Raw genomic sequence first — 56,057 nt, forward strand, 5'->3', positions numbered from 1 at the left:
GCGAGCAGATCAAGATCGTGCTCGGCGACGACCAGTCCGACCCGAAGCAGGGCATCTCGGTCGCCAACAAGTTCGCGGCTGACGGCGTCAAGTTCGTTATCGGCCACTTCAACTCCGGCGTTTCGATCCCGGCGTCCGAAGTCTACGCCGAAAACGGCATCCTCGAAATCACGCCGGCCGCGACGAACCCGCAGTTCACCGAGCGTGGTCTGTGGAACACGTTCCGTACTTGCGGTCGCGACGACCAGCAGGGCGGCATCGCCGGCAAGTATCTCGCCGACAACTTCAAGGACGCCAAGGTCGCCGTCGTTCACGACAAGACCCCATACGGCCAGGGCCTCGCTGACGAAACCAAGAAGGCCATGAATGCCGCTGGTCTCACCGAAGTCATGTACGAAGGCATCAACGTCGGCGACAAGGACTTCTCGGCTCTCATCGCCAAGATGAAGGAAGCCGGCGTTTCGATCATCTACTGGGGTGGTCTCCACACCGAAGCTGGTCTGATCATCCGCCAGGCCGCCGACCAGGGCCTGAAGGCGAAGCTCGTATCGGGTGACGGTATCGTTTCGAACGAACTGGCATCGATCGCCGGCGACGCTGTCGAAGGCACGCTGAACACGTTCGGTCCGGACGCGACGCTGAACCCCGACAACAAGGCACTCGTCGAGAAGTTCAAGGCCGCCGGCTTCAATCCGGAAGCTTACACGCTGTACTCCTACGCCGCGATGCAGGCTATTGCAGGCGCTGCCAAGGCAGCCGGCTCGGTCGACGCTGAAGCCGTCGCCGCGGCGATGAAGGCCAAGGGTCCGTTCAAGACGGTTCTCGGCGACATCTCGTTCGACGAAAAGGGCGACCCGAAGATCCCGGGCTACGTCATGTACGAGTGGAAGAAGGGTCCTGACGGCAAGTTCTCCTACTTCCCGCAGGCTGCTGCGAAGTAAGAACTTTCGTTCTCAATCTGGAAGCCCGGTCTCGTGCCGGGCTTCTTTCGTTTTGCGGCAATCCGAACCGTGCCGCCGCCCAGTGGCCTTGCGATCGCGGATGATCCGGTTAGGATCGCCCGCGCATTCAACAGGTTGCGGCGCCAAGGATTTTTCCGTCGGCGTGCAACCAGACATACGGATAGGCCATGCCCCGCCCCAAAATTCTGCTGACGCGCCGCTGGCCCAATGCCGTCGAGGCGGTACTCGCCGAGCGTTTCGAGGCCACGTTCAACACAGGCGATGTGCCAATGTCGCCGCAGGCGATCGCAGAGGCGTTGCGCATGTATGACGCCGTGCTGCCGACGGTCTCCGACAAGCTTCCGGCTTCCGTTTTCGAAGGCGAGATCCGGGCGAAGATCCTCGGCAATTTCGGGGTCGGCTTCAACCATATCGATGTCGCGGCGGCGAAGGCGAGCGGCGTCGTGGTGACCAACACGCCCGGCGTGCTCACCGATTGCACCGCCGATATCGCCATGCTTCTGATGCTGGCGGTGGCGCGCCGTGGCGGGGAGGGCGAGCGGCAGGTGCGGGCCGGCGAATGGAAAGGCTGGTGCCCGACGCATATGATCGGCACCAAGGTGACCGGAAAGACGGTGGGCATCATCGGTTTCGGGCGCATCGGCAAGGCCTTCGCCCGGCGCTGCCATTTCGGTTTCGGCATGGATGTGGTGTTCTACAATCGCTCGACGGTCGATCCTGATGAGGCGGCGCGCTATGGGGCAAGGCAACTCGCGAGTGTCGAGGATGTCTTGGCGGCGGCCGATTTCGTGTCGCTCCATTGCCCCGGCGGGGCCGAGAACCGGCACCTGATGAACACATCGCGTTTCGCGGCGATGAAGCCCGGCGCCTATCTGATCAACACGGCGCGCGGCGATGTCGTCGATGAGGCGGCGCTGATCGCGGCTCTGGAAAATGGCGTGATCCGTGGCGCCGGGCTCGATGTCTACGAGGCGGAGCCGCAGGTGCCGGAGGCGCTATTGAAAATGGAGAATGTCGTTCTCCTGCCGCATCTCGGCAGCGCGACGGAAGAGACGCGCAATGCGATGGGAATGAAGGTGGTGGACAATCTCACCGCCTTCTTCGAGGGCAGGGAGCCGCCTGACCGGGTCGTCTGATCCGCTCTATCGCTCCACGCCGACGGTGTTGCGACGGCCCGCCGTGTTCGCCGGCTTGGCATCGAGGCCGAAGAGCAGGCGGGCGCGGCCGGGTATGAAGTCCACGGCGATGGCGAAGAGGCCGGACACTACGAAGGTCGCGGCCGCGATGATCAGGAAGCTCGGCACGGCGGGCAGGCCGAGCGGCAGCACATAGTAGAGCGCGGCGACGACGACCGTCTGGTGGATGATGTAGAGCGGGAAAACCAGCCGATTGAGGGTCACCAGCCGCGCATCCGGCTGGTTGAAATGGCGGGCGGCGAAGCCGACGAGTGTCAGGATCATCGACCAGGCGAGCAGGAAGATCGCGGCCTTGAAGAGCGGGGTGTCATTGGCGTAGCTGCCGATCGCCTGCTCGGCCGGGGCAAGCCAGGCGAAGGCATAGAGAAACACCGTCGTGGCGAGCGCGATCGCGGCGCTGACAAAGCGCTTCGCGATGATCGGCCCGATCAGGGTTTGGTGATTGCGGGCGATGAGGAAGCCCAGGCCGAACCAGCTCGCCCAGACCGCGAACCAGGCGCCGTCATTGTAGAGCGCATTGGTTTCCTTCGGATAGATCGGCGAGAGCGCGAGGTTCAGCGCCAGCGGCAGCAGGACGAAGAGGTAGATGGCCCAGGTCTTCGCGACGCGCTCGAACCAGGCCATGATCCCGTTTTTCGGCCGGCTGAGGTAGACAAAGATCGGATAGCAGATCACCGACATCACCAGCAGATAGGCGACGAACCACATGTGCGCCCAGGTGAAATTGCCGGTGGGATAGCGCCCCTCGGTGAAATAGCGTGTCAACCAGAAGGTCGGCAGCGAGCCATCGTAGCCGTTCTCGTACATGCGTTCGTACCAGACCTGCGGCACGAGGAGGACTGCCATTGCGAAGAGCAGGGGCACGAGTAGGCGGATGGTGCGCTTGTACACGAAGGCGACGCTCTGGTCCGAGCGGAACGAGAAGGCGGCGCCCATGCCGGAGACGAAGAACAGCAGCGCCAGCCGCCAGGCGCGCGGAAAGTCCATGATCAGGGACAGCGTCTGGCTGGTGCGCGCGCTGTGGATCAGCCAGCCCATGTCGGGGAAGAAAGCGGCGGAGGAGTGGTAGAGGATCAGGATCGCGAAGGCGGAGATCCGCAACCGATCCACATAGTAAAGCCTGTCCTTCATGACCCGCCACCAATTCGTTGCAGCCGCGATCCCTTTCGGGTTTCACCAGCTTTACGCGAATGGCTTTAAGAAATCCTGTGCGCCCAGGGCCAAGCTACGTCTCGTGCAGCACGTGGGCTGCCTTGACGGCGGCGGAGGCGCGGTTTTCGACGCCGAGCTTGACGTAGATCTGCTCCAGGTGCTTGTTGACGGTGCGGGCGGAGAGGCCGAGAATTTCACCGATATCGCGGTTTGCCTTGCCCTTGGCGATCCATAGCAGCACCTCGGATTCCCGGTGGGTCAGCGCGAAGCGCTGGCGCAGCACCTGATCGTCGGCGCGCTGGCTGGCGGTCAGGCGGAAGAGATATTCGTCGGGGCCGATCGTGCCCAGAAAGGCGAGCTGCAGCACGTCCTGGCCGCCATGGGCGACGGCGATGGCCGCGTCGCGGGTGGCGGGGGCGCGGTCCTTCATCCAGTTCGCGATCGTTGCGATCACCGTGTCCATGCCGTCGTCGCTGCCCATGGCGGCATTGACGAGGCGGGTGGCCTGCGGGGTCGACCAGTGGATGTTGCCGTCGCCCTTGACCGCCAGCAGATGGCGGCCGGCTGCATCGAGCGCAACGCGGGCGCTCTGGGCGGAGCGGGCGTTTCGCAAGTGCACGCCGATGCGGGCGCGCAGTTCATCGATGTTGATCGGCTTGGTCAGATAATCGACGCCGCCCGAGCCGAGCGCGTGGACTACGTGCTCGGTCTCCGTCAGGCCGGTCATGAAGATGACGGGGATCTGGTTGATCGCAGGGTTGGCCTTCAGCCGCCGGCAGGTCTCGAAGCCATCCATGGAGGGCATCACCGCGTCGAGCAGGATCAGGTCGGGGGTGATGCGCTCGACGATGTTGAGCGCGGCGGAACCCGAAGTGGCGATCAGGACGGAGAAGCCGGATTGCTCCAGCGCGTCGGTGAGAAAGCCGAGCGCTTCCGGCGAGTCGTCGACCAACAGAACGATGTCGCGCGGGAGTTCAGCCAATGTGTTCCACCTTTTCGTCGAAGCGGTGCAGGAAGGTCATGAAGCCGTTCAGGTCGAAGGCGGCGACATAGGATCGAAGTTCCTCGGTGAATGGCTGATTTGCCTCCACCTTGGCAAGGTCGGCGAGCTTCGCCTCGATGCCCCTGATATAGCCGATCTCGCCAAGACGCAGCAGTTCCTGGACATGCGCGTCGCCGGGGCTTTGCAGCATGACCTGTTCGGCCTTCGGGGGCGATGCGGGGGCTGCTTCGGCGTAGAGCCATTTCAGGCCGAGGTGAAGCGCGAGCTTGTCGCGCAGGCGGCGGATGTCGACCGGTTTGCCGATAGCGTCATTGTGGCTGTCGTCGCTGTCGCCATGGGCGGCGACGTCGCCGATGTTGGCGGAGAGCATGACGATCGGTGCGGTCTGGCCGGCTTCGCGCAGGCGCGAGACCAGCTGCCAGCCGTTCATCCCAGGCATCAGGATGTCGACCAGGAAGAGGTCTGGCTGGATGCCTTCGATCAGCGTCAGGCAATCCATGCCGCTTGCCGCCGTCAGCACGACGAAATCGAGCGGCGCCAGGATCTCGCGCATCATCTCGCGGTGGTCCTCGTTGTCGTCGACGACGACGATGGTGCGGCGCGGGCCGTCGTAGCTGACGATCTTCTTTTCCTGCGGCGGGGCCGCCATCTCGCGCAGCACGGCCGAGAGCATCAGCCGCACCTTGAAGGTCGAGCCCTTGTCCTTCTCGCTGGCCACCAGGATTTCGCCGCCGAGCGTGTTGGTCAGAAGCCGGGTGATCGTCAGCCCAAGGCCGAGACCGGGCATGGGGCGGATGCTGTCGGCCTCGCCGCGCTGGAAGGGCTCGTAGATGCGGCTCAGGTCCTTCTCGGCGATGCCGCGGCCGGTGTCCGTCACGGTGAAGGTGGCGACCTGGCTGCGATAGGCGACGTCGAAGGTGACGGTGCCCTCGTCGGTGAACTTGATGGCGTTGGACAGCAGATTGACGAGGATCTGGCGCAGGCGCTTCTCGTCGGTGCGCACGAACTGCGGCAGGGCGGGCGCGCGCTGGTGCTGGAAGGTCAGTCCCTTGGCGAGCGCCTGCGGGCGGAACATGTCGACGATCTGGTCGAGGAAATCCTGGATGTTGATCTCGTTGGAATAGACCTGCAGGCGGCCGGCCTCGATCTTCGAGATATCGAGCAGGCCGTCGATAAGGCCGGAGAGATGTTCGGCGCTACGGCGGATGACCTTGATCGACGACTGACGCGGCGTCGGGATGGTCTCGTCGCGCTCAAGGATCTGGGCGTAGCCGAGCACGGCATTGAGCGGCGTGCGCAGCTCGTGGCTGAGGCCGACGACGTAGCGGCTCTTGGCGCGGTTGGCGGCCTCGGCGGTTTCCTTTGCGGCCTGCAGTGCTGCGTCGGTCTTCTTGTGGGCGGCGATTTCCTTCAGGAGCAGCGTGTTCTGGCGCGAGGATTCCTCCTCGGCGACGACGCGGCTGTCATGCGCCAGCACGTAGAACCAGCAGACGACGCCGGCGATGACGGCGAAGACGAAGAAGACGATGAGGATCGTGCCGTTGACGACCTCGGCGGTCTCGGGCGAGGCCGAGGAGACCTGATAGGCGATCATCGCCAGGATGGCGCCAACCGCTGTCAGCGCCAGCGCGACGGCAATGCCGTAGCGGCCGAGCCGGGTGGTGAGCTTCTCGACGATCGTCTCGGGCAGCACCGCCCGGGCGACGGTGCCGACCTGCGCATTCAGATGCGCGTTCGGTTTGCACATGTCGTGGCAGCGGCTGTCGAGCGAGCAGCAGAGCGAGCAGATCGGCGCGGCATAGGCCGGGCACCACGCCATGTCCTCGGGCTCGAACGCATGCTCGCAGACAGAGCAGGTGATATCCGTGAGTTTCTTCCAGCTCTGGCGCGGCTTGCGGGCGAGGTAGAATTTGCCTTTCGTGGCCCAGGCTATGGCGGGCGAGGCGATGAAGGCGACGACGAGGGTGATGTAGGGCGCGAGCGAGGCGGCGGTGGCGCCGAAGACGCCGAAATGGGCGATGAGCGCCGCTGTCGCCGACAGCATCATGGCGCCGAGGCCGACCGGGTTGATATCGTAGAGATGGGCGCGCTTGAACTCGATGCCGGGAGGCGCAAGGCCGAGCGGCTTGTTGATGAAGAGATCGGCCGAGATGGTGCAGAGCCATGCCATGGCGATGATCGAGAAGATCCCGAGTGTTTCCTCGAGCAGCTTGTAGATGCCGAGCTCCATCAGGAGAAGCGCGATCGCCACGTTGAACACCAGCCAGATGACGCGGCCGGGATGGCTGTGGGTCAAGCGGGAGAAGAAGTTCGACCAGGCGAGCGACCCGGCATAGGCGTTCATCACGTTGATCTTCAGCTGCGAGACGACCACGAAGGCGGCCATCAGGAGCAGGGCGGCGTTTTGCCAGGGGATCATGTAGCCGAAGGCCGTCAGATACATCTGGGCCGGATCGGCGGCGCGGTCGGCCGGCACCCCGGAGGCGAAGGTGAGCACGACGAGAAAGGAGCCGGCAAGCAGCTTCGGCGCGCCGATGATGACCCAGCCGGGGCCGGCGAGGAAGACGGCGAGGCGGTGGCGCCACTTTGTCTGCTTTTCCGGCGGCAGGAAGCGCAGGAAGTCGGCCTGCTCGCCGATCTGCGACATCAGCGCCAGGATAACGGCCGACGCGGCGCCGAATTCGACGAGATCGAAGGGGGCGGTCGTGCCGGGCGGGCCGGAGGCATGGCGAATGCCGGCAAAGGCGCGCCAGAGGTCGAACTTCTCCCAGTCCATCACGGCGATGAAGAGGAAGGGCAGGATGTTGAGGACGATCCAGAAGGGTTGCGTCAGAAGCTGGAAACGGCTGATCAGCCGCACGCCGTGGGTGACGAGGGGGATCACCATGACGGCGCTGATGATGTAGCCGATCCAAAGCGGTATGCCGAGCGTCAGTTCCAGCGCGCCGGACATGATCGACGCCTCGATCGCGAACAGCATGAAGGTGAAGCTGGCGTAGATCAGCGAGGTGATGGTCGAGCCGATATAACCGAAGCTGGCGCCACGCGTCAGAAGATCGATATCGACGCCGTGGCGGATCGCGTAGCGGCTGATCGGCAGGCCGATGGCCAGCATGGCGATCGAGGCGACGATGATGGCATAGAAGGCGTTGGTCGTGCCGTAGGACAGCGTGATGGCGCCGCCGATCGCCTCCAGCGCAAGGAAGGAGATGGCGCCGATCGCCGTCTGCGAGATGCGCTGCGAGGAGAACTGCCGGGCGCTCTTGGCGGTGAAGCGCAGCGCATAATCTTCCAGCGTCTGGTTGGCGACCCAGCGATTGTACTCGCGCCTGACCGGAATAATGCGTTGCCGCGCTGCCATGCCCGTAACCGGCCCCTTCGTTCCCCTTGTCATGCGTTCGTAACATGGAACGGGGCGAGGCTTAAGAGTGCGGTGCAACGCAAAACTGCAGATTTCGCCCCGTCACCTACGTCATATCACGTATACGCTTTCGCACTGCAGCACCGGATAGTCCCTTAAGCAACAGTTAATCGCCGTTTCAGGCCTGTTGTCGGAACAAGAAGAGGGGATCAACCAGATGAATCTGCGATCATATGTTTCCGGTGCCTTGCTCGGCGCCGTCATGTCGGCCACGGCCGCGTTCCAGGGAGCCGTTGCGGCCGACGACACCATCAAGGTCGGCGTCCTGCATTCGCTGTCCGGCACGATGGCGATTTCCGAAACGACGCTGAAAGACGCCATGCTGATGCTCATCGACGAGCAGAACAAGAAGGGCGGCCTTCTCGGCAAGAAGCTCGAAGCCGTCGTCGTCGACCCGGCTTCCGACTGGCCGCTGTTTGCCGAAAAGGCCCGCGAGCTGATCGAAAAGGACAAGGTCGCGGCGGTCTTCGGTTGCTGGACGTCCTCGTCGCGCAAGTCGGTCCTGCCGGTCTTCGAGGAACTCAACTCGATCCTGTTCTATCCGGTCCAGTATGAGGGCGAGGAATCCTCGCGCAACATCATCTACACGGGCGCCGCTCCGAACCAGCAGGCGATCCCCGCCGTCGACTACCTCATGGAGAAGGAAGGCGTTAAGCGCTTCGTTCTCGAAGGCACCGACTACGTCTATCCGCGCACCACCAACAAGATCCTCGAAGCCTACCTGATCTCGAAGGGCATTCCGAAGGAAGACATCATCGTCAACTACACGCCGTTCGGCTTCTCCGACTGGCAGACGGAAGTCTCCAAGATCAAGGAATTCGGCTCGGCCGGCAAGAAGACGGCCGTCGTCTCGACGATCAACGGCGACGCTAACGTGCCCTTCTACAAGGAACTCGGCAACCAGGGCGTCAAGGCAACCGATATCCCGGTCATCGCCTTCTCGGTCGGCGAAGAAGAGCTTGCCGGTCTCGACACCAAGCCGCTCGTCGGCCACCTCGCTGCGTGGAACTACTTCCAGTCGGTCGAAAGCCCGGCCAACAAGAAGTTCATCAAGCAGTGGAAAGAGTTCACCAAGAACGACAAGCGCGTGACCAACGACCCGATGGAAGCGGCCTATATCGGCTTCAATGCCTGGGTCAAGGCCGTGCAGGCCGCCGGCACCACCGATACGGACAAGGTTCTCGACTCGATCGTCGGTACCACGGTTCCGAACCTCTCGGGCGGCTACGCCACCGTCATGCCGAACCACCACATCACCAAGCCTGTGCTGATCGGTGAAATCCAGGCGAACGGCCAGTTCGAAATCGTCCAGCAGACCCCTGCTGTCGTCGGCGACGAATGGTCCGATTTCCTGCCCGACTCCAAGGACCTGATCTCCGATTGGCGCAAGCCCCTGAATTGCGGCAACTTCAACGTTGCCACGGGCAAGTGCGGCGGCAAGGGCTCCTGAGTGCTGATCACCCCGTCACTCTGACGCCTGAAGACTTCCGCCCGGTCTCTCCTGTCCGGGCGGAAGGTCCATCTTAGAAGCGCGGCCCGGATGCTTCCGACGGCAGTGGTCCCCGCGTGGGGCCCTGTCGAGCCAAGGCCCGGTACTTCTTTTCCATTGGGCCGGTAGGCCAACGATAACCGAGGCAGAAAGCCGATGTATCGCGCCATCAAGATTTTGCTTTTGACCTTGTGCCTGGCCCTGCCGGTATTCGCCACGGCGCTGAAGGCGCAGGAAGATTTCCGGGTGCTCGTCGATGCGCTTGGCGTCGGCGACTTCCCCGAGCGCGAGGTCGCCATCAAGGCGCTGGTCGCATCCGGCGATCCCCTTGTCAGCCAGATCCTGCAGCAGCTCAGCGACGGCCGGCTTTACGTGAATTCCGAAAACGGCGGCCCTGTCCTGCTCCAGGGCGGCACGGAGGACGAGCCGAGCTTTTCCGATCCCGTCAGCGGCGAGGTCGTCGCCGATATCGATGCGGACTACATGTCCAAGGTCAGGATCAACAATTCGCTGCGCGGCGTTATCGCCTCGGCCATGAGCCAGCTGACGCTGCTCTCTCCCGATCGCGGTGCGCGCCTTGCGGCCGCGCAGGGGCTGTTGCGCGATGCCGATCCCGCCAATCTCGAACTGCTGAACTCGGCGCTTGCCGCCGAGAGGGACGCCGAGGTCAAGGCCACGATGGAAGCGGCCAGGGCCGTGATGGTGCTCAAGAGCGATGTCGGCGCAGAGGACAAGAAGGCGGCCATCGATACGATCGCGGAGCGTGGCGGTCGCAATGCGCTGACGATCCTGACATCGGCCATGGCGACCGCGCCTGACGCGCTGAAAGGCGATATCCAGACGCATATCAACACGATCAACCGCAGCCTGGCGGTCTGGGACGTGGTGCAGAACGTCTGGTACGGCCTGTCGCTCGGCTCGGTGCTGCTGCTTGCGGCAATCGGCCTTGCCATCACCTTCGGCGTCATGGGCGTCATCAACATGGCGCATGGCGAGATGGTGATGATCGGCGCCTACACGACTTATGTCGTTCAGCAGTACATCGCCTCGACATTCCCCGGCCTCGAAGTCTATTCGCTGGCCTTCGCCGTTCCGGCCGCCTTCCTCTTCACCGGCTTCGTCGGCCTCGTCATCGAGCGGACCGTGATCCGCTATCTCTACGGTCGCCCGCTGGAAACGCTGCTCGCGACCTGGGGCGTCTCGCTCATCCTGCAGCAGGCGGTGCGCTCGATCTTCGGACCGACCAACCGCGAGGTGCGCAATCCGAGCTGGATGTCGGGCGCGTTCGAGCTCGGCGGCCTGTCGATCACCTGGAACCGCCTCTGGATCATCGTCTTCTCGATGGCGGTGTTCGTGACGCTGCTCATGGTGCTGAAGCGTTCCGCCTTCGGCCTGCAGATGCGTGCGGTCACGCAGAACCGGCGCATGGCGTCGTCGATGGGCATCCGCACCGGCTGGGTCGATGCCTTCACCTTCGCGCTCGGCTCCGGCATCGCCGGGATGGCGGGCGTGGCGCTCAGCCAGATCGACAACGTCTCGCCCAACCTCGGCCAGAGCTACATCATCGACAGCTTCATGGTCGTGGTGTTCGGCGGTGTCGGCAATCTGTGGGGCACGCTGGTGGGCGCGCTGTCGCTCGGCGTCGTCAACAAGTTCCTCGAGCCCTTCGCCGGCGCCGTGCTCGGCAAGATCCTGGTGCTCGTCCTCATCATTCTCTTCATCCAGAAGCGGCCGCGTGGTCTCTTCGCACTCAAAGGAAGGGCGGTGGAAGCATGATTACGGCCTTCCTTCTCCGGTCTCTCGATCGCAAGATCATCGTCGCGCTCGTCATCCTCCTGGCGCTTGCCGTGCTGGTGCCGGTGCTCAACCTGATGACGCCGGAAACGAGCCCGCTGCACATTCCGACCTACATCATGTCGCTGTTCGGCAAGTATCTGACCTACGCGCTGCTGGCGCTGGCGCTCGATCTCGTCTGGGGCTTCTGCGGCATTCTCTCGCTCGGCCACGGCGCCTTCTTCGCGCTCGGCGGCTATGCGATGGGCATGTATCTAATGCGGCAGATCGGCACGCGCGGCAGCTACGGCGATCCCATCCTTCCTGATTTCATGGTGTTCCTGAACTGGAAGGAACTGCCCTGGTTCTGGCAAGGCTTCGATCACTTCTGGTTCGCGGCGCTGATGGTGCTCTTGGTGCCCGGCCTGCTCGCCTTCGTGTTCGGCTGGTTCGCCTTCCGCTCCCGCGTCAACGGCGTCTACCTCTCGATCATCACGCAGGCGATGACCTACGCGCTGCTGCTCGCCTTCTTCCGCAACGACATGGGCTTCGGCGGCAATAACGGCCTGACTGATTTCAAGGATATCGTCGGCTACAACATCCAGGCCGACGGGACGCGCGCCGCCCTGTTTTCGGCGACCGCGATCCTGCTTGCCCTGTCGCTGATGATGGCGTCGGCCATCGTGCGCTCGAAGTTCGGCAAGGTGCTGGTCGGCGTGCGCGACGCGGAAAGCCGCACGCGCTTCCTCGGCTACCGCGTCGAACATTTCAAGCTCTTCACCTTCGTCGTCTCGGCGATGATGGCGGGGATCGCCGGCGCGCTCTACGTGCCGCAGGTCGGCATCATCAATCCGGGCGAATTCGCGCCGGCCAACTCGATCGAGGTCGTCATCTGGACGGCGGTGGGCGGGCGCTCGACGCTGATCGGGCCGATCGTCGGCGCGATCATGGTCAACGGCGGCAAGACGATCTTTACCGGTCTCTTTCCCGAATTCTGGCTCTTCGCGCTCGGTGGCCTGTTCGTGGCGGTGACGCTGTTCCTGCCCAAGGGCATCGTCGGCACGATCGGCCAGTATGTCGGCAAGCGCAGGCCATCCTCCAGCGACACGCCGCCCGCCAGGCGCGAGGACGGTGTCGACGCAGAAATCCAGCCCGCGGAGTGAGCGCCATGATCCCTGACGTCAAACCCAACAGCGTCCTCTATCTCGACAACGTCTCCGTCTCCTTCGATGGCTTCAAGGCGCTGAACGCGCTGTCCGTCGTCATCGAGCCCGGCGAACTGCGCGCCATCATCGGCCCGAACGGCGCCGGCAAGACGACGATGATGGACATCATCACCGGCAAGACGCGGCCGGATACCGGCCAGGTGTTCTTCAACGGCCAGACCGATCTCACCAAGCTCGACGAAGCCGACATCGCCCAGCTCGGCATCGGCCGCAAGTTCCAGAAGCCGACGGTGTTCGAAAGCCACACGGTCTGGGACAATATCGAGCTTGCGCTGAACCGCCGGCGCGGGGTGTTCTCGACGCTGTTCTATCGGCTGTCGCGCGAGGACCGGTCGCGCATCGAGGAGATCCTGGCGATCGTTCGCCTGACGCACCGCCGCGACGACCTCGCCGCCAATCTCAGCCATGGGCAGAAGCAGTGGCTGGAGATCGGCATGCTCTTGGCGCAGGAGCCGAAGCTGTTGCTGGTCGACGAGCCGGTGGCGGGGATGACGGATGCCGAGACGGCGGAGACGGCTATCCTCTTGAAGGAGATTGCCAAGACGCGGTCGGTGGTCGTTGTCGAGCACGACATGGGGTTTATTCGCGACCTCGGGGTGAAGGTGACGTGCTTGGCTGAAGGCTCGGTGCTGGCCGAGGGGTCGATCGATTTCGTCAGCGCCGATCCGAGGGTGATCGAGAATTATCTGGGGCGGTGATGAGGGTCGAGCAAGGATTACCCCCTCTGCCCTGCCGGGCATCTCCCCCACAAGGGGGGAGATCGACGCGTGGCGGGCGTCTCGTCAATCAATAGCCGTTGGAGCGAGCGGGTGCGCCCAGCCAATCTCCCCACCTGTGGGGGAGATGCCCGGCAGGGCAGAGGGGGGGTATCCCAACCGCAAGCCATCATAGGGGAAAACCATGCTGACCGTCGAAAACGCAAACCTCCACTATGGCGCGGCGCAAGCGCTGCGCGGCGTCTCGCTGAAGGCCGAGATGGGCAAGATTACCTGCGTCTTGGGCCGCAACGGTGTCGGCAAGAGTTCGCTGCTGCGGGCCGTCACCGGCCAGCATCCGCTGTCATCGGGAACCGTGACCTTCAACGACACCAGGCTCAACGGGCTTGCGCCCTATGCGCGCGCCAAGCAGGGCATCGGCTATGTGCCGCAGGGACGCGAGATCTTTCCGTTGCTGACGGTGAAGGAAAATCTCGAGACCGGCTTCGCGCCGCTTAAGCGTCGTGACAAGAATATCCCCGACGATATCTTCAGCCTGTTTCCCGTGCTGCAGACCATGCTCGGGCGGCGCGGCGGCGATCTCTCGGGCGGGCAGCAGCAGCAGCTGGCGATCGGCCGGGCGATGGTGACGCGGCCGAAGATCCTCGTGCTGGACGAGCCGACCGAGGGCATCCAGCCGTCGATCATCAAGGATATCGGCCGGGCGATCCGCTATCTGCGCGATAGCACCGGCATGGCGATCCTGCTCGTCGAGCAGTATCTCGATTTCTGCCGCGAGCTTGCCGATTACGTCTACATCATGGATCGCGGCGAGATCGTCCACGAGGGGCTGGCGGAAACGCTGGATACACCGGAGGCACGTCGGCATCTGACCGTCTGATCGGCATTCGCCGCTTTTAAAGGCACTCGGCGACACGCGCCCGCAGGGTCGGCGCCGGGATTGCGGTGCCCGGCGTGCGGCACGGAAATTGCTTGCTTTCAATCGGTTACAGGATTGAACGAAAACGGCCGGGCAAACCGGCGGGCATCACGAGGGGACAGAATGACGAACGCCGCGGCAGCCACCAGACCGCAAAGGGCCGAGGGCCGCGGGCATCTGGCCGCGAAGTCGCTGGGCGGGCGCACGTGCATCCGTGAACTCTATCAGGAGGGTGCGGCGAAGATCCGGCTGCCCGATACCTTCGATGCCTCGATGGAGGCCGTCATCATCAATACGGCGGGTGGACTTACCGGCGGTGACCGCATGGACTGGAGCGTCGTTGCCGGCCCCGGCACGCGCATCGACGTGACGACGCAGGCCTGCGAGAAAATCTACAAGGCGTCCGCCGGCACCGCCGAGATCACCACGAAAATTCAGGTCGGCGCCAATGCGCGGGTCGACTGGCTGCCGCAGGAAACCATCCTCTTCGATCGCTCCTCGCTCTATCGCCGACTGGATGTCGATCTCGACGAGGGGGCGGAATTTCTCGCGGTCGAAGCGGTGCTGCTCGGGCGCAAGGCGATGGGCGAGGCGGTCGTTTCGGGGCTGTTTCGCGACCGCTGGCGCATCCGCAGAGAAGGCCGGCTTTTCCATGCCGAGGATCTGAGGCTTGCGGGCGAAGTCCAGGCGCTGACGCGCGAGCAGGCGGTGCTGTCGGGCCAGGTTGCCTTCGCGACGCTGCTCTATGTCGGGCCGCAGGCGGAAGGCTATCTCAATGCGGTCAGGCCGTTGCTCGACGGCCATATGGGCGGCGCCAGCTGCTGGGCGGGCAAGCTCGTCGTGCGGCTCGCGGCTTCGGACGGCTTCGCTCTTCGAAAAATCCTGATCCCGATCATTTCCGCCTTGCGCAACGGCGCGCCTGTGCCGAAAGTCTGGAATCTCTAGTTCAAGCAGATGGATGCACGATGAACCTCACACCAAGAGAAAAAGACAAGCTGTTGATTTCGATGGCGGCGATGGTCGCGCGGCGGCGGCTGGAGCGGGGCGTCAAGCTCAACTATCCCGAGGCGATCGCGCTGATTACCGACTACGTCGTCGAAGGCGCGCGTGACGGTCGGCCGGTGGCCGAGCTGATGGAAGCCGGCGCTCATGTCATCGGCCGCGACCAGGTGATGGACGGCATCGCCGAGATGATCCACGACGTGCAGGTGGAAGCGACGTTCCCTGATGGAACGAAGCTGGTGACCGTTCACGAACCCATCCGGTAGCGGCGATGAAGAAGGCAACTCAAGAGCAAACCGCCGCGCTCCTAATGGCGGAATATTCTATTGTGCGAGGTCGTATAAATAGCGACATCGATGAGATAAATAAGACTGAGATATTTTATCTGTCGATTACGGCCGCGATATACTACTTCGCTTTTCAGCTGAAATTATCTGACATATTTTTTATCAGGGCTCTTTTTCTCCTTCCTGTTTGTTTTTCTATTTATAGTTTACTTCGATATGAGGCGCACAGGCGCATCATTCAAACGGCCGAAGGGTTCCTAAAGGACTGGGTCGAGCCCTACTTTCTTGAGTATGGGGAAGATCCTAGTGGGTATGCATCCTACTATGACAATAAGTCGCCCAAATGGCTCAAGCCAGTTCGATACGTTTTCCATTTTACATTGATATCCGCAACGTTGGGATTCTCGATCTGGACGTTCTGTTACCCTGACTACGTTGTGTCTATTGTAGGTGGAGTTAAACCATGATCCCAGGCGAAATCATTGCCGCACTAGGCGAAATCGAACTCAATGCCGGCGCGCCGACGGTGACTATCGAGGTGTCGAACACCGGCGATCGTCCGGTGCAGGTCGGCAGCCATTATCACTTCGGTGAGACCAATGCCGGCCTGTCCTTCGATCGCGAGAAGGCGCATGGCATGCGGCTCGATATTCCCGCCGGCACCGCCGTGCGCTTCGAGCCCGGGCAGACGCGTTCGGTGACGCTGATCCCGCTGTCCGGCAAGCGCGAGGTCTATGGCTTCCGCCAGCTGGTAATGGGCAAATTGTGATCGGGGCCCGGGAGAAGATGATGCGTATTTTGATGCCCATGGCCTTCGGCCTGCTTTCGCTGATGGCGGCTGGCGCTGCCAGCGCGACGGAGATCGATTGCACGAGCCCGACGACGCAGACCGACATGACGCTCTGCGAGCGGGCGCGGCAGGACGATGCCGACAAGGCGCTCAACGTTCAATACAAGAAGACCCGCGCCGCCATGGTCGCCATTGATAGCGATCAGGATGATGACATGAAGGGGGCCGAAAAAGCGCTGGTGACCGCGCAGCGTGCATGGATCACCTACCGTGATGCGCAATGCGAAGCGGCCGGCTTTCAGGCGCGTGGCGGCACGATGGAGCCGATGCTGGTGGCCGGCTGCATCGCCAACGTGACCGATGCCAGGACCAAGGAGCTCAAGGCGCTCGAAGATGCGTTGAGCAACTGAGGTGGCAGAGAGCATCATGATCGTCGGCAATGGTGAGATCGGTGCGGAGGGAGCCGCGGCTGTCGCCGCGGCCGGCTTCGTCATCCGGTTCAACGAATGCCGGTCCTATGAGGCGAGCCCCGGCCGCACGGATGTCGTCGCCGTCTGCAATACCGGTCGTCCCGCCAGGGCGATGCTGTCCTCTCAGGCGTGGCGCGCGCATCCCGCCGTCATTGAGGCATCCGAGATCTGGAGCGTGCGCGATCCGGAAAAATTCGCGGCGCTGAAAGGCCCGCTTGCCGTCTCGCATCCCGAACTCGACGATTTTTGCGACGACTATACGAGTCAATTCAACAGCTTCTGCAAGGACGCTGGCAAGGCGCATGCGGTCGTTGACAAAGTGATTCATGATGGCGTCGACCAGGCTCTGGCCGTATTTGATCCCGCGCCCTACGTCGTGCCGAGCAGCGGCATGATCGTGATCGCGGAGGTCATGAACCGATTTCCCGACGCCCCGATTGCGCTTGCCGGCTTCGGCCACCAAGGCTGGGAGTGGCATCCCTTCGCCGCCGAAAGGCAGCTCGTCGACGCTTACGTCGCCGCAGGCCGCGTCACGCGGTTTTATCCGTCCGCATCCCGTTCGCCCTCCCAAGGAGCCTGACCCATGCCCTACAAGATTTCCCGCGCCGCCTATGCCGGCATGTTCGGCCCGACCACCGGCGACAAGGTGCGGCTTGCCGATACCGAGCTCTTCATCGAGATCGAAAAGGATTTCACCACCTATGGCGAAGAGGTGAAGTTCGGCGGCGGCAAGGTCATTCGCGACGGCATGGGGCAGAGCCAGGCAACGCGGGCGCAGGGTGCTGTCGATACCGTCATCACCAATGTCGTGATCATCGACCATACCGGCATCGTCAAGGCGGATATCGGGCTGAAGAACGGCCGCATCCACGCCATCGGCAAGGCCGGCAATCCGGATACGCAGCCTGGCGTCAACATCATCGTCGGCCCGTCCACCGAGGCGATCGCCGGCGAGGGCAAGATCATCACCGCCGGCGGCATGGACGCGCATATCCACTACATCTGCCCGCAGCAGATCGAGGAAGCGCTGATGTCCGGCATCACCTGCATGCTCGGCGGCGGCAGCGGCCCGGCGCACGGCACGCTCGCCACCACCTGCACCGGCGCCTGGCATATCGAGCGGATGATCGAAAGCTTCGACGGCTTCCCGATGAACCTGGCGTTGGCGGGCAAGGGCAACGCCTCGCTGCCGGCCGCGCTCGAGGAAATGGTGCTGGCCGGCGCGTCATCGCTGAAGCTGCACGAGGACTGGGGCACGACGCCGGCCGCGATCGACTGCTGCCTCTCGGTTGCCGACGAATACGATATCCAGGTGATGATCCACACCGACACGCTGAACGAAAGCGGCTTCGTGGAGGATACGATCGGGGCGCTGAAGGGCCGCACCATCCACGCCTTCCACACGGAAGGGGCGGGCGGCGGCCACGCGCCCGATATCATCAAGATCTGCGGCCAGTCGAACGTCATTCCGTCGTCCACCAACCCGACAAGGCCCTACACGGTCAACACCATCGCCGAGCATCTCGACATGCTGATGGTCTGCCACCACCTGTCGCCGTCGATCCCGGAGGATATCGCATTCGCCGAAAGCCGTATCCGCAAGGAGACGATCGCGGCGGAAGACATCCTCCACGATATCGGCGCTTTCTCGATCATCTCCTCCGACAGCCAGGCCATGGGCCGCGTCGGCGAGGTCGCGATCCGCACCTGGCAGACGGCCGACAAGATGAAGCGCCAGCGCGGTCCGCTGAAGGAGGAGACGGGTGATAACGACAACTTCCGCGTCCGCCGCTATATCGCCAAGTACACGATCAACCCGGCGATTGCTCAAGGGGTAAGCCACGAGATCGGCTCGATCGAAGTCGGCAAGCGCGCGGACCTCGTCTTGTGGAACCCGGCCTTCTTCGGCGTGAAGCCGGAGATGGTGCTGCTCGCCGGCTCGATCGCGGCAGCCCCCATGGGCGATCCGAACGCCTCGATCCCGACGCCGCAGCCGATGCACTACCGCCCGATGTTCGCCGCCTATGGCAAGCTGCGCACCAATTCGTCGGTCACCTTCGTTTCGCAGGCCTCGCTCGATGCCGGCCTGAAGGGGCGTCTCGGCGTCGCCAAGGACCTCGTCGCCATCAAGAACACGCGCGGCGGCATCTCCAAGGCGTCGATGATCCACAACAGCCTCACGCCTCATATAGAGGTCGATCCGGAGACCTACGAAGTGCGTGCCGACGGCGAGTTGCTGACCTGCGAACCGGCCACTTCGCTGCCGATGGCGCAGCGCTACTTCCTGTACTGACGAGCTTTAATGGCCGGCGCCTCGGGTGCCGGCCAACTTCTCGCTACACGTTTAGCAATACATTCTTAAAGTTGTGTCTTGATTGCGCTCTGTTCCACCTTGGGGCGTTGCGACCGAAATGAGACGTGGCGCCCGAAGAAATCCTAAAAAATGTTTTTTATCAATTATTTATGCGAGACAGTCCGCAGGCCTGTTCACGCTGAAAATCGTCGCGTTTCGATCCATTGTGCAGCGCACGATTAATTTACAAAATTCCCTCAAATCCTAACGATTCCCTTAAGACCTCGGCAGCGGTTCCTATCTAATCAATATGCCTTGCGAGGGGCAAAAAGGTCGATTCGGATGCATATCTTACTCCAGGCGGAGCTCGGCGATTTCAGGAATCGCGTCACGATCTATACCTATGCGCTGAAGATGAGCTTTGCCGCGGTGATGCTCTCATCGGTGGCGATAGCGGTGTTGCTCTTTCCGCTCGACTGGGCGGGGGTGCTGCCGGTTTCGCTGGAGAACGCCATCATCTACGGCGTTGCGCTGTCCTGGCTGATCGGGGGGATCGTGTCCGGGGTGTTGGCCCTCGTCGCGGGCTACGCCATGCATCAACTCAGCGTCTCGCGCGCCGAGTTCGAGCAATTGAGCCGCACCGACATGCTGTCCGGCCTGCTCAACCGGCGGGCGTTCACCGAGGCGCTCGATCACGTCGCGGGGCCTGCCTGCCTGGCGATCTTCGACGTCGATCGCTTCAAGGCGGTCAACGATCGCTATGGGCATGCCTGTGGCGACGCTGTCATCGTCGCCGTCGCGGCGGAGCTGTCGGCGGCCTTCAGCGAAGACTCGACCGTTGCGCGGCTCGGCGGCGAGGAGTTCGGCGTGGTGGTCGTCGCGCCGCTGAAAGAGGAGCGGGTGGCGCGGATCAGAGCGGCCTGCAACCGGCTTGCCGAACGGACGATCGCGCTCGATGGCTGCACCTTCAACATCACCGTGTCGGCCGGCATCGCGGAACTCTGCGACGGGCGAAGCACGCAGGCGGCCTACACCGCCGCCGACAAGGCGCTCTATCTGGCGAAGACCCTCGGCCGCAATCGCGTGGTCCACGAGGACGAGGGACTGCAGCGTCGCGCGCGGCTGAGCCAGGACGAGATCAACGTCGACAGCAGATCCGCCGCCATCCATTAGCAGCGGCCGTCGCGGGCGCTGATGTTGCTTCCTACGTCGTTTTGACCCTTGCGCCATCAAGGGCGATTTTGCATGCTCCTCGCCTGAACCGGAATGGACACATCATGCAGTATATCACCACCTATCTGCCGGCCGGCACGCCGTCTTCGCATCCCAGCCACAAGGTCGTGCTGCCGCATGACCTCAGGCATCTGAGGCGCAAGCTGCTGCATCTCGACAATGGCGAGATGGTCATGCTCGATCTCAAGGAGCCGGTGCTGTTCGCCAATGGCGACATGCTGGTGCTCGGCGACGGCGAGCTGGTCGAGATCGTCGCCGCCGACGAGAAGCTGTTCGAGATCAAGGCCCGGGATCGCCTGCATCTGATCGAGCTCGCCTGGCATCTGGGCAACCGGCATCTGGGCGCGCAGATCGAGGAGGAGCGTATCCTCATCCTGCGCGACCATGTCATCCGCGCCATGCTCGAGGGACTGGGCGCGACGGTCTCTGATGTCACCGAGCCGTTCCAGCCGGCGCGCGGCGCCTATCACTCCCACGGCAGCCATTCGCATGGACATGCGCATGATCATGGCCACGATCACGGACATGACCACGGGCATGACCATGGACATGACCACGGTCACAAGCATTCGCACGACTGAGCCATGACCGAAGACGGTGATCTGCAGGCTTTGCTGCGGTTGATGGCGTGGCTTTCGCCGGCCTTTCCGGTGGGCTCGTTCGCCTATTCGGGCGGGCTGGAGCGGGCTGTGCATGACGGGCTCGTGCACGATGCCGCCTCGCTTGAAGATTGGCTCGGCGCCATGATGGACCACGGCGCAGTGTGGAATGACGCCGTGCTGCTTGCCTGGAGCCATAAAGTGCATGGCGACGCCTCGGCGCTATCCGACGTGGCCGAGCTTGCCGAGGCGCTGGCGGGATCGCGCGAGCGGCATCAGGAGACCATTCTGCTCGGCGACGCTTTCCTGTCGGCCGCTGCCGCATGGCCCGATGATGTGTTCATACGGTTGCCAAAACATGTGGCTTATCCTGTTGCCGTCGGCGCTGTTTCCGGTGCTCATGGGATCAGTGCCGAAAAGGCGGTTGCCGCCTTCCTGCACGCCTATGTCTCGCAGGCCGTTTCCGCCGGCATCCGGCTCGGCGTTGCCGGCCAGAAGGACGGCGTCGCGATCCTGGCGGCGCGGGAAGGGGATATCGCGCTGCTTGCGCGGCGGGCGGCGGGCTCGACGCTCGATGAGTTGGGATCTGCGACGGTGCAGGCCGATATCGTTTCGCTACGGCACGAGACGCAATCGACGCGGCTTTTCCGATCGTGACGACAGCGCTTGTCGCTAACGATCTGCGCCATTTGCCGGTGGCCGCCTTGCGGTTGACGCGCTATGATTATTCTCGATTGGAGTGCACGATATGAAATCAGGAAACGGACCCCTGCGGGTCGGCATCGGTGGACCGGTCGGCTCGGGGAAGACAGCGCTGACGGAAAAACTCTGCAAGGCGATGCGCGACCAATATTCGGTCGCCGTCGTCACCAACGACATCTACACGACCGAGGATGCCGAAGCGCTGATGCGCATGCAGGCGCTGCCATCGGAGCGCATCGTCGGCGTGGAAACGGGCGGCTGCCCGCACACCGCCATTCGCGAGGACGCCACGATCAACCTGCAGGCCATTGCCGGCCTCAACGAGCGCATTCCCGATCTCGACGTGGTCTTCATCGAATCGGGCGGCGACAATCTCGCGGCGACCTTTTCGCCTGATCTGGCGGATATCACCATCTACGTGATCTCGGTCTGCCAGGGCGAGGAAATCCCGCGCAAGGGCGGGCCTGGCATCACCAAGTCGGACCTTCTCGTCATCAACAAGAAGGACCTCGCGCCTTATGTCGGCGCCGATCTCGACGTGATGGACCGGGACGCGACGCGCATGCGCGACACGCGCCCCTTCGTGTTCTCGGACATGAAGCGCGGCGACGGCATCGGCGCGATCGTCGACTTCCTCAAGGTGCATGGCGGCTTGTAATCGCCGGGATCGTCTTCAGGACGTTGAGATTGCTGATCTCGATCGAGCGGCCGCTGACGGTAACGCCGGCGGCGCGCAGCGACGAGAAGGCGCGGGAGAGTGCTTCGGGCGCCAGCCCGAGCTTTCGCGCCAAAAGGCTCTTCTGGAAGGGGAGCCGCATCTTCGCCGCCAAGCCTTCCTGTTTGCAATGCGTGAGAAGGTAGGTCGCGACGCGCTGCGGCGCGGTCTGCATGCGGTCGCTCGCCAGGCAATCGATGGTCGATAGCAGGTGCCGCGAGAGGCTGCGCATGATCGCCATGCCGATATGCGGCCGATGGTCGAGCAGCGCGCGGACCTGTTCGAGATTGAAGCGGGCGAAGATCGAGTGTTCCATGGCCTGGGCGGCGTAGCGATAATCGCCGCCGTCTGTGACGAGGCATTCGGCGAAGCTGTCGCCGGGCTCGCAGATGCGGATATCGCCTTCCTGGTTGTCGTCGCCGAGGCGATAAAGCCGGGCGAAGCCCGTCAGCACGCAATAGAAATACTCGCCCCGTTCGCCCTGATGAAACAGCATGTCGTGCATCTGGTAGCGCACGATGGTCGCGCAGGCGAGAAGCGCGTTGCGTTCATCCCGGTTGAGGCCGGAAAAAAGAATGGTCTCACCAAGCATGGCCTTGTGGACATTGCTCGGCTTCAAGCCCGTCGTCATCTCTTTCTCCACTTCGTCGGTCGCAGGCCGCGCCTGCCATAGGCGTAAAATAGCCGGAATGACCATGGGGAAAGTTGATCTGTATCAAGTGCGAGCAAGAAACGGAAAAGCCGGGGCGAACCCCGGCTTTTCCGTATGATCCGGTTACTCCGCCGCGAAGGGCGGTAGGCGGACGACGTTGCCGCCGGATTTGCCCTTCCTGTCGTCGGGCTTCTCGATCGCGGTGACACGGCCGTCGAGGTTGGTGACGGCGGTCGTGAGCTCCTCGGGCGAGAGCGGCAGCTGCTCCTCGTCCTTCTTGCCGACCAGGCGGCCGAAGAGCCAGCCGAGCAGGCGGGAGAGGTCGTCCATGATCAGGAAGAAGGAGGGGACGACGACGAGCGAGAGCACCGTCGAGACGATGATACCGCCGATCACGGCGATCGCCATCGGCGCGCGGAACGAGCCGCCTTCGCCGACGCCGAGCGCCGAGGGAAGCATGCCCGCCGACATGGCGATCGAGGTCATGATGATCGGGCGGGCGCGCTTGCGGCCGGCCTCCACCATGGCTTCGACACGTTCCATGCCATGCCGCTTCATCTCGATCGCGAAATCGACGAGCAGGATGGCGTTCTTGGTGACGATACCCATCAGCATCAGGATGCCGATCAGAACCGGCATGGAGAGCGCGTTCTGGGTGACGATCAGCGCCACCGCCACGCCGCCGATGGCGAGCGGCAGCGAGAACAGGATAGTGAAGGGCTGGATCACATCCTTGAAGAGCAGGATGAGTACCACCAGAACCAGCAACAGGCCCATCAGCATGGCGTTGCCGAAACTCTGGACCATCTCGCCCTGAACCTTGGCGTCGCCGCTTTCGGCCAGCTTCACGCTCTTCGGCAATTCGGTTTGCGCGACGATACGCTTGAACTCGGCGGTGGACGTATCCAGTGCCGTGCCGAACGGCACGTCGGAGCCGATGGCGACGACGCGGTTGCGGTCGTTGCGCTTGATCGAGCTCGGGCCTTCCGAATAGTCGACATCGGCGACGCTGTAGAGCGGAACGCTGGCGCCGCTCGCCGTCTTGATCTTGATGGCGCGGATGGCGGCCAGATCGCGGCGGACATCGAGCGAGGCCTGCACGCGGATCGGGATCTGCCGGTCGTCGAGCGAGATCTTGGCGAGGTTGGCGTCGATATCGCCGATGGTGGCGACGCGGACCGTCTCGGAGATCTGCTGCGGGGTGATGCCGAGGCGGGAGGCTTCGGCCATGCGCGGGCGGATCTGCAGTTCCGGGCGGGGCAGGGCACCTTCGGAGGAGACGTTGGCCAGGATCGGCGAAGCGCGCAGCTTCGATTCCAGCAGGCTGACGGCCTCGTTCAGATCTGCCTCGTTGGTGGAGAGGAAGTTGAAGGTGAGGTCGCGCTCGGCGCGGTCGTTTACCTTGGAGATGCGCACGTCGGGGATGTCGCGGACGGCCGCGAAGATGTCCTTCTCGACATCCCATTGCGGACGCGTGCGGCCACGATCGTCGATCTTCGGCATGAGGCCGCCGATGACGGGCAGCCCGCCGAGACCCTTGTTGACCAGGGTCTTCAGCAGCGAGTGATCGATATTGCCGAGGATGATGCGCACGGTGGCGCGGCGTAGTTCGAGATCGCCCTTGGGGGAGGCGCCGCCGAGAACGAAGACGCTTTCCACGCCGTCGATGCCACGCACGGCGTCGTAGACCTTGGTCGATGCGGCGGCCGTATCCTCCAGCGTCGCGTTCGGCGGCAGTTCCACCGACAGGACGACGCGCGAGGAATCGTCCGGCGGCATGAAGCTGCCGGGCACGCGGCTCAACAGCACCACCGAGCCGACCAGGAAGACGATGGCGGCCAGCAGCGTCGTATAGCGCCAGTACCACTTGCGCGTCGTGCCGGTGACCAGGCGGGTATAGCCGCGCATGATCCAACCGTCATTGTCCTGATGATCTTCCATGCCGTCTTCGGCGCGCATCAGATAGGCGGCCATCAGCGGCGTGATGAGACGCGCCACGACGAGCGAGAAGAACACCGAGAAGGCGACCGTCAGGCCGAACTGGATGAAATACTGGCCGGCGATGCCGGGCATGAACGACACCGGCACGAAGACGGCGATGATCGTGAAGCTGGTGGCGATAACGGCGAGACCGATTTCGTCGGCGGCTTCCAGGGAGGCCCTGTATGGCGTCTTGCCCATCTTGATGTGGCGGGCGATGTTCTCGATCTCGACGATGGCGTCGTCGACGAGAATGCCCGTGGCCAGCGTCAGCGCCAGGAAGCTCACGAGGTTCAGCGAGAACCCCATCAGATCCATGATCCAGAAGGTCGGGATGGCCGACAGCGGCAGGGCGACGGCGGCGATCAGCGTCGCGCGCCAGTTGCGCAGGAACAGGAAGACGACGATGACGGCGAGGATCGAGCCTTCCACCAGCGTGCTCAGCGCCGCCTCGTAGTTGCCGTAGGTGAAGTAGACGCTGTCGTCCACCATCTCGATCTTGACGTTCGGATTGGCCTTGCGGATCTCCGTCAGGCTTTCGGACACGGTTTCGGCGACCGAGACTTCGCTGGCGCCCTTGGCGCGGAACACCGAGAAGGTGACCGACGGCGTGCCGTTGAAGCGCGAGAAGGACTTCTGTTCCTCGAAGGTGTCGTCGATCGTGCCGAGCTCGGAGAGCTTCACGAAGCGGCCGTTGGGCAGGCTGATGGTGGTGGTGTTGAGCTGCGAGACGTCGCGCGTGTCCCCAAGCGTACGGATGGTCTGCTCGTTGCCGGCGACCTGGCCGCGGCCGGAGCCGAGGTTGACGTTGGTGCCGCGCAGCTGCTGGTTCACGTCGGCGGCGGTGATGCCGTAGGCATCGAGCTTGCCCGGATCGAGCGATACGCGCACTTCGCGGTCGGCACCGCCGTAGCGGTCGATACGGCCGATGCCGGGCTGGCCCTGCAGCGCCCGCTTGATGGTGTCGTCGACGAACCAGGACAGCTCCTCGAGCGTCATGTTGGGAGAGGAGACGGCGAATGTCTGGATCGCCTGTCCCTCGACATCGACCTTGCTGACCACAGGCACCTCGATGCCGGCGGGAAGATCGCTGCGGATCTTGTCGATCGCGTCCTTGGTGTCCTGAACGGCTTCGGCGGTCGGCTTCTCGATGCGGAAGACGACGACCGTCTGCGACAGGCCATCGGTGACGGTCGACTGAATTTCATCGATGCCGCTGATCGAGGCGACCGCGTCCTCGACTTCCTTCGTCACCTGCATTTCGAGCTCGGCCGGCGAGGCGCCGCTCTGCGCGACGCTGATCGAGACAACAGGAACGTCGATATTCGGGAAGCGGGTGATCGGCAGCTTGTAGAAGGCCTGGATGCCCACGAACAGCAGCAGCGCGAAGGCGAGCAGCGGCGCAATCGGATTTCGGATCGACCATGCGGAGAAATTCATGGAGTGGCCTCGGTCAGTTCGATTGCGCCGATACGGCTTCGGTGACAGGTGTGATCTTGTCGCCGTCGCGAACGAAGGCGCCGGCCTTGGCGACGACGGTGTCGCCGTCCTTCAGGCCTTCCGAGATCTCGACGAAGCCGCCATCCTGAATGCCTGTTGTCACCTTCACCTGCTTGACCACGCCGTCCTCGACCTTTCGGGCGGTGGAGCCGTCGCGGCCCGTGGTGACCGCCGACAGCGGCAGGGCAATGTCGCTCTTTTCGGCGACGATGATGTCGGCGCTGGCATACATGCCGGAGCGAGCAGCACTCTCATCGGTGATGAAGATATGCACGAGGCCGAGGCGGGTGGACTGGTCGACCGTCGGGGAGACGATCCTGACCTTGCCTTCGATCGTCGTGCGGCTGCCCGACAACGTCACGTTGGCGCGCTGGCCGACCTTGATCTTCTGGATATCGGTTTCCGACAATTCGGCGACCAGTTCGATCGCATTGTCCTTGATGACGGTGAACATCGGCTCGCCGGTTCCAGCGGCGATGGCGCCGATGCGGGCGTTCTTGGCCGAGATCACGCCTGACACCGGCGTCTTGACGTCCGTGCGCGCCAGCTTCAGATCGGCGTCGGCGATCTGGCTGTCGACGACCTTGAGATCGGCGACGGCGACTTCGATCGCCTGCTGGGCGGAGCTGACGCGGGCGTTGGCGGTGGCGGCGGCGGCATCGGCCTGCTCGACCTGGGCGGTGGACACGGTGCCCTTCTTGCCCATCTCGGCCGACCGTGCCTGCTGCAGGCGGGCCTGCTCGGCCGTCGCCTTGGCTTCCACGAGCTGGGCGCGAAGCTGCGCGAGGCTCGCTTCACCCTTGGCCTTGGTCGCCATCATCTGCGCCTTCTGCAGCGCCAGCGCATCCTCGTTCAGCGTCGCCAGCGTACTGTTGGCCTCGACCTTGTCGCCGATATCGACATTGAGGGAACGGATGGAGAGACCCTCGACCTGCGGCTGGATATAGACTTCCTCCACGGGGCGGATCGTGCCGGTGCCGATGACGCGATCGACCAGCGCGCGCGTGGTAGCGGTCGTGACGACGATCACGGGCAGGTTCTGCTGAGCCTTCGGGGGCTGGTTTTCCTGCGCAAAGGCGGCCGATGCGGCAAAGGCAGCCACGATCAGGGTGGATGCGCGTAGAGTTTTAGGCGTCATGCGTACCATGCGTCTTGGTCCAGTCCTTGAAGAGGTTGGCCAAACTCGCGCCATGTCTGCAGCTCGCGAAGGCCTTTTCCCGTATATGTAAGCTCAGAAATATTCCCACATCATCGCCATCTCTTACTACCGTAAGATAACCCTCGTCCGGCGAATCCGACTTGTAGGTGGTATCGTTTTGCCCCACGCACAAGCCCGGTGGAAAATAATTCCTCGCGGCGCACAATAGTAATCTCGACGGCCGAGATCAATCACCATCCGGTGATGTCGGCATTCGGTTTGGTGATCCGTAATTCCGTCTTTCCTATGACGTGCGAGGCGGGTCCGATGCGACATCGCCGCGAAATTTTTATGATCAAACAAGGAACGCGCGGTGCCAGCCCGCGCGTTCCCTGTTCGCGTGATACGACCTGCGCGCCGCGTCCTACTTGGCGGCCGCGTCGGTGATGTCCTGCGTCCAGGCGCCCGAGGGCTGCTTGCTGATGATCTTCTGGTCCAGCAGCGCCTTGGCGGTGCGGTCGTAGAGCGTGGTGTCGAGCTTGCCCGATCCGTCGCCGATCAGCTTGGCCACTTCGCTCATCATGCGCTTCTGGTGGTTTTCGTCCTGGCCGCCGGCGTCGACGACGATCCCCGCCGCATCGTCGGGGTTTTCGACGGCATACTTCCAACCCTTCATCGAAGCCCTGACGAACTTGGCCATCTTTTCCTTGAAGGCCGGGTCCTTCAGCTTCTCCTCGTTGGCGTAGAGGCCGTCCTCGAGCAGGTCGTTGCCCATGGCGGTGTAGTTGAAGACGGTCAGTTCCTCGGGCTTGAAGCCGGCATCGATCGCCTGCCAGTATTCATTATAGGTCATGACGGAGATGCAGTCGGCCTGCTTCTGCAGGAGCGGCTGGACGTCGAAGCTCTGCTTCAGCACCGTGACGCCATCCGGACCGCCATCGGTCTTCAGGCCGATCTTGTTCATCCAGGCGAAGAACGGATACTCGTTGCCGAAGAACCAGACGCCGAGCGTGCGGCCCTTGAAATCGGCTTCGGTCTTGACCGGGCCGTCCTTGCGGCAGATCAGCTCCATGCCCGACTTCTGGAAAGGCTGGGCGATGTTGACGAGCGGAACGCCCTTTTCGCGGGCGACCAGAGCGCCGCCCATCCAGTCGACGATCACGTCGGCGCCGCCGCCGGCAATCACCTGCTCGGGCGCGATATCGGGACCACCAGGCTTGATGTCGACGTCGAGGCCTTCTTCCTCGTAGTAGCCCTTTTCCTTGGCGACGTAGTAGCCGGCGAACTGCGACTGGGTCACCCATTTCAGCTGAAGCGTCACCTTGTCGGCGGCCATCGCGTGGCCTGCCGCCATCGCCATCGCGCTCGCCATCATTGCAAGAACCAGTTTTTTCATTTTCTTGTTCCCTCTATTGTTATGCCCGAGCCCATTCGCGGACACGCGCGACGCCTAGCCACCACGGATAGACGGATGCCAGAACGTCACCGCCCGCTCAGCGAGGGCGACGACGCCATAGAAGATCGAGCCTGCCAGCGCCGCGACGGCGATTTCGGCCCAGACCATGTCGACATTCATGCGCCCGATCTCGGTGGAGATGCGAAAGCCCATGCCGACGATCGGCGTACCGAAGAACTCCGCGACGATGGCACCGATCAGCGCCAGCGTCGAGTTGATCTTCAATGCATTGAAAATGAAAGGCATTGCCGCCGGAAGACGGAGCTTCAGAAGCGTCTGCCAGTAGCTGGAGGCATAGGTTTGCATCAGGTCGCGCTCCATCGGACCGGATGCGGCAAGGCCGGCGACGGTGTTCACCAGCATGGGGAAGAAGGTCATGATGACGACGACGGCGGCCTTGGACTGCCAGTCGAAGCCGAACCACATGACCATGATCGGGGCGACGCCGATCATCGGCAGCGCCGAGACCATATTGCCGATCGGCAGCAGGCCACGGCGCAGGAAGGCGACGCGGTCGGCGAGAATGGCGACGGCGAAGCCGGCGCCGCAGCCGATGACATATCCGGCGAGCACGGCCTTGAAGATCGTCTGCCTGACGTCGTCGCGAAGGATCGGCAGCGATCCGACGATGCGGGCGGCAATGGCGCTCGGCGGGGGCAGGAGCACGAAGGGAATGCCGGCGCCGCGCGTGGCGGTTTCCCACAGGATCAGGATCCAGGCGCCGAAGATGGCGGGCACCAGGAGCCGCAGCGCGGTATCGTCGGCGCGCGAGCTTGTCTTGATCTCGACGATCTCGCTGACGGTGCGCCAGGCGAGCAGCCAGCAGGCCGCCATCAGGAGGAAGAAGGGTTTCGCGGCGAAGCCTTCATTGCCCGCAAGGCTCGACAGCAGCAGCCAGGCGCCGCCATGGGCGCCGATAAAGAGCACCGTCGCGCGGCTGGTCTTCGATTGCGGCAGCAGGGAGATGAGTGCCGAGGCGGCGATCAGAATGAAGAGGATCGCCGTCATGCCTGACGATGGCACTCGACCCGAGGCGGCCGGGAACAGCGGCAGGGTTGCCGCGGCGGCGACGGTGAGGAGGAGGGCGACGATCGCCTGCCAGGACGCGCTCTTCATGCTGATCTCCCACCCATGGCCTTGTCGACGATTTTCGCGGCGATGCTGACGATCATGATGAGCAGTGCAGCCAGCAGCGAACCGGCGATCAGCGCCGCCCAGATGTCGATGGTCTGGCTGTAATAGGAGCCGGCGAGCAGCTTGGAACCGATGCCGGCGACCGCACCTGTCGGCAACTCGCCGACGATGGCGCCGACGAGGCTGGCGGCGATCGCCACCTTCATCGAGGTGAAGAGATAGGGCACGGAGGCCGGCACGCGCAGTTTCCAGAAGGTCTGGGCGGGTGATGCATTATAGGTGCGCATCAGGTCGAGCAGCATGACGTCTGGCGAGCGCAGACCCTTCACCATGCCGACAGTGACCGGGAAGAAGGAGAGATAGGTCGAGATCAGCGCCTTGGGGATCAGGCCGGTGATGTTGATGGCACCCAACACGACGATCACCATCGGCGCGATCGCCAGGATCGGGATGGTCTGCGAGGTGATGATCCACGGCATCAGGCTGCGGTCGAGCGCCTTGATGTGAACGATGCCGACGGCGATCAGGATGCCTAGCAGCGTGCCGAGCGTGAAGCCGAGCACGGTGGAGGAGAGGGTGACGCCCGAGTGATAGACGAGGCTGCGGTTGCTGGAGAGCTTGCGCAGGAAAGTGTTGTCGAAGACGTTGCGGGCGACCTGATGCGGCGCGGGGAGGAGGGGCTTGGGCTGCGACAACGTCTTGCCGATAAACTCCATCGTCGTTGGAGACTGGCCGGCGCGGGTGTCCATGTCGCGCTGGAACGGGGCGTTCATCAGGATCGCCGCCACGTACCAGATGGCGACGAGCGCAGCCAGGATGGTGGTGACGGGGATGATCTTGTCCTTGAGGGTGTCGGGTGTCATGCGGTGTGCCTCGCATTGGCGAGGGTTTGCCGTGGATTACCCCCCTCTGTCCTGCCGGACATCTCCCCCACAGGTGGGGAGATTGGCTGGGCTAGCCCGCTCGCTCCTATCTCATAGCTTGGCGAAGACCTCTCCGCGGGTCGATCTCCCCCCTTGTGGGGGAGATGTCCGGCAGGACAGAGGGGGCGGCCACAGAACGCCGACCTTCAATGCTCATAGCTATGCCCCGCTCTCAGCCCATCCCGCACGCGGTGGGCGATTTCGAGGAACTCCGGGGTCTCGCGGATGTCGAGCGGCCGTTCGCGGGGGAGTGGCGAGTCGATGATGTCGGTGACGCGGCCGGGGCGGGGGGACATGACGACGATCTTGGTCGAGAGATAGACCGCCTCGGGGATCGAGTGGGTGACGAAGCAGATGGTCTTGTTGGTGCGCGCCCAGAGCTTCAGCAGTTCCTCGTTCAAATGGTCGCGGACGATCTCGTCCAGCGCGCCGAAGGGCTCGTCCATCAGAAGCAGATCGGCGTCGAAGGCCAGCGCGCGGGCGATCGAGGCGCGCTGCTGCATGCCGCCGGACAGTTGCCAGGGGAACTTCTTCTCGAAGCCGGTCAGGCCGACGAGATCGAGCGCCTCGGCGATGCGCTTCTGTCGCTCATCGGCCGGGTAGTTCATGATCTCGAGCGGCAGCGCGATGTTCTTGTCGATCGTGCGCCAGGGGTAAAGCGCCGGCGCCTGGAAGACATAGCCGTAGGCACGGGCCTTGCGGGCCTCTTCCGGCGTCATGCCGTTGACCGATATGTCGCCCGAGGTCTTCTTCTCGAGATCGGCGATGACCCGCAGGAAGGTGGTCTTGCCGCAGCCGGATGGGCCGATGAAGGAGACGAAGTCACCCTTGCGGACATCGAGGTCGACGTTGCTCAGCGCGTGCACCGGCGCGTCATTGGCCTGGTAGGTCAGGCAGAGGTTTTTTGCGGATACGACGGAGGCTGCTTGCGTCAATGCGGATCGATCCTGTTTTCCCCGCGCGGCGGCGGTTTGCGTGATATCATCGGCGGCGGCCTTTGCCGCGCCGGCAAGATTTGAGGAAGACGACGATGGATGCGACATCAAAACCGACCTGCCATATCGTGCGCCCCGACCATTCCTACGACGGAAAGCAGGGGCTGAGCTATTTCCAGGGCATTGCCGCCGAGACGGTCGGCGCCAAGGGCATCTGCATGCATCTTCTCACCATCCCGCCCGGCGTGCGCGCCAAGGCGCATCTGCACGAGGCGCACGAGACGGCGATCTACATGCTGTCGGGCGAGGCGCACACCTGGTACGGCGACCATCTTGAGCACCATGTCGTCGTGCATGCCGGTGAGCTGTTCTACATCCCCGCCGGCGTGCCGCACCTGCCGGCCAATCTCAGCAGCACGCCCTGCACGGCGATCATCGCGCGCACCGATCCCAACGAGCAGGAGAGCGTCGTGCTGTTGCCGGAGCTGGATGGGAACGTGCCGGTGTGATGTCACTTGCATAGTGGCAGCGGTCCCCACTTTATGCCGGCATCCGACGTGAAGCCGATCGTATAGCCCTTCGGGCCATAGGTGATCTTTGCCGTGTCCTCGCTTGCCGCTTCTTCGCCTTCGGCCTCGCAGGAAACCTTGGCGGTGAAGTTCTTGCCCTCGGTCTTCAGCACTTTCTCGATGGTGCAGGCGGAGGCCGCCGTGGTGATGGCTTCCGATGTCAGCAGGAAGAAATTTTCCGACCCGGTGGATTCGCCAGACTTGGCATAGGCGCATCCGTCCTTGTTGCCGTAGCTGCCCTTGATCGGCAAGGTGCCGGCGCTTGCCGCGGAGGTCAGCGCGGCCAGTGAAACGATTGTCAGAGACAGCCTGCCGCGCGCCATCGATCACACCCCGCTCGCCGGAATACCCGCGCGCTCGACCTTGCGCGGCGCGGTGATTTCCTTCCAGGTCGAGAGCGCCTTCGAAACGGCGGTGACCGGTTCGCGCTTGACGAACTCGCCGTGGCCCTCGCGGGTCTTCATCGTCTCTTCCTCGACGACGACAACGCCGCGGCTCAGCGTGTAGCGCGGCAGGCCGGTGACCTGCTTGCCCTCGAAGACGTTGTAATCGATCGCGGATTGCTGGGTCTTGGCCGAAATCGTCTTGGAGCGCTTCGGGTCCCAGACCACGAGGTCGGCATCGGCGCCGACGAGGATGGCGCCCTTGCGGGGGTAGATGTTGAGGATCTTGGCGATGTTCGTCGAGGTGACGGCGACGAATTCGTTCATCGTCAGGCGGCCGGTGTTGACGCCGTAGGTCCAGAGCATCGGCATGCGGTCCTGCAGGCCGCCGGTACCGTTCGGGATCTTGGTGAAATCACCGACGCCGTAACGCTTCTGGTCGGTGGTGAAGGCGCAGTGATCGGTGGCGACGACCTGCAGCGAGCCGGAGGCGAGGCCGGCCCAGAGACTGTCCTGGTGCTGCTTGTTGCGGAAGGGGGGCGACATGACGCGGCGGGCGGCGTGGTCCCAGTCCTTGTCGAAATATTCGGTCTCGTCGAGCGTCAGGTGCTGGATCAGCGGCTCGCCATAGGCGCGGATGCCCTTCTGGCGGGCGCGGCGGATGGCCTCGTGGGCCTGTTCGCAGGAGGTGTGGACGATATAGACCGGGCAGCCGGCCATATCGGCGATCATGATGGCGCGGTTGGTGGCCTCGCCCTCGACTTCGGCCGGGCGGGAATAGGCGTGGGCCTCGGGGCCGTTGTTGCCTTCGGCGAGCAGCTTCGCCGACATGGAGGCGACGACGTCGCCGTTTTCGGCGTGGACCAACGGCAGCGCGCCAAGCTCGGCGCAGCGCTGGAAGGAAGCGAACATCTCGTCGTCGTTCACCATCAGCGAGCCCTTGTAGGCCATGAAGTGCTTGAAGGTGTTGATGCCCTTGTCCTGAACGATCGTCTTCATCTCGTTGAAGACCTGCTCGCTCCACCAGGTGATCGCCATGTGGAAGGAATAGTCGCAATTGGCGCGGGTGGACTTGTTGTCCCACATGGTAAGCGCTTCGAGCAGCGACTGGCCGGGGGCGGGAAGGGCGAAGTCGACCACCATCGTGGTGCCGCCGGCAAGGGCCGCGCGCGTGCCGCTGTCGAAATCGTCGGAGGAATAGGTGCCCATGAAGGGCATTTCGAGATGAGTGTGCGGATCGATGCCGCCGGGCATGATGTAGCAGCCGGTGGCGTCAAGCGTTTCGGTTCCAGAGAGGTTGGGTCCGATCTCGACGATCCTGCCGCCATCGACCTTCACGTCCGCCTTGTAGGTCAGGTCGGCGGTAACGATGGTGCCGTTCTTGATGACTGTGCTCATTGGTCGGGTTCCCTGTTTTTATCGTTTTTCAGCAGGCGAATAGAAGCTCGGTCGTTCGGCGTTGAATTCAATCCGGCCCTGCAACGCGGCCAGGATGGTTTCGAGAACCGAGCGTCTTTCGCGCGAGATTTCGTGATTCCAGAAGCGCAGGACGGAGTAGCCATTGTTATTGAGCCACACGGTTCGGCTTTGATCGGCAGCGCTTTCGGCATGCTGGAAGCCATCGATTTCAACGACCAGCCGGGCTTCGCGGCAGAGGAAATCGACGATAAACGGGCCGAGCGGAACTTGCCTTGCGAACTTGTAGCCATCCAGCCGGCGGGCGCGTAGGTCGCTCCAGAGGTGGTACTCCTCCTCGGTTTCATTTTGGCGAAGCTGCCGCGCTTGTGTTGTTTTGGCCGGGCGGTGTTTGCGGATATCCGGTCGGATAATTTTCGTCGCGCCCGGAGCCCCCTCATCCGCCCTTCGGGCACCTTCTCCCCGAGGGGAGAAGGGGGAACACGCCGCAGTCGCCTCACTTCCCTTCTCCCCAGCGGGGAGAAGGTGGCCCGAAGGGTCGGATGAGGGGGCTCCGGGCGCGAGGTTTGACATCACGCCACAATCTCCGCCGTCTCCACCACCGCGTGGAACAGAACGTCCGCGCCGGCTGTGGCCCATTCCTTGGAGATCTCCTCGGCCTCGTTGTGGCTGAGACCGCCGACGCAGGGGCACATGACCATGGTTGATGGCGCCACCTTGGCGGCCCAGCAGGCGTCGTGGCCGGCGCCGGAGATGATGTTCATGTGGCTGTAGCCGAGACGGTCAGCGGCGTTGCGGACGGCGTCCACCAGCTTGGGATCGAAGGTGACTGGGTCGAAATGGCCGACGGCCTCGACAGAGCAGCCGACGCCAAGCGTTTCGCAGATTTTCACGGCATCGGCCTCGATCTTGGCGCGCATGCGGTCGAGCTTGGCCTGGTCGGGGGTGCGGATGTCGACGGTGAAGACCACCTTGCCGGGAAGCACGTTGCGGGAGTTCGGCGAGAAGAAGACCTGGCCGACGCCGCCGACGGCGCCCGGCTGTTCGCCCATCGCCACGCCCTGCACCATTTCCATGATGCGCGACATGGCAAGGCCTGCATTGACGCGCAGGTTCATCGGGGTGGAGCCGGTGTGGGCCTCGCGGCCGGTCAGCGTGAATTCCAGCCACCATAGGCCCTGGCAGTGGGTGACGACGCCAATCTGCTTGTTTTCGGCTTCGAGGATCGGTCCCTGCTCGATGTGATATTCGAAATAGGCGTGCATCTTGCGGGCACCGACCGCTTCGTCGCCGAGCCAGCCGATGCGCTTCAGCTCGTCGCCATAGGTCTTGCCCTCGGGGTCCTTGCGGGAATAGGCGTAGTCGATGTCGTGGACGCCGGAGAAGACGCCGGAGGCGAGCATGGCGGGGGCGAAGCGGGCGCCTTCCTCGTTCGCCCAGTTGGTGACGACGATGGGGTGCTTCGTCTTGATGCCCATCTCGTTCATCGTGCGCACGACCTCGAGCGCGGCGAGCACACCGAGCACGCCGTCATACTTGCCGCCGGTCGGCTGTGTATCCAGATGCGAGCCGACATAGACGGGGAGCGCGTCGGGATCGGTGCCGGGGCGGGTCGCGAACATCGTGCCCATCCTGTCGACGCCCATGGTCATGCCAGCGGCGTCGCACCATGTCTTGAAGAGGCTGCGGCCCTCGGCATCGGCGTCGGTCAGCGTCTGGCGGTTGTTGCCGCCCGCAATCCCCGGGCCGATCTTCGCCATGTCCATGAGACTGTCCCAGAGACGGTCCCCGTTGACGCGCATGTTCTCGCCTGGTGCTGCCACCATATCCGTATTCCTCACCAGTTTTTATGCGGCGCATGCTATTCAGCATGTCCGCTTGTTCCCGTGGTCAGTTTCAGCGCCGTTGTTGTTTTGTTAGCGTCTGAAAATCGTCAGTTGCCTTTGATTTGCTTCTGACGGATAATTTGACCGACTGGTAAACATTACAACTTCCGGCGTCGGGCTCAAGGCGAAAATCAGGAAAATTACCGACAAAATTCAGGGCAGATGCCCGGTTTTTCGGCAGCGGATCGCAGTCAGTTAAACTTGACTGAAATAGTTGAATTTGAACGAGAAAAAATAACGACATGGCGATACCGAGAGCTGCGAGGACACAGCGGCGCACCCGCATCCAGGAAGAGAAAGAGGAACAGATCCTGGAAGCGGCGCTCGATGTGTTTTCGGTCAGCGGTTTCCGTGGCTCGACGATCGACCAGATCGCCGAAGTGGCGGGCATGTCGAAGCCCAATCTGCTCTATTATTTCCGCACCAAGGAAGCGATGCACCGGGCGCTGATCGACCGCGTCCTGTTCACGTGGCTCGAGCCGTTGCGCGCCTTCAACGCGGAGGGGAATCCCGAGAGCGAGATCCGCGGCTATATCCGCCGCAAGCTGGAGATGGCGCGGGATTTTCCCCGCGAGAGCCGCCTGTTCGCAAATGAGGTGCTGCAGGGCGCGCCGCATATCGAGGACGAATTGAAAGGGCCGCTGAAGGAACTGGTCGACGAAAAGGCCCGTGTCATCCGCGCCTGGGCCAAGGCCGGCAAGATCGTCAAGTGCGATCCCTACCACCTGATCTTCTCGATCTGGTCGACGACGCAGCATTACGCCGACTTCGACGTGCAGGTGCGCGCCGTGCTCGGGCAGGGACACTCCGGCGAGGGACGGTTCGAGGACGCGGCGCGGTTTCTCGAGCAGCTCTTCGTCGATGGTCTCAGCGTGCGGGCGAAACAGCCCGTGTCATGACTTTGCGATCAGCGTGATGCGCGACAGGGCGCCGGCGACGCTTTCGATCGTGTAGGGCTTCTGCAGCAGATTGGCGCCGAGGGCGCCATAGGCCTGCGATACTCCCTCGCCATAGCCCGTCGCCAGGATCAGCGGCACTCCCTTGGCCGCCAGCCTTTCGGCCACGGCGATGCTCGTTTCCTCGCCGAGATGGACATCCAGAACGGCCAGGTCGAATTTGCGGCTGTCAATGACGGCCAGGGCGTTCGAGACATTCGGCGCAAGCGACACGCTATGTGCGCCGAGTTGCAGGAAGATGTCCTCTCCATCCATCGCAATGATGAGGTTGTCCTCGACGAGCAGGATGTCGAGCCCGTCGAGCGGCCGGTCCTTGATCGTCTCCAGAATGGCCTTGGCCGATTGCAGCGATTGTTCCGGCAGCAGCGACACCGCGCCTTCGGCGAAGGTCACGAACTTCTCGGGGATCAGGAAATGCGCCTCTAGGCCTTCAGGCTCATAGCGCACATCGGCCTTGCCGCCGAGTTCATAAGGGATCGAGCGGCGGATGATCGTCGTGCCGAAGCCCTGGCGGGTCGGCTGCCTGACGGGCGGGCCGTCGCTCTCGCGCCAGTGGATGACGAGATTGCCGCTGTCGTCCTTGTGCCAATCGACCCCGACGGTGCCGCTGTCGCAGAGGCTGCCGTATTTGGCGCTGTTGGTCACCAGTTCGTGGAACACCAGAGCGGAGATGGAAAAGGCCTGTGGCGCCAGCAGCACTTCCGGCCCGTTCATGATGATGCGCGCGGCATTCGGGCCGAGATAGGCGGCGGCTTCGGCCTGCAGCAGCGCGCGCAGCGGTGCCGGCGCCCAGTGGTCGCGGGTGATCTGGTCGTGCGCGCGCGACAGCGCCTGCACACGGCCCTCGAGATGGCCGATGAACTCGTCGGTGCTGTCGGTCGTGCCGCGTGACTGGCGGATCAGGCCGCTGATCAGGCTCAATATGTTGCGCACACGGTGGTTCAGCTCGGCGATCAGCAGTTCCTGCCGTTCGTTGGCCTGCTGGCGCACCGCGTTCGCTTCATCCGTCAGCCGCAGCACGACCTCGATCAGCGTGACGCGAATGGTTTCGGCGACGCGGCGTTCGGCGGCGGAGAAGGGCTGCGAGTGCTGGCGCACCAGCTCGGACCAGGTCTCGAAGCTCTTGCGCGGCGTCAGGCGCGGGCCGTTCGGGCCGTATTCCACGGGTTTGTGCGGATCGCCCGCCCAGCGCACGGAGCGCACGATCTCCTGGCGGAACAGGACCACGTAGTCACGCGGCGAGCGCGAGATCGGAATGGCGATCAGCCCGGCCACGATGTCGCCTGATATCGTCCCCGGCCAAGTCTCTGCGATGCTGTCGGTCGAAAACACGCGGCCGGCCGAGTTGCGGTTGAGGACGCGGACGAGCTCGCCGAATTCGGCCTGCGACGGGGTGATGCCGTTCAGCGCCGAGCGGCCGTTGATCCAGACGCCGATGCCATCGGCTGGGATCGCGTCGGCCAGCGCGTCGATCAGCCAGGAGGGGTCGTCGAGCAGGCTGGCATTGTCGGCGACCGAGGTCAGCAGCCGGTCGGCGATCTGGCGAGCCTTGGTTTCGAACTCGAGCGCAAGCCGCCGCTCGCGGCTCTCCAATCTTGAGGCGAACATCTGGCCGAACAGCTCCGATGTCGTGCGCCGCTCAAAGGAGGGCAGGCGGGCGGAATAGTGATGGCAGGCAAACAGGCCCCAGAGCTTGCCGTCGACGACGATCGAGATCGACAGCGAGGCGCCGACGCCCATGTTCTTCAGATACTCGATGTGGATGGGCGAGACCGAGCGCAGGATCGACATGGAGAGATCGAGCGAGCGTCCATGCGCATCGATTTCGGGCACCAGCGGCACGTTGACGGCGTCGATGTCGGCGATGATGCGGAAGAGATTGCGGGTGTAGAGCGCGCGCGCCTGTACGGGAATGTCGGAGGCCGGGTAATGCAGGCCGAGGAAGGAGCCGATGCCGGCACGGGCGGCTTCCGCCACCACTTCGCCGGCGCCGCTTTCATCGAAGCGATAGACCATGACGCGGTCGAAGCCGGTGAGCGCGCGGGCCTGGCGGGCGCCTTCGCGGAAGAAGGCCTCCAGCGTCTCGGCCTGGTCGAGACGGCCCATCATGCTGCGGATCGACACCGGCGAGCCGCCCTGCGCGCCTTCCTGCGAGGGCTCTGCCTCGATCACCACCTGATCGTCGCTCATGTGGATGGCGATATCGAAAAGCGGGCCGCCTTCGGAAAGCTCGATGCCGAACAGGCGCTCGACCACGTCGGGGCCGCGCATGATGCTCAGCCGGTTGCGCAGCGTGTGCATGGTCTTGCCGCTGATCACGCGCGAGACAGGCTGGCCGATGATCTCATCGCAGGCGATGCCGACGAACTGCTCGAGGTTGGCGGAGGCGCGTGCCACCATCCAATCCGAGGAGACGACAAGCAGGAAGCCGAAAGGCTGGATGGCGCCCAGGCGGTGGATGGGTTCGCGGTCGCAATTGGTGAGGTCGACCTGGCCGAAATTCTCGCTCGAATTCTCGCTCACGACGGACCATGCTCCCGATCATACGGGTTGACGTCGGCCATCAGGCGAACTGGAAGGACGTCTGCCGCTGCATGGCAATCGCTGGTGTGGGCGCGAAGCGCGCTGCAAGGGGGCATGCTGTGGGATTTCCAGTTTTCGGTTCGGGGCGCGAGACAGATCTCTAATGAGCAGGATTGAAAATATGCGTCAAGTCATCCAGATTTCCAGCGGGCGAGGCAGGAAATTTCACTGCATCAAGGACTTCGCCTGTTTGCGCGCGGTTTTCTGCCTGATCTCGTACATCTGCCTTGCCTCGCGTCTTCGCTGCTCTCGCCGGTCGTCGGAGGGGATTTCCGACAGCCAGGCGATGGCGATCTCCGTGAACGCGCCATTGGCGGGGACGAGGAGGTCGGTCTCATCGAGCTGGTTGTGGATGCAGCCGCGATCATAGGCGATGACGGCGCTTCCCGCCGCCTTGGCTTCGAAGACGACGATCGGCTGGGCCTCGTTGACGTAGGTCGTCGGAAAGACGAAGACGTCGATATCGCGGTAGAACTTCGCCTTGTCGTCATCAAGCACGCGGCCGCGATAGTCGAGCGTGCCAGCGAATTCATTGAGCGCCGCGTCGATCATGGCGCGGTCGTCGTTATCTGTCACCGGGCCGGCAAGCACGGCGCGGATCGGCAAGCCCTGCAGGATCGCGTGGCGCAGCAAATCGAGAAACGTCCCGAGCCCCTTGGCGCGGCTGAGGTTGCTGAGCATTCCGATCGTTAGCGGACGGACCGGGATCGCCACGCCCTCGCTTAGTGGATGTACGAAGGCGGCATTTGAGACGATGGCGGTGTGCAGGCGTCTGTCATAGGTGTCGGTGAACCGGTCGCGCATCATGCCGCAGAGAAAGACATGGGTGAGGTCGGGAGCGGCGAGCGCCAGAATGGCGCGCATGGCAATGCTCGGCCGGTCGATATAGCGAAAGCTGTGGTGATGCAGATAGGTCGGGTAGGCGAAGAGCCGGGCGAAGGCCACCAGCAAAAGCGTGTAGAGTTGGCCGAAGCCGCCGTCGCAGGCGAGGTAGCAGGCCTTGTCTGGGTGTCCGCGCTCGCGTGCGAGACTGGCGAGCGCGGCGAAGACCTTGATTGCCTTTGCCGGATGCCGCCAGAGGCGGGAACCGCCTTCCGGTGGCGAGAGGTTGGTGGTGACCACGGTGTGGTCTTCCAAGAGGAGTTCCACCATCGCCGCGGTGGCGAAGGAGAAGCCGTGAAGCGGCGGCGGCAGCGGGCCGATGGCAACGATATGACGGGTCATGCGGGCCACCTCTCCAGCCTGCGATGACTATGCGCGCCGGCGCGGAAAACTCAATCTCCCCGTTCGGCGCATATGCCCGTCGTTAGGCGATTTCGTTGGCCGACCCGGTTTCGAAATCGAAGCCTTCGTCCGCCCAACCGGTCATGCCGCCGATCATCACCTTGACCCGGTATCCAAGCCTTGCGAGGCGAAGGGCCGCCTTGTCGGTGCCGTTGCAATGCGGGCCGGCGCAATAGACGACGAAGAGCGTGTCCGATGGCCACTGAGACATACGGTGCGCGGTCATCTTGCCATGCGGCAGGTTCTGGGCGCCGGGCACGTGCGACAGGGCAAACATGGCGGGAGAGCGGACGTCGAGGAGGACGAAGTCGGTGCGTCCCGATGCAAGCGAGGCGTGGACGTCCCAGCAATCGGTCTCGAAGGCGAGCTTGCGGGCATAGTAGGCTGCGATCGCCTCGGGTGCCGCGGCCGGGGTTTCGGCGACGTGGCTTGGTGCCGTGGGGTGGGGTGCGGGCTGCTGTTCGGGGATCATGTCGGTCATTGGTGTCTCCTGTCGTTGCTGTTGCCGGCGAGGATGCGCGATGATAGGTGTTGGCGAAACTGGCCATAATGACGACTGGCGTAAAGATCATGCCAAATGCTGCCGCACTATCAGGACCCAAGGTCGCCGTGCTCGTCTATGACGGCCTGTGCACGTTCGAATTCGGCATCGCCTACGAAGTCTTCGGCCTACCGAGGCCGGAGATGGGGTCGAACTGGTATCGCTTTCGCGCCTGTGGCGTCGAAGCCGGACCGCTTCGTGCGGCCGGTGGGCTGAGCGTCACCGTCGATGGCGGTCTCGACGATCTCGAGGATGCCGATCTGATCGTCGTGCCCGGCTGGCGGGCGATCGATGCGCCGGTGCCCGACGGGCTGATAGAGGCGTTGCGGGCGGCGCATGGGCGCGGGGCGCGGATCATGTCGCTATGCTCGGGTGTTGCGGTTCTGGCCGCCTCGGGGTTGCTTGCGGGCAAGCGGGCGACGACGCACTGGCGTTATGTCGCCTCCGTCGCCGAGCGCTATCCCGAGATCGGGCTCGATGCCGACGTGCTCTACATGGACGAGGGGCGAATACTGACGGCGGCGGGCAGTGCCGCCGGCATCGATCTCTGTCTGCATGTGGTGCGCGGCGATTTCGGCGCGGAGGCGGCCAATTCGGTCGCCCGGCGCCTCGTCGTGCCGCCGCACCGCGAGGGCGGGCAGGCGCAATTCATCCGCACTCCCGTGCCGCAGCCGCGCGAAGGCGTGCGGCTCGGGCCGCTCATCGAATGGATGCGGGCGCGGCTTGATGAGGACCAGCCGATCAGCTTGCTCGCGGCAAAGGCGGGGATGAGCCAACGCACCTTCCAGCGCCGTTTCGAGGCAACGACGGGATCGAGCGTCGGCGAGTGGCTGCTCACCGAGCGGCTGCGGCATGCCCGCGAACTCCTGGAGCGGAAGGGCGAGGCATCGCTCGACGACATCGCCACCGCCTGCGGCTTCGGCACGCCGGCAACGATGCGGCATCATTTTCGCCGAAGGCTGGGAACCAGCCCGGGGGCTTATCGGAAGGTGTTTTCGGGTTGTGGCTTTGCGGGTCAAGGTGACGCCGAAGCTTAAGGTGGGTCATTCACCGCGCGGACGCGCGGTGGCTGGATTCCTGTCACAAGGACAGGAATGAGGGTGGAGATTGGCGTTGCGCTCCCACAAACTCCCTCATCCCTGTGCTCGTCACAGGGATCCAGCCGCCGCACGTCTGTGCGGCAGAAGACTCTGCTCGCTCACACCCCGCAGGGTAGCTGCTTACTCCGCAGCCTGCCGGGCCATCGGGTTGTTCGGGTGCGTCGTCCAGTTGGCGTAGTTGGGGTCGACGGTCTTGCCGGTGCGTTCGTCGAGGCTGCCCGCGGGTAGCTGCTCCATGGTGATGCAGTTTTCGACGGGACAGACGTTGACGCAGAGGTTGCAGCCGACGCATTCGTCTTCCATCACCTCGAAGTGCCTGACGCCATCGACGAACTGGGTGATCGCCTGATGCGAGGTGTCCTCGCAGGCGATGTGGCAGCGGCCGCACTTGATGCAGGCGTCCTGGTCTATCTTGGCCTTGGCGATGTAGTTGAGGTTCAGATACTGCCAGTCGGAGACATTGGGCACGGCGCGGCCGGTAATGTCGTCGAGGTTGCGGTGGCCCTTGGCGTCCATCCAGTCGGACAGGCCCGAGATCATCTCCTGGACGATCTTGAAGCCGTAGGTCATCGCCGCCGTGCAGACCTGCACGTTGCCGGCGCCGAGCGCCAGGAACTCGGCCGCGTCGCGCCAGGTGGTGACGCCGCCGATGCCCGAGATCGGCAGGCCCTGGGTTTGCGGATCGCGGGCGATCTCGGCCACCATGTTGAGCGCGATCGGCTTGACCGCCGGGCCGCAATAGCCGCCATGGCTGCCGCGTCCGTCGATCGAGGGTTCCGGCGAGAAGGTGTCGAGATTGACCGAGGTGATCGAGTTGATCGTGTTGATCAGCGACACGGCGTCGGTGCCGCCGGCTTTGGCCGCGCGGGCCGGCTTCCTGATGTCGGTGATATTGGGCGTCAGCTTGGTGATGACGGGCATGCGGGTGTACTGCTTGCACCAGCGCACCACCATCTCGATATATTCGGGCACCTGGCCGACGGCCGCACCCATGCCGCGCTCGGACATGCCGTGCGGACAGCCGAAGTTGAGCTCGATGCCGTCGGCGCCGGTTTCTTCCACCAGCGGCAGGATCGCCTTCCAGCTCTCTTCCTCGCAGGGGACCATGATCGAGGCGATCAGCGCGCGGTCCGGCCAGTTCATCTTCACCTGCTTCATTTCGCGCAGGTTGGTGTAGAGGTCGCGGTCGGTGATCAGTTCGATGTTGTTCAGACCGAGCAGGCGGCGGTCGGCGCCCCAGATCGCGCCGTAGCGCGGGCCGTTGACGTTGACGACGGGCGGGCCTTCCTCGCCCAGCGTCTTCCAGACCACGCCGCCCCAGCCCGCCTTGAAGGCGCGCTCGACGTTGTAGGCCTTGTCTGTCGGTGGCGCCGAGGCGAGCCAGAAGGGGTTCGGCGATTTGATGCCGACGAAATTGTTGCGGAGATCAGCCATGGTTCACTCTCCCCTTCAGGCGACGGCAACGGCCGGCTGCGCATCAGCGGCCAGCATGCGGTGAATGGATTCGGCGGCGTCGCGGCCATTGGCGACGGCCGAGACGGTGAGGTCGTTGCCCCCGAAGACGCAGTCGCCGCCGGCCCAGACGCCGTCAAGCGAGGTGCGGCCTTGTTCATCGACGACGATGCGGCCGGATTCCAGACGCAGGCTTCCAAGGCTGGACGAGACGAGGGTCTGGCCGATCGCCTTGAAGATCTGGTCGGCGGCAATGACGCCGGTCTCGCCGGTGGTCGCCAGGCGTCCTTCCGACAGCGTGGTGTATTCGACCTCAAGGGCCGCGACCTTGCCGTCCTGCGCGAGGATTGCCTTCGGCGCCAGCCAGTGGCGGATGATGACGCCCTTGGAGGTCGCGAGATCCTGCTCGAACTCCGATGCGTTCATGTGCTCCTTGCCGCGGCGGTAGCAGATGGTCACTTCCTCGGCGCCAAGCAGCTTGGCCTGCACGGCCGCGTCGATGGCGGTCATGCCGCCGCCGAGCACGATCACGCGGCGGCCGATGGCGATGTCGGCCTTGTTGTCGGTCTGGCGCAGCGCGGCGATGAAATCGACCGCGTCGTCGACGCCCGCGAGGCTTTCGCCCTCGACGCGCAGCGCGTTGACGCCCGAGAGGCCGATGCCGAGGAAGACGGCGTCATATTGCTGTTGCAGGTCGGCGAGCTGGAAGTCGCGGCCGAGCAGCTGCCCGTGCCTGATCTCGATGCCGCCGATCGAGAGCACGTAGTCGACTTCCTTTTGCGCGAAGCCGTCGACGGATTTGTAGGTGGCGATGCCGTATTCGTTGAGGCCGCCGGATTTCGGCTTGGCGTCGTAGATCACGACCTCATGGCCCTTGACGGCGAGACGGTGCGCGGCGGCGAGCCCGGCCGGGCCGGCGCCGACGACGGCGACCGTCTTTCCCGATGAGGCGGCGCGGGTGTAATACTGCTTGCCAGCCTGCATCGCCGCATCGGTGGCGTAGCGCTGCAGGCGGCCGATCTCGACGGGGCGTTCCTCGGCCGTGTTGCGCACGCAGGCCTGCTCGCAGAGCTCTTCGGTGGGACAGACGCGGGCGCACATGCCGCCCAGGATGTTCTGGTCGAAGATGGTCTTGGCGGAGCCCAGCGGATTGCCAGTCGATATCTGCCGGATGAAGAGCGGGATATCGATGGCGGTGGGACAGGCCGTCATACAGGGCGCGTCATAACAGAAATAACAGCGGTCGGAGGCGACCAGGGCCTCATGCTTGTCGAGGCGAGGATGCAGATCGGAGAAATTCTTGTCATACTCGGCGGGCGAAAGCCGGCCAGCATGAATCCCAGTGTCCAGACGTTCCATTGAAGTTCCCTCATTATAGGTAAACGGCCAGTGGACGGAAGCGTAACTCAGGATAAAAAATTTATCAAACGGTAAAATTTTAGCATAGGGTGGGCTTGGCACTTGCCGCATCATGCTGATTTTCAATGGTTTTTCGTGGGCGGATCGGCGGGCGTGAAGCCGCCAATAGATCGTCGGCGGCGCTGCCGATCGCTCGAACGGAAGAATAGTCGAAAAAATCCGAGATTTTTCGGCAAGGGCGGGAACCATTCCCTGTATAGCCCGTTATGGCGATATCCGAATGGTGATCGCATCGACCCAAAAATGCGCGCCCCCAAACCACCTTCGGATCACACTCACGGTCCCCTCCCGGTGAGTGAAAACAGCCGGTGCGCCGCCCTCGCACTGGCTGTTTTCTTATGCGCTGTTTTCGACGGATATGGATGGAAAAGTCAGGTGCTGACGGTCAGGCGCCGCCGACCTGCTGCGGCGCGCGCTTGAGGATCTCGAATTCGGTATCGGGGATCAACAGATGATACTCGATGCGGCCGGGCGTCAGGCGCAGATCCGCCTTGCCGTTGACCGAGGAGGGCACGACGCGCTCGAGCACGATGCGGCCGAAGGTATTCTCGCTGAACTCGTGGACTTCGTCGGAATTGGGCAGTGTTTCCGTCCAGCTGAAGCTGATCGCCTTGCGGTCGCCGTGCATGGTTTCCTGACAGTCGAGTGCGATCGCAGGCGCACCGCCGGCAATGGCGCCGAAGGTCGCGGAATTGACGATCAGTTCGTGCAGCGCAAGGCCGACATGCACCGCGGCATTCGGGGTCAGGTGAACATTGAGCCCGGTGACGGGCAGGGGGCCGGCGCTCTCGGGCCAATAGGGGGCGAACTGCTTGCGGGTGAGTTCGAAGAGGAAGGCCCCGCGCCAACTACTGTCGGTGATGAGATCCTGGGAGTTCGACAGCGACTGCAGACGGCCGCGGAACTTCACGAGGAAGCTGTCGAGAGACAGTGTGTTGCGGGCGGTCTGCGTGGCGATACCCTGGATGATCGCGAGCAGGTTCTTCGAACGGTGCGAGAGTTCACGCAGAAGCGATTTCAGCACCTTCTCGCGGTGCCTGGTCTCGGTGATCTCGGTGATAACAGACAGCAGTCCCATCTCATGGCCGAGCGTGACGCGCTGTACCTTGATCTCGTAGGTGCGCATTTCGCCGTCGATGGCGATGTCGGCTTCGGTGCTCGCCGGCGTTCCGCTTTCCAGCACCTTGCGTTTCAATGTTTCGAGATTGCGGCCATGCACCTCGCCGAACATGTCGGCATCGCTGCCACCGGGCAGAACGGCATGTTCGAGATGCGCGGGAAGGTTCTCGGCATAGGCGATGCCGAGGTCGGGATCCTGATAGACAACGGCGATGCCCGCGCTGGCGAGCGCCCGCTCCATCAACAGCTCTTTGCCTTCCAATGCGAAGGGCGCGCCGGCCAATGGTCCAGTCCTCTTCACCCAGCCGCCTTTCCTTCAATCCGTTTATGCCGCCAGCGGACCCGAAAGCCCGCCTACCGCTTCTTTTTAGGGGCAAGCGCTAGATAAAATCTTAATATCCGGGGAGCGCTTCAGTTGGACTGGAACGCTCCCCATTTCGCATTGTTCCGCAATTGCTGAAATATAGCGTCAGGCGGCTGCCTTCGTGCTTTCATTGAAGAATAGCGCCTGGCTGATCAGAGCTTTGACCATGTCAGGGTTGAATGGCTTGGTGACGAGGAAGGTCGGTTCGGGACGCTCGCCGGTGAGAAGGCGCTCGGGGAAGGCGGTGATGAAGATCACCGGCACGCTCGAGGTCTTTAGGATGTCGTTGACCGCGTCGATACCCGAGCTGCCGTCGGCAAGCTGGATGTCGGCAAGAACCATGCTCGGCTTGGTCTTGTTGTACAGCGCCACGGCTTCCGTGTGGGTGCGGGCGATGCCGGTGACGCGGTGGCCGAGGCTTTCGACCATCTGCTCGATATCCATGGCGATCAGCGGTTCGTCCTCGATGATCATGATATCGGTCGCGACCTGGCGGGAAATCTCGCGCGATGCGCTGTCGAGCAGGTTGGCCACTTCGCTTTCCTCGCTGTCGAGGATTTCGGCGATCTCGCCGACGCGGAAGTTCTCGACCGAGGCCAGGATGAATGCCTGGCGGGCGCGCGGCGAGACCTTGCCGAGGTTGATGGTGGCGCGCTGCTCCCAGGCATAGGGGGAGGAGGGCTCGGGAATCTGAACCGTCGAGGAACCAAACAGCGCCGTGAACAGTTTGTAGAGTGCGACGCGATCGTTCGATGTATCGGGGAAAATGGATATGTCGGCAATGATTGCCTCAAGCACTGCTGCGACATATGCGTCGCCTGATGTCTGTGTGCCGGTCAACGCCCGTGAATAGCGGCGCAGATAAGGAAGGTGCGGCGCAATTCGAGTAGAAAGTGTCATAGAAAGCTCCCATAAGCAGGGCCGAAAAACAGCTCCAGTGCATCGAGAACGCACACTACCTGAAAAAAGTTCCAGAACATCAGGAACTTTTTTTACCGCCGCGCATTCTACTGCCCACGACAAGGGGCTCATCGTAAACCGACCTGCGACACTACATGCATTCCGAGAAGGTTGTCTGGCGAGAATTCGACCATGGCGGCGGGGGACCGGAATGAAGGTTTTCCCGCAGCGGCAGGCGAGGCTTAGAGACAACGGACGAGAAGTGAAGAGTTAATGACAAGCCGGAAGAACGAACAGATAGACGGGCAACGTGCTGAGTTGCGTGCAAGCGATATCATGGACCCCAACAGCCAGATCGGGGTCAGGCTGAGATCGCTTTACGCGGCTGTCCAGGAGGAGGCGATCCCGGATCGTTTCCTCGATCTCCTCGAAAAGCTCGACCAGGCCGAACTTGCCTCGGCCAAAGCAGCGAAGTGAAGGTCAATCGATGGACAAGCAGCAACCAAGCTTCAAACGCGAGCTTCTTTCGGCTCTCCCGAGCCTGCGCGCATTCGCCATTTCGCTGATCGGCCGTCATGACCGCGCCGACGACCTCGTGCAGGACACCATCATGAAGGCGTGGGCCAAGCAGGACCACTTCGAGATGGGCACCAACATGAAGGCCTGGCTCTTCACCATCCTGCGCAACGAGCTCTACAGCCAGATGCGCAAGGCGGGCCGCGAGATCCAGGACAGCGATGGCCTCTTCACCGAATCCATGGCGACGCATCCGTCGCAATATGGCGCGCTCGATCTTCAGGACTTCAAGAAGGCGCTCGAGCAATTGCCGAGCGACCAGCGCGAAGCGATCATCCTGGTCGGCGCCTCCGGCTTCTCCTACGAGGAAGCCGCCGAAATCTGCGGCTGCGCGGTCGGAACGATCAAGAGCCGCGTCAATCGCGCCCGCCAGCGGCTGCAGGAAATGCTGCAGATCACCGGTGAAGCCGATTTCGGACCGGATGCGACCTCGTCGCCGCTGACCTCCAAGGCCTTCGCCTTCTGACGAAAGCGTTCAGCGCCCAAGAAAAAAACCGGCGGCCCTTGGTGGGCGCCGGTTTTTTCGTGCGTGGTGATATGAAAAAGGCCGGGTATTTAGTCGCGACCCTTCGACGTGAACAGATTGGCGGCGACCATGGCGGCGATCACGCCGGCGGTCAGAAGCGGTTGCGAGCGGATGAGGCCGAGGCTTGCGGCGGCGGCGCTCTCCAACGCCTGCTTGCGTTCCCGGGCGCGCCGGGCCTCCTGCGCATTCATCACCATCATGACAATCAGCACGATGATCGCGATCAAAAGGGCGCAGGCCGCGAGAAACAGTGCTGCTCCAACGGCGCCGTAGATGCCGGCGAGCCATATCGCACCGGCGGTCACTGCAAGCGCATAGGCGGTCAGCACGAAAATCGCTGCGATGGCAATGAAAATACCGTTGCGCTTGGTGCGCGCAACGGTGCGTTGAACACTCGTGCCTACCAGGAGGCTGAGGATCGGGAACAGCATCTAGCCTCCTTAGCGTCGTGCCAGGAGGGCAACGACCAGTCCGAACGCGGCAGCAGCGCCGATGGTGGCGACCGGGTGCTTGCGAACGGTGTCGCGCACTTCGGACGCGCCGCGCAAATAACCATCCTGCAGGTCGCGCAGCAAGTCCTCGCTACGGGCAACAAGATCTTCGTATCCGGATGCCGCCTGTGCCGTCAGCTTCTCGCTCTGCTTGCGCGAGCTCTTGCCGACCATCTTTGTCAGCGCGGCGATTTCATCCTGTAGCGACGCGATCTGATCCTCGATCGTCGCCTCGATGTTTTGAAGGGCGGCGCTGCCGTTGCGACGCTGACGGCCGGACTGAAGGAAAGATGCCACTGGTTTTCTCCATTGTTACGGCGCGGTTTCGCGCCGCCTGGTTAAACACAGGATCAGAACGCAAGCTTGCATGAACACAGATGCCCGGCAATGACCCAAATCAATGGCTTAACGCCGGCTGTGGGCAAAAGGTTCCGCGCCGGCTCAGCCGCCGACAGCGCTGTGGGCGAGCACGAAAGGGGTGCCGTCATCGGGCACCTTGTTGATACGCAGCGGGCAGCCGAAGACCGAGCGCATGGTCTCGTCGGTCAGCACCTCGTGCACGGTACCGCGAGCCGCGAGGCCACCCTCTTGCATGAGAATGATCTGGTCGGCGAACAGCGCCGTCAGGTTGAGGTCATGCATCACGGCGATGACGCCGCCACCGGCGTCGCAGAAGGCGCGGGCAAGCCGCATGATCGTCAGCTGGTGGCTGATATCGAGGCTGGAGACGGGCTCGTCGAGGAGCAGCCAGCGCGGCTTGCCGTCGACGACGGGTTCGGAAATCTGGCAAAGGACACGGGCAAGCTGCACGCGCTGCTGCTCACCGCCGGAGAGATGCTGATAGAAGCGGCCCTCGTAGCCGTCGAGATCGACCGAAGACAGCGCCTTGGTCGCCGTCTGCTCGGCGCGTTCGGGGTGTCGGTTGAGTCCCGAGGTCAGGCCCATGCGGACGATTTCGCGGACGGTGAAGGGGAAGGAGATGTTGCTTGCCTGGGGCAGCACGCCGCGCAGGGCGGCCAGCTGGTATGGCTGAAGCCCGCGTACGTCCTCGCCGTTGATGCGGATCGAGCCGTTATAGGGCAGTTCGCCCGATACGGCCTTCATCGTCGTCGTCTTGCCGGAGCCGTTCGGCCCGGCGATCGCCGTCAGCTTGCCCGAGGCGGCGGTGAAGCCGACGTCTTCGACGATGGTTTTGCCCGACAGGCGGACGGAGACGCCGGAGACTTCGATCATGACAATCACTCAAAGGGCGAGACGGGACCGCTGGCGCAGCAGGATCCAGAGAAAGAACGGGCCGCCGACGGCCGCGGTGATGATGCCGATCGGCAGTTCGGCGGGCGCGACGATGGTGCGGGCGATAACGTCGGCGAAGATCAGCAGCGAACCACCGAGCAGGGCCGAAGCCGGCAGGAGATAGCGATGATCGGGGCCGATCGCCATTCTGAGCACATGTGGCACCACGATGCCGACAAAGCCGATGCCGCCGCTGACGGCGACCGATGCGCCGGTGGCCGCCGCGACCGTGACGATGGCGATGTTCTTCAGCCGCTGGACGGGAACGCCCATGTGGAAGGCGGCGGCTTCGCCGAGCGTGATGGCGTTCAGGCCCTTGGCGAGGAAGGGGACGACGATGAAGGACAGGAGGATGATCGGGCCGGCGGCGGTGATCTTGGTCCATGTCGAGCCGGCGAGCGAGCCCATGCTCCAGAAGGTGAGGTCGCGCAGCTGCTGGTCGTTGGCCATGTAGACCAGCAGGCCGGTCATGGCGCCGGCGAGCGAGCCGAGCGCGATACCGGCGAGCAGCATGGTCGCGACTGACGTCTGGCCGTTGCTGGTGGCGATCCGGTAGAGAAGCAGCGTCGTGGCGAGGCCACCGGCGAAGGCTGCGAATGGAAGCGCGTAGATGCCGAGCAGGACGTAGAGCGGCGCGACAAAGCCGCCGCCGAGCACGATCATGACGACAGCGCCGAGGCCGGCGCCGGAGGAGACGCCGACGAGGCCGGGATCAGCCAGCGGGTTGCGAAACAGGCCCTGCATGACGGCGCCCGACACCGCCAGCGAGCCGCCGACGAGGAAGCCGAGGATGGCGCGCGGCATGCGGATGTCGAAGATGATGATGCGGTCGCGCATGCTCAGCGCGTCATCCGATCCGGCGGCGTTGGCGATCACGTCGAGGAAGGACGCATCCGAGGCACCTGTCGTGACGGAGAACAGCAACGACAGGACGGAGCCGATCACCAGCAGCGCGATGACCGCCAGTGCCATCAGCGAGCGATCGCCGGCCCGGTGACGCTCAAGCATCCCCGCGGCCGAAAACACGATGCGACGTTCGTCCATGTCGTTCAGTACCGCCAAGGTCAGCCCCCGTAGATCGCCTGGGTGAGTTCGCGAACCGCGCCGGCTGTGCGTGGCCCGAAGCCGAGCAGGTAGAGCCCGTCCATGCGGATGATCGCCTTGTTCTGAACGGCGGGGGTGAGCGCCAGCGCCGGCTGCTTCATCAGGTCCTCGTTCTTGGTGCCCGCGCCGTCGCCGCGGTTCATCATCAGGATGACGTCGGGCTTGGCTTCGATGATCGCTTCGTCGGTCAGCGGCTTGTAGCCCGGGAAGGTGCCGACCGCGTTGATCGAGCCGACCAGCTTGATGATGCCATCGGCCGCCGTGCCCGTGCCCGAGGCCATGATCTTGCCGCCCTGCATGCTGAGGATGAAGAGAACACGCTTGCGTTCGCCTTCCGGGCGCTTGGCGGCGCTGGTCATAGCGGCGTCGAGATCGGTGGCGACCTTCTGGCGCAGCTCGGCCGCCTTTGGCTCGACGCCGAGCAGCGCGCCGACCTTGTCGATCTTGGCGAGGATGCCGTCGCGCGTGTAGGCGTTCGGGACCGTCTCGAAGGGCACGCTGGCGCTGCGCAGCACCGTCAGCGCCTCCGGCGGGCCGGAGCCCTCGACGGCGACGATCGCCGTCGGGTTCATGGCGAGGATGCCTTCGGGAGACAGCGCGCGCATGTAGCCGACATCCGGCAGCTTCAGGGCCTGGTCGGGAAACAGGCTCGTCGTGTCGCGGGCGATCAGGCGCTTCTCTTCGCCGAGCGCGTAGATGATCTCGGTGATGTCGCCGCCGATCGAGATCAGACGGGTGCTGTCGAGCTTTTCCTGGGCGTAGGCGGCGGGCGAGAAGGCAAGCAGCGAGGCGGCCAGCGGCAGGGCAAACAAGCCCCGCAGCATGGATTGCGCCGTCGATGGCCGACGATCGTGGTTCGACATCATCATCTCCTTCGGCCTACGCCGCAACGCTCGTCGCCTTGGGCAGGCTTTCGACGATGTCGCGCCATTCGGCGCGCTCCTCGGAGCCTTCCTTGCGCTTGCTGAAGAACTGGATGATCATTTCGCCCTGGGCGCCGTAAACCTCGACGGAGGTGACGTGGCCATCCTTGGTCGGTTTGCGCACGGCCCAGATCTCGGCGATGTGATCCTGACGCAGGTGCATGTGGAAGGTCTCGTCGAGGATGTTGATCCACGGACCCATCGGCTGGACGTTGAAGATCGGGCCGGAGTGGATCTGGACGATGCCGTCATTGCCGACGAAGCACATGATGGGAAGGCCGGACTTGACGGAGGCGTGCATCATCTCGATGGCCGCCGTGTTGTCGAGCTTCCAGGCGTAGTCGTCGCCGACGGTGCGCACGGCGGCCTGGCGGCCGATCTTCAGCTTGCGCAGCATGCCGAAGAACTCGTGCGTATCGGTCATCTTGCTCCAGTGGTCGCGCAGCTCGTCCTTGGTGACGTCGCCGCTCTCGTCGGCGGCGGTCTTGCTGTCGTCGGCGACGAAGTCCTGCGACTGGTCCTCGATCCTCAGGTCGGCGACGATGGCGTGATAGGCCTCGACATTGGAGGCCGGGCGCAGGTGAACCTTGTGCACGGCGGTGCCTGCCTTGTCGAAATACTGGAGGCTCAAGCGCTCCTGATCGCCGTCCTTCTTGGTGACCGCGAAGGCGTGAGCCCAGCGGCTCGGGAAGATGCGCAGGTCGATGTTCTCGCCGAGCACGATGGCGCCCTGGCCGCCGGTCTTGATGTTTTCGTAGACGCCGATCTTCTCGTGAACGGCGCTTTCGTTGCGCGATAGCGCCACGACTTCGCCGAGTTCGGCGACGCGCTCCAGAAGCTTCAGGGCGCTGGCGTCGATGCGGGTGGCGGAAATGCCGACTTCGGCCGCAACGAGGGCTGCCTCGGAAACCTTGAGCTGGGCGGCGATGTCGCGCTCGCGCATCTTCGGGTTCTCGGCGCGGAAGGCGCGGATGTCGGCCGGCGAAGGCATGGTGTTCTCGGTCATTTTGTCTACCCCTACTTATTCAGAATTAGCTTGCCCTGGCGGGTGATCTTCATGCGATACAGAGCGCCGTCGTGGCGGATGACGATCTCGTTGGCGCCGCGAAAAATCTCGCTGCTCTCCAGGACGCGGACGTCGGCCACGGCATCGCGCGCCAATAGCGTTTGCTTCAGTGTGTCCGGCTTCTCGACCATCATTTCGTTGGCTTTTTTGCTTCTCTGGGTGGGCCAAAAAAGCCCCTGCGACCTACAATTATCTTGACTCTCATAGTCATCATTTTTTAAAGACGCAATAGCGGACTTTGTAAGTCAAGTTTTGGAATTTCATTGGAGAGACGCGATGATGGTCACGAGGCCGGTCAGACGATTTGCAACGCTTTTGGCGGCCGGTTCCCTGGTGCTTACGGGCGCGATGCAGGCCTATGCGCAGGAGCCCACCGCCGCCGCGGCCGCGCCGAAGGCGGCGCTCGATGTGGAGCTCAACGGGCTCGCGCCATCGCAGAAGGGTTGCATGATGACCTTCGTGGCGCTTAACACCTTGCCCGAGGACATCGCCAAGGTTTCGTTCGAGCTCGCCTTCTTCAACGACAAGAACGCTGTCGACAAGATCACCGTTCTCGATTTCCGCAATCTGCCGCAGGGCAAGAAGCGGGTGCGGCAGTTCGACATGCCGAACGTCAAATGCGAGGCGGTGACGCGGGTGCTGATCAACGACACGCCGGTGTGCGACGGCCTCGAAAAGGGCGCGTGCATGAAGGGTCTGGTGACACGCTCCCAGGTTTCCATTCCTTTCGAAGGTTGAGTTGAGTGACGGCCGGGGTAGCCCCGGCCGCGTCCGTTGCAGCGGGACAAGGCATCCAAAATGGTGGTTTCAGCGAGATCAAAGGCGAGACATGTTCTCTTCGACGAGGCGGTCGCCGATGGCGGTGTGAACGACAACAATCCGGGCATGCATCCCGGCCACGAGTTGTCGGACCTTCGCAACGTGGCGCGCCAGCCTGCCACCGAGGCTGTTCTCCATTATACGCGCCAGGCGCAGATTACCTCCTTCCCGCAGGACCCGCGCAGCGCCAGCAACGGTCACGCCGCGGCGCCGCCGATGGATGCGAGCGTCGAGCAGCCGGCCAGCCGGCCGCATCGCGGCAAGCTCGGCGTGACGGTCGCCTGCATCGGTTCCTTCATTTTTCACGGTGCGCTAGCGATCGCCCTGATCGTCGGCGTCGTCGTCGCCCCGCAGCAGCCGGAAGAAGAGGCCGGTGAAACGGTGAGCGTGATCATGCTCGGCGATTCCGATCTCGATCAGGCATCGTCGGGCGATGAGAAGTCCGAGCCGCAGCCGGAAGAGGTCGTGGCGGAAGAGGTGCAGCCCGAAGTCGCCCAGCAGCCGACGGAGGTTCAGCCCGAAACGCCGCCGGTCGATCCACAACCGGTCGATCCGCAGCCCGTCGCGCCGACGCAGGAGGTGACGCGCGTCTCCCCCGAAAACATGACGGCGGTCGAGCCGGAAGTGCTGACATCGCAGACGCCGGCCGAGACCTCCGTGGTCCAGCCGATGGCGACCGAGGTGCCGACGCAGGTTCAGCCCGAGATGACCGAGACGCCGCCCGCGACCCCCGAGGCCGTGGCGCCGGTTCAGCCGACCGAAACGGCGGAAATTCCGCCCGTGCCGGAGACCGTGCCGACGCCCGATTCGAAGCCGCTCGCGCAAAAGCCCGTCGAAAAGCCGAAGCCTGTGGAAAAGAAGCAACCGCCCAAGAAAGTCGTCACCCGTGCCGGCTCCGAAGGCGAGAACAAGCAGGATAGCCGGCGCGGCGCGTCGGATGGCGTCGAGCAGGCCTCCGATCAGGATTCGCGCAGCGCCGGAAATCGCGGCGGCTCCGGCAGCGCCGCCGTCGCCAACTATCCCGGCAAGGTGCAGTCGAAAATCCGGCGGTCCGTGCGCGTGCCCTCCGAATACAGGCGCATGAGCGCCGCGCTCAGCGTCCGCATCCGGTTGAGCATCAATGGCTCGGGCGGCCTGAGCAGCCTGTCGGTGGCGCGCAGCTCGGGCATTCCCGAACTCGACGCCGCCGTCGTCGATGGCGTGCGCCGCGCCGCGCCGTTCCCGCCGCTGCCGTCGGAATGGGGCAAGCCGGTCTGGACCTTCACCCAGGAAGTGCAGGTGACGACGGGTCGCTGACGAGACGGCGGCCTGATGATAACGGGCCAGTGATAAAATATGATCAAAATAATCAACTTTATACTTTACTATAAAAATCAAGTTTACTAAGGTCCACCCACACACGCAGCGATCGTGTGCCGATCAATGAAGGAACGGGTGGTCAATGGCGCGTAAGGCGAAGAAGGGTTCTAACCGGGACATCCGCGTGAGTGCGGGTACGCAAGCGGTTCAGGAGGCCTCCGGACGTTCCAAGCTCGATGGCCGCAGCTTTCTTTACGTCGGCGGACGCGACTGCCAGGTGGCGCATCTGCGCCAGATCGCCAGCAATTTCGGCGCCGAGCTG

Annotated in this window: 52 protein-coding genes and 1 pseudogene (2 of these 53 only partly in view); 25 read left to right on the plus strand and 28 right to left on the minus strand. The window is 63.4% G+C overall.

Annotated features, from left to right (window positions below; genetic code table 11):
- Positions 1-941, plus strand: partial view of a branched-chain amino acid ABC transporter substrate-binding protein gene (locus P3R82_RS12125; RefSeq protein WP_183900581.1) — the 3' portion only. It extends 187 nt beyond the left edge of the window; 941 of the gene's 1,128 nt are visible here — the last part of the coding sequence; the start codon falls outside the window, past its left edge; it ends in the stop codon at positions 939-941.
- 188 nt (positions 942-1,129) lie between these two features.
- Positions 1,130-2,098, plus strand: coding sequence for a D-glycerate dehydrogenase (locus tag P3R82_RS12130; protein WP_283194012.1), 969 nt, complete (start codon positions 1,130-1,132; stop codon positions 2,096-2,098).
- Positions 2,099-2,104: 6 nt separating this feature from the next.
- Here P3R82_RS12130 and P3R82_RS12135 read toward each other — a convergent pair whose 3' ends face one another.
- The 3 genes from P3R82_RS12135 to P3R82_RS12145 all read right to left on the minus strand — a co-directional run bounded on the left by P3R82_RS12135 (position 2,105) and on the right by P3R82_RS12145 (position 7,674).
- Complete coding sequence (locus P3R82_RS12135) at positions 2,105-3,289, minus strand: acyltransferase (protein WP_283194013.1); 1,185 nt, start codon at positions 3,287-3,289, stop codon at positions 2,105-2,107.
- A gap of 94 nt (positions 3,290-3,383) precedes the next feature.
- Positions 3,384-4,292 (minus strand): response regulator transcription factor, encoded by a 909-nt coding sequence (locus P3R82_RS12140; RefSeq protein ID WP_283194014.1) that lies wholly within the window; start codon positions 4,290-4,292, stop codon positions 3,384-3,386.
- Complete coding sequence (locus tag P3R82_RS12145) at positions 4,285-7,674, minus strand: ATP-binding protein (protein WP_283194015.1); 3,390 nt, start codon at positions 7,672-7,674, stop codon at positions 4,285-4,287. Before P3R82_RS12145 ends, P3R82_RS12140 begins: the two co-directional genes overlap by 8 nt.
- A 217-nt stretch (positions 7,675-7,891) precedes the next feature.
- On the opposite strand from P3R82_RS12145, the gene urtA reads away from it, so the two are divergent.
- From urtA to ureG, 15 genes and pseudogenes are all read left to right on the plus strand, one after another.
- A complete protein-coding gene (gene urtA / locus P3R82_RS12150; protein WP_183900576.1) occupies positions 7,892-9,184 on the plus strand; it encodes an urea ABC transporter substrate-binding protein in 1,293 nt (430 codons plus the stop codon).
- Between the two features lie 195 nt (positions 9,185-9,379).
- Positions 9,380-10,999, plus strand: a complete 1,620-nt coding sequence (gene urtB / locus P3R82_RS12155; RefSeq protein WP_283194016.1) for an urea ABC transporter permease subunit UrtB — start codon at positions 9,380-9,382, stop codon at positions 10,997-10,999.
- A pseudogene (urtC, locus tag P3R82_RS12160) lies at positions 10,996-12,060 on the plus strand (urea ABC transporter permease subunit UrtC); the annotation flags it as partial. The gene urtB and the pseudogene urtC, both read left to right, overlap by 4 nt.
- Before the next feature lie 104 nt (positions 12,061-12,164).
- Entirely contained in the window at positions 12,165-12,920 is a 756-nt protein-coding gene (gene urtD / locus P3R82_RS12165) for an urea ABC transporter ATP-binding protein UrtD (RefSeq protein ID WP_283194018.1), read from the plus strand.
- A 202-nt stretch (positions 12,921-13,122) separates the two neighbouring features.
- Positions 13,123-13,818 (plus strand): urea ABC transporter ATP-binding subunit UrtE, encoded by a 696-nt coding sequence (gene urtE / locus P3R82_RS12170; protein WP_183900572.1) that lies wholly within the window; start codon positions 13,123-13,125, stop codon positions 13,816-13,818.
- Between the two features lie 162 nt (positions 13,819-13,980).
- On the plus strand, positions 13,981-14,802 hold the full coding sequence (locus tag P3R82_RS12175; protein ID WP_283194019.1) for an urease accessory protein UreD: 822 nt from the start codon (positions 13,981-13,983) through the stop codon (positions 14,800-14,802).
- 20 nt (positions 14,803-14,822) lie between these two features.
- Entirely contained in the window at positions 14,823-15,125 is a 303-nt protein-coding gene (locus P3R82_RS12180; RefSeq protein WP_018897100.1) for an urease subunit gamma, read from the plus strand.
- A gap of 484 nt (positions 15,126-15,609) precedes the next feature.
- Entirely contained in the window at positions 15,610-15,915 is a 306-nt protein-coding gene (locus tag P3R82_RS12185; RefSeq protein ID WP_283194020.1) for an urease subunit beta, read from the plus strand.
- A 20-nt stretch (positions 15,916-15,935) separates the two neighbouring features.
- Complete coding sequence (locus tag P3R82_RS12190; RefSeq protein ID WP_283194021.1) at positions 15,936-16,346, plus strand: lysozyme inhibitor LprI family protein; 411 nt, start codon at positions 15,936-15,938, stop codon at positions 16,344-16,346.
- A 16-nt stretch (positions 16,347-16,362) separates the two neighbouring features.
- Complete coding sequence (locus P3R82_RS12195; RefSeq protein WP_283196325.1) at positions 16,363-16,986, plus strand: Urease operon accessory protein; 624 nt, start codon at positions 16,363-16,365, stop codon at positions 16,984-16,986.
- 3 nt (positions 16,987-16,989) lie between these two features.
- Entirely contained in the window at positions 16,990-18,699 is a 1,710-nt protein-coding gene (ureC, locus tag P3R82_RS12200; protein WP_283194022.1) for an urease subunit alpha, read from the plus strand.
- Positions 18,700-19,041: 342 nt separating this feature from the next.
- Positions 19,042-19,872 carry a GGDEF domain-containing protein gene (locus P3R82_RS12205; protein WP_283194023.1) on the plus strand — a complete coding sequence of 277 codons (831 nt, stop codon included), beginning with the start codon at positions 19,042-19,044 and terminating at the stop codon, positions 19,870-19,872.
- A gap of 104 nt (positions 19,873-19,976) precedes the next feature.
- Complete coding sequence (gene ureE / locus P3R82_RS12210) at positions 19,977-20,513, plus strand: urease accessory protein UreE (RefSeq protein WP_283194024.1); 537 nt, start codon at positions 19,977-19,979, stop codon at positions 20,511-20,513.
- A 3-nt stretch (positions 20,514-20,516) separates the two neighbouring features.
- Positions 20,517-21,188, plus strand: coding sequence for an urease accessory protein UreF (locus tag P3R82_RS12215; protein ID WP_283194025.1), 672 nt, complete (start codon positions 20,517-20,519; stop codon positions 21,186-21,188).
- A gap of 91 nt (positions 21,189-21,279) precedes the next feature.
- The gene (ureG, locus tag P3R82_RS12220; RefSeq protein ID WP_047514508.1) at positions 21,280-21,891 is read left to right on the plus strand and encodes an urease accessory protein UreG; all 612 of its coding nucleotides are present in this window, start codon (positions 21,280-21,282) and stop codon (positions 21,889-21,891) included.
- Here the strand turns inward: ureG and P3R82_RS12225 are convergent.
- From P3R82_RS12225 to P3R82_RS12255, 7 genes are all read right to left on the minus strand, one after another.
- Entirely contained in the window at positions 21,869-22,579 is a 711-nt protein-coding gene (locus P3R82_RS12225; RefSeq protein ID WP_283194026.1) for a Crp/Fnr family transcriptional regulator, read from the minus strand. The genes ureG and P3R82_RS12225 overlap by 23 nt on opposite strands.
- Positions 22,580-22,723: 144 nt before the next feature.
- Positions 22,724-26,020 (minus strand): efflux RND transporter permease subunit, encoded by a 3,297-nt coding sequence (locus P3R82_RS12230; protein ID WP_283194027.1) that lies wholly within the window; start codon positions 26,018-26,020, stop codon positions 22,724-22,726.
- A 13-nt stretch (positions 26,021-26,033) separates the two neighbouring features.
- The gene (locus P3R82_RS12235) at positions 26,034-27,227 is read right to left on the minus strand and encodes an efflux RND transporter periplasmic adaptor subunit (protein WP_283194028.1); all 1,194 of its coding nucleotides are present in this window, start codon (positions 27,225-27,227) and stop codon (positions 26,034-26,036) included.
- A gap of 415 nt (positions 27,228-27,642) precedes the next feature.
- Positions 27,643-28,614, minus strand: coding sequence for an ABC transporter substrate-binding protein (locus P3R82_RS12240; protein WP_283194029.1), 972 nt, complete (start codon positions 28,612-28,614; stop codon positions 27,643-27,645).
- Positions 28,615-28,668: 54 nt separating this feature from the next.
- Entirely contained in the window at positions 28,669-29,796 is a 1,128-nt protein-coding gene (locus tag P3R82_RS12245) for an ABC transporter permease (RefSeq protein WP_283196326.1), read from the minus strand.
- On the minus strand, positions 29,787-30,671 hold the full coding sequence (locus tag P3R82_RS12250; protein ID WP_283194030.1) for an ABC transporter permease: 885 nt from the start codon (positions 30,669-30,671) through the stop codon (positions 29,787-29,789). The genes P3R82_RS12245 and P3R82_RS12250 overlap by 10 nt, the downstream gene beginning before the upstream one ends.
- Before the next feature lie 206 nt (positions 30,672-30,877).
- Positions 30,878-31,666 carry an ABC transporter ATP-binding protein gene (locus P3R82_RS12255; protein WP_283194031.1) on the minus strand — a complete coding sequence of 263 codons (789 nt, stop codon included), beginning with the start codon at positions 31,664-31,666 and terminating at the stop codon, positions 30,878-30,880.
- Positions 31,667-31,761: 95 nt separating this feature from the next.
- Between P3R82_RS12255 and P3R82_RS12260 the strand changes: the two genes are divergently transcribed.
- Positions 31,762-32,175 carry a cupin domain-containing protein gene (locus tag P3R82_RS12260; protein ID WP_283194032.1) on the plus strand — a complete coding sequence of 138 codons (414 nt, stop codon included), beginning with the start codon at positions 31,762-31,764 and terminating at the stop codon, positions 32,173-32,175.
- Positions 32,176-32,177: 2 nt separating this feature from the next.
- Here P3R82_RS12260 and P3R82_RS12265 read toward each other — a convergent pair whose 3' ends face one another.
- Genes P3R82_RS12265 through P3R82_RS12280 form a run of 4 tightly spaced genes read right to left on the minus strand, consistent with a single transcriptional unit; the run spans position 32,178 to position 35,860 of the window.
- Positions 32,178-32,558: a hypothetical protein gene (locus P3R82_RS12265; protein WP_283194033.1), complete on the minus strand. Its 381-nt coding sequence runs from the start codon at positions 32,556-32,558 to the stop codon at positions 32,178-32,180.
- Between the two features lie 3 nt (positions 32,559-32,561).
- Entirely contained in the window at positions 32,562-34,016 is a 1,455-nt protein-coding gene (gene hydA, locus P3R82_RS12270; protein WP_283194034.1) for a dihydropyrimidinase, read from the minus strand.
- Positions 34,017-34,034: 18 nt separating this feature from the next.
- Complete coding sequence (locus P3R82_RS12275) at positions 34,035-34,607, minus strand: endonuclease domain-containing protein (RefSeq protein WP_283194035.1); 573 nt, start codon at positions 34,605-34,607, stop codon at positions 34,035-34,037.
- Positions 34,607-35,860 (minus strand): Zn-dependent hydrolase, encoded by a 1,254-nt coding sequence (locus tag P3R82_RS12280; RefSeq protein WP_283194036.1) that lies wholly within the window; start codon positions 35,858-35,860, stop codon positions 34,607-34,609. Before P3R82_RS12280 ends, P3R82_RS12275 begins: the two co-directional genes overlap by 1 nt.
- Positions 35,861-36,162: 302 nt before the next feature.
- Between P3R82_RS12280 and P3R82_RS12285 the strand changes: the two genes are divergently transcribed.
- Positions 36,163-36,819, plus strand: coding sequence for a TetR family transcriptional regulator C-terminal domain-containing protein (locus P3R82_RS12285; protein ID WP_183900552.1), 657 nt, complete (start codon positions 36,163-36,165; stop codon positions 36,817-36,819).
- Here P3R82_RS12285 and P3R82_RS12290 read toward each other — a convergent pair.
- From P3R82_RS12290 to P3R82_RS12300, 3 genes are all read right to left on the minus strand, one after another.
- Positions 36,814-39,399: an HWE histidine kinase domain-containing protein gene (locus P3R82_RS12290; protein WP_283194037.1), complete on the minus strand. Its 2,586-nt coding sequence runs from the start codon at positions 39,397-39,399 to the stop codon at positions 36,814-36,816. The two genes, P3R82_RS12285 and P3R82_RS12290, sit on opposite strands and share 6 nt — an antisense overlap.
- Before the next feature lie 225 nt (positions 39,400-39,624).
- A complete protein-coding gene (locus P3R82_RS12295) occupies positions 39,625-40,683 on the minus strand; it encodes a glycosyltransferase family 4 protein (protein ID WP_283194038.1) in 1,059 nt (352 codons plus the stop codon).
- A gap of 82 nt (positions 40,684-40,765) precedes the next feature.
- Positions 40,766-41,215 carry a rhodanese-like domain-containing protein gene (locus P3R82_RS12300; protein WP_283196327.1) on the minus strand — a complete coding sequence of 150 codons (450 nt, stop codon included), beginning with the start codon at positions 41,213-41,215 and terminating at the stop codon, positions 40,766-40,768.
- Between the two features lie 77 nt (positions 41,216-41,292).
- On the opposite strand from P3R82_RS12300, the gene ftrA reads away from it, so the two are divergent.
- Complete coding sequence (gene ftrA / locus P3R82_RS12305) at positions 41,293-42,321, plus strand: transcriptional regulator FtrA (RefSeq protein ID WP_283194039.1); 1,029 nt, start codon at positions 41,293-41,295, stop codon at positions 42,319-42,321.
- 183 nt (positions 42,322-42,504) lie between these two features.
- Here ftrA and preA read toward each other — a convergent pair whose 3' ends face one another.
- The 4 genes from preA to P3R82_RS12325 form a co-directional block, all read right to left on the minus strand.
- Entirely contained in the window at positions 42,505-43,818 is a 1,314-nt protein-coding gene (gene preA / locus P3R82_RS12310; RefSeq protein ID WP_283194040.1) for an NAD-dependent dihydropyrimidine dehydrogenase subunit PreA, read from the minus strand.
- Between the two features lie 15 nt (positions 43,819-43,833).
- Entirely contained in the window at positions 43,834-45,195 is a 1,362-nt protein-coding gene (locus P3R82_RS12315) for an NAD(P)-dependent oxidoreductase (RefSeq protein ID WP_283194041.1), read from the minus strand.
- Between the two features lie 445 nt (positions 45,196-45,640).
- Positions 45,641-46,657, minus strand: a complete 1,017-nt coding sequence (locus P3R82_RS12320) for a PAS domain-containing sensor histidine kinase (RefSeq protein ID WP_283196328.1) — start codon at positions 46,655-46,657, stop codon at positions 45,641-45,643.
- A 186-nt stretch (positions 46,658-46,843) separates the two neighbouring features.
- Positions 46,844-47,638, minus strand: coding sequence for a response regulator (locus P3R82_RS12325; protein ID WP_112432269.1), 795 nt, complete (start codon positions 47,636-47,638; stop codon positions 46,844-46,846).
- 273 nt (positions 47,639-47,911) lie between these two features.
- Between P3R82_RS12325 and P3R82_RS12330 the strand changes: the two genes are divergently transcribed.
- Together P3R82_RS12330 and P3R82_RS12335 are read left to right on the plus strand one after the other, a co-directional pair.
- A complete protein-coding gene (locus P3R82_RS12330; RefSeq protein ID WP_283194042.1) occupies positions 47,912-48,115 on the plus strand; it encodes a NepR family anti-sigma factor in 204 nt (67 codons plus the stop codon).
- A gap of 10 nt (positions 48,116-48,125) precedes the next feature.
- Positions 48,126-48,680 (plus strand): RNA polymerase sigma factor, encoded by a 555-nt coding sequence (locus tag P3R82_RS12335; protein WP_018897185.1) that lies wholly within the window; start codon positions 48,126-48,128, stop codon positions 48,678-48,680.
- 89 nt (positions 48,681-48,769) lie between these two features.
- Here P3R82_RS12335 and P3R82_RS12340 read toward each other — a convergent pair whose 3' ends face one another.
- From P3R82_RS12340 to hemP, 7 genes are all read right to left on the minus strand, one after another.
- Positions 48,770-49,171, minus strand: coding sequence for a hypothetical protein (locus P3R82_RS12340; RefSeq protein WP_183900544.1), 402 nt, complete (start codon positions 49,169-49,171; stop codon positions 48,770-48,772).
- Between the two features lie 9 nt (positions 49,172-49,180).
- Complete coding sequence (locus P3R82_RS12345; protein WP_283194043.1) at positions 49,181-49,528, minus strand: hypothetical protein; 348 nt, start codon at positions 49,526-49,528, stop codon at positions 49,181-49,183.
- A gap of 144 nt (positions 49,529-49,672) precedes the next feature.
- Entirely contained in the window at positions 49,673-50,464 is a 792-nt protein-coding gene (locus P3R82_RS12350; RefSeq protein ID WP_183900542.1) for a heme ABC transporter ATP-binding protein, read from the minus strand.
- A gap of 9 nt (positions 50,465-50,473) precedes the next feature.
- Positions 50,474-51,568: an iron ABC transporter permease gene (locus P3R82_RS12355; RefSeq protein ID WP_283196329.1), complete on the minus strand. Its 1,095-nt coding sequence runs from the start codon at positions 51,566-51,568 to the stop codon at positions 50,474-50,476.
- A 20-nt stretch (positions 51,569-51,588) separates the two neighbouring features.
- Entirely contained in the window at positions 51,589-52,452 is an 864-nt protein-coding gene (locus tag P3R82_RS12360) for an ABC transporter substrate-binding protein (protein WP_246400182.1), read from the minus strand.
- Between the two features lie 55 nt (positions 52,453-52,507).
- Positions 52,508-53,557 (minus strand): ChuX/HutX family heme-like substrate-binding protein, encoded by a 1,050-nt coding sequence (locus P3R82_RS12365; RefSeq protein WP_283194044.1) that lies wholly within the window; start codon positions 53,555-53,557, stop codon positions 52,508-52,510.
- Between the two features lie 11 nt (positions 53,558-53,568).
- Entirely contained in the window at positions 53,569-53,751 is a 183-nt protein-coding gene (gene hemP / locus P3R82_RS12370; protein WP_183900538.1) for a hemin uptake protein HemP, read from the minus strand.
- A 142-nt stretch (positions 53,752-53,893) separates the two neighbouring features.
- On the opposite strand from hemP, the gene P3R82_RS12375 reads away from it, so the two are divergent.
- From P3R82_RS12375 to P3R82_RS12385, 3 genes are all read left to right on the plus strand, one after another.
- Positions 53,894-54,355: a hypothetical protein gene (locus P3R82_RS12375; RefSeq protein WP_283194045.1), complete on the plus strand. Its 462-nt coding sequence runs from the start codon at positions 53,894-53,896 to the stop codon at positions 54,353-54,355.
- Between the two features lie 60 nt (positions 54,356-54,415).
- A complete protein-coding gene (locus tag P3R82_RS12380; protein ID WP_183900537.1) occupies positions 54,416-55,732 on the plus strand; it encodes an energy transducer TonB in 1,317 nt (438 codons plus the stop codon).
- Positions 55,733-55,877: 145 nt separating this feature from the next.
- A protein-coding gene (locus P3R82_RS12385) for a DUF2325 domain-containing protein (protein ID WP_283194046.1) crosses the window boundary here: on the plus strand, positions 55,878-56,057 show its start. Its footprint extends 228 nt past the window's final position; only the first 180 of its 408 coding nucleotides appear in the window; the start codon lies at positions 55,878-55,880; its stop codon lies beyond the right edge, outside the window.

The sequence above is a fragment of the Rhizobium sp. AN80A genome, from assembly GCF_030053015.1.
Taxonomy (GTDB): Bacteria; Pseudomonadota; Alphaproteobacteria; order Rhizobiales; family Rhizobiaceae; genus Rhizobium; species Rhizobium metallidurans.

Bases quoted from the DNA above. Each gene is read 5' to 3' on its own strand.
- P3R82_RS12130 (WP_283194012.1), top strand. From the start codon at position 1,130: ATGCCCCGCCCCAAAATTCTGCTGACGCGCCGCTGGCCCAATGCCGTC.
- P3R82_RS12135 (WP_283194013.1), bottom strand. From the start codon at position 3,289: ATGAAGGACAGGCTTTACTATGTGGATCGGTTGCGGATCTCCGCCTTC.
- P3R82_RS12145 (WP_283194015.1), bottom strand. From the start codon at position 7,674: ATGGCAGCGCGGCAACGCATTATTCCGGTCAGGCGCGAGTACAATCGC.
- urtA (WP_183900576.1), top strand. From the start codon at position 7,892: ATGAATCTGCGATCATATGTTTCCGGTGCCTTGCTCGGCGCCGTCATG.
- urtB (WP_283194016.1), top strand. From the start codon at position 9,380: ATGTATCGCGCCATCAAGATTTTGCTTTTGACCTTGTGCCTGGCCCTG.
- urtD (WP_283194018.1), top strand. From the start codon at position 12,165: ATGATCCCTGACGTCAAACCCAACAGCGTCCTCTATCTCGACAACGTC.
- urtE (WP_183900572.1), top strand. From the start codon at position 13,123: ATGCTGACCGTCGAAAACGCAAACCTCCACTATGGCGCGGCGCAAGCG.
- P3R82_RS12175 (WP_283194019.1), top strand. From the start codon at position 13,981: ATGACGAACGCCGCGGCAGCCACCAGACCGCAAAGGGCCGAGGGCCGC.
- P3R82_RS12180 (WP_018897100.1), top strand. From the start codon at position 14,823: ATGAACCTCACACCAAGAGAAAAAGACAAGCTGTTGATTTCGATGGCG.
- P3R82_RS12185 (WP_283194020.1), top strand. From the start codon at position 15,610: ATGATCCCAGGCGAAATCATTGCCGCACTAGGCGAAATCGAACTCAAT.
- P3R82_RS12190 (WP_283194021.1), top strand. From the start codon at position 15,936: ATGCGTATTTTGATGCCCATGGCCTTCGGCCTGCTTTCGCTGATGGCG.
- P3R82_RS12195 (WP_283196325.1), top strand. From the start codon at position 16,363: ATGATCGTCGGCAATGGTGAGATCGGTGCGGAGGGAGCCGCGGCTGTC.
- ureC (WP_283194022.1), top strand. From the start codon at position 16,990: ATGCCCTACAAGATTTCCCGCGCCGCCTATGCCGGCATGTTCGGCCCG.
- P3R82_RS12205 (WP_283194023.1), top strand. From the start codon at position 19,042: ATGCATATCTTACTCCAGGCGGAGCTCGGCGATTTCAGGAATCGCGTC.
- ureE (WP_283194024.1), top strand. From the start codon at position 19,977: ATGCAGTATATCACCACCTATCTGCCGGCCGGCACGCCGTCTTCGCAT.
- P3R82_RS12215 (WP_283194025.1), top strand. From the start codon at position 20,517: ATGACCGAAGACGGTGATCTGCAGGCTTTGCTGCGGTTGATGGCGTGG.
- ureG (WP_047514508.1), top strand. From the start codon at position 21,280: ATGAAATCAGGAAACGGACCCCTGCGGGTCGGCATCGGTGGACCGGTC.
- P3R82_RS12225 (WP_283194026.1), bottom strand. From the start codon at position 22,579: ATGACGACGGGCTTGAAGCCGAGCAATGTCCACAAGGCCATGCTTGGT.
- P3R82_RS12230 (WP_283194027.1), bottom strand. From the start codon at position 26,020: ATGAATTTCTCCGCATGGTCGATCCGAAATCCGATTGCGCCGCTGCTC.
- P3R82_RS12235 (WP_283194028.1), bottom strand. From the start codon at position 27,227: ATGGTACGCATGACGCCTAAAACTCTACGCGCATCCACCCTGATCGTG.
- P3R82_RS12240 (WP_283194029.1), bottom strand. From the start codon at position 28,614: ATGAAAAAACTGGTTCTTGCAATGATGGCGAGCGCGATGGCGATGGCG.
- P3R82_RS12250 (WP_283194030.1), bottom strand. From the start codon at position 30,671: ATGACACCCGACACCCTCAAGGACAAGATCATCCCCGTCACCACCATC.
- P3R82_RS12260 (WP_283194032.1), top strand. From the start codon at position 31,762: ATGGATGCGACATCAAAACCGACCTGCCATATCGTGCGCCCCGACCAT.
- P3R82_RS12265 (WP_283194033.1), bottom strand. From the start codon at position 32,558: ATGGCGCGCGGCAGGCTGTCTCTGACAATCGTTTCACTGGCCGCGCTG.
- hydA (WP_283194034.1), bottom strand. From the start codon at position 34,016: ATGAGCACAGTCATCAAGAACGGCACCATCGTTACCGCCGACCTGACC.
- P3R82_RS12275 (WP_283194035.1), bottom strand. From the start codon at position 34,607: ATGTCAAACCTCGCGCCCGGAGCCCCCTCATCCGACCCTTCGGGCCAC.
- P3R82_RS12280 (WP_283194036.1), bottom strand. From the start codon at position 35,860: ATGGTGGCAGCACCAGGCGAGAACATGCGCGTCAACGGGGACCGTCTC.
- P3R82_RS12285 (WP_183900552.1), top strand. From the start codon at position 36,163: ATGGCGATACCGAGAGCTGCGAGGACACAGCGGCGCACCCGCATCCAG.
- P3R82_RS12295 (WP_283194038.1), bottom strand. From the start codon at position 40,683: ATGACCCGTCATATCGTTGCCATCGGCCCGCTGCCGCCGCCGCTTCAC.
- P3R82_RS12300 (WP_283196327.1), bottom strand. From the start codon at position 41,215: ATGATCCCCGAACAGCAGCCCGCACCCCACCCCACGGCACCAAGCCAC.
- ftrA (WP_283194039.1), top strand. From the start codon at position 41,293: ATGACGACTGGCGTAAAGATCATGCCAAATGCTGCCGCACTATCAGGA.
- preA (WP_283194040.1), bottom strand. From the start codon at position 43,818: ATGGCTGATCTCCGCAACAATTTCGTCGGCATCAAATCGCCGAACCCC.
- P3R82_RS12315 (WP_283194041.1), bottom strand. From the start codon at position 45,195: ATGGAACGTCTGGACACTGGGATTCATGCTGGCCGGCTTTCGCCCGCC.
- P3R82_RS12325 (WP_112432269.1), bottom strand. From the start codon at position 47,638: ATGACACTTTCTACTCGAATTGCGCCGCACCTTCCTTATCTGCGCCGC.
- P3R82_RS12330 (WP_283194042.1), top strand. From the start codon at position 47,912: ATGACAAGCCGGAAGAACGAACAGATAGACGGGCAACGTGCTGAGTTG.
- P3R82_RS12335 (WP_018897185.1), top strand. From the start codon at position 48,126: ATGGACAAGCAGCAACCAAGCTTCAAACGCGAGCTTCTTTCGGCTCTC.
- P3R82_RS12340 (WP_183900544.1), bottom strand. From the start codon at position 49,171: ATGCTGTTCCCGATCCTCAGCCTCCTGGTAGGCACGAGTGTTCAACGC.
- P3R82_RS12350 (WP_183900542.1), bottom strand. From the start codon at position 50,464: ATGATCGAAGTCTCCGGCGTCTCCGTCCGCCTGTCGGGCAAAACCATC.
- P3R82_RS12355 (WP_283196329.1), bottom strand. From the start codon at position 51,568: ATGGACGAACGTCGCATCGTGTTTTCGGCCGCGGGGATGCTTGAGCGT.
- P3R82_RS12360 (WP_246400182.1), bottom strand. From the start codon at position 52,452: ATGCTGCGGGGCTTGTTTGCCCTGCCGCTGGCCGCCTCGCTGCTTGCC.
- P3R82_RS12365 (WP_283194044.1), bottom strand. From the start codon at position 53,557: ATGACCGAGAACACCATGCCTTCGCCGGCCGACATCCGCGCCTTCCGC.
- hemP (WP_183900538.1), bottom strand. From the start codon at position 53,751: ATGATGGTCGAGAAGCCGGACACACTGAAGCAAACGCTATTGGCGCGC.
- P3R82_RS12375 (WP_283194045.1), top strand. From the start codon at position 53,894: ATGATGGTCACGAGGCCGGTCAGACGATTTGCAACGCTTTTGGCGGCC.
- P3R82_RS12380 (WP_183900537.1), top strand. From the start codon at position 54,416: ATGGTGGTTTCAGCGAGATCAAAGGCGAGACATGTTCTCTTCGACGAG.